43 protein-coding genes, 11 pseudogenes and 1 riboswitch (2 of these 55 cut by a window edge) are annotated in these 57,671 nt (G+C 43.6%); of the genes and pseudogenes, 9 read left to right on the plus strand and 45 right to left on the minus strand.

Features of this window, described 5'->3' with window-relative positions; genetic code table 11:
• From ACTWJ7_RS20325 to ACTWJ7_RS20335, 3 genes and pseudogenes are all read right to left on the minus strand, one after another.
• Window positions 1-1,336 carry the 5' portion of a response regulator transcription factor gene (locus ACTWJ7_RS20325; protein ID WP_301878733.1) on the minus strand. 71 nt of this gene lie to the left of the window's left edge, so the window shows 1,336 of its 1,407 coding nt (coding positions 1-1,336); its start codon is at window positions 1,334-1,336; its stop codon lies off the left edge, out of view.
• Window positions 1,333-3,043, minus strand: a pseudogene (locus ACTWJ7_RS20330) (histidine kinase). The gene ACTWJ7_RS20325 and the pseudogene ACTWJ7_RS20330 overlap by 4 nt, the downstream one beginning before the upstream one ends.
• A 203-nt stretch (window positions 3,044-3,246) precedes the next feature.
• Window positions 3,247-3,369, minus strand: coding sequence for a sporulation protein YjcZ (locus ACTWJ7_RS20335; RefSeq protein ID WP_143805268.1), 123 nt, complete (start codon window positions 3,367-3,369; stop codon window positions 3,247-3,249).
• Between the two features lie 314 nt (window positions 3,370-3,683).
• Here ACTWJ7_RS20335 and ACTWJ7_RS20340 point away from each other — a divergent pair, with 314 nt between their 5' ends.
• Together ACTWJ7_RS20340 and ACTWJ7_RS20345 are read left to right on the plus strand one after the other, a co-directional pair.
• Window positions 3,684-3,923, plus strand: coding sequence for a CcdC protein domain-containing protein (locus tag ACTWJ7_RS20340; RefSeq protein ID WP_301878734.1), 240 nt, complete (start codon window positions 3,684-3,686; stop codon window positions 3,921-3,923).
• Window positions 3,924-4,147: 224 nt separating this feature from the next.
• Window positions 4,148-5,329 carry a multidrug effflux MFS transporter gene (locus ACTWJ7_RS20345; protein WP_301878735.1) on the plus strand — a complete coding sequence of 394 codons (1,182 nt, stop codon included), beginning with the start codon at window positions 4,148-4,150 and terminating at the stop codon, window positions 5,327-5,329.
• A gap of 196 nt (window positions 5,330-5,525) precedes the next feature.
• Here the strand turns inward: ACTWJ7_RS20345 and ACTWJ7_RS20350 are convergent, their stop codons facing one another.
• The 4 genes from ACTWJ7_RS20350 to ACTWJ7_RS20365 form a co-directional block, all read right to left on the minus strand.
• Window positions 5,526-6,584 carry a threonine aldolase family protein gene (locus ACTWJ7_RS20350; RefSeq protein WP_301249593.1) on the minus strand — a complete coding sequence of 353 codons (1,059 nt, stop codon included), beginning with the start codon at window positions 6,582-6,584 and terminating at the stop codon, window positions 5,526-5,528.
• On the minus strand, window positions 6,581-7,015 hold the full coding sequence (locus ACTWJ7_RS20355) for a MarR family winged helix-turn-helix transcriptional regulator (protein WP_301878736.1): 435 nt from the start codon (window positions 7,013-7,015) through the stop codon (window positions 6,581-6,583). Before ACTWJ7_RS20355 ends, ACTWJ7_RS20350 begins: the two co-directional genes overlap by 4 nt.
• A gap of 229 nt (window positions 7,016-7,244) precedes the next feature.
• Window positions 7,245-8,963: an ABC transporter ATP-binding protein gene (locus ACTWJ7_RS20360; protein ID WP_301878737.1), complete on the minus strand. Its 1,719-nt coding sequence runs from the start codon at window positions 8,961-8,963 to the stop codon at window positions 7,245-7,247.
• 2 nt (window positions 8,964-8,965) lie between these two features.
• Window positions 8,966-9,334, minus strand: coding sequence for a hypothetical protein (locus ACTWJ7_RS20365; protein WP_285077095.1), 369 nt, complete (start codon window positions 9,332-9,334; stop codon window positions 8,966-8,968).
• Between the two features lie 202 nt (window positions 9,335-9,536).
• On the opposite strand from ACTWJ7_RS20365, the gene ACTWJ7_RS20370 reads away from it, so the two are divergent.
• Complete coding sequence (locus ACTWJ7_RS20370; protein WP_079344419.1) at window positions 9,537-11,633, plus strand: serine hydrolase domain-containing protein; 2,097 nt, start codon at window positions 9,537-9,539, stop codon at window positions 11,631-11,633.
• A gap of 91 nt (window positions 11,634-11,724) precedes the next feature.
• Here the strand turns inward: ACTWJ7_RS20370 and ACTWJ7_RS20375 are convergent.
• From ACTWJ7_RS20375 to ACTWJ7_RS20470, 20 genes and pseudogenes are all read right to left on the minus strand, one after another.
• Window positions 11,725-12,664, minus strand: a pseudogene (locus ACTWJ7_RS20375) (alpha/beta fold hydrolase).
• Between the two features lie 57 nt (window positions 12,665-12,721).
• Window positions 12,722-14,851 (minus strand): serine hydrolase domain-containing protein, encoded by a 2,130-nt coding sequence (locus ACTWJ7_RS20380; RefSeq protein WP_301879535.1) that lies wholly within the window; start codon window positions 14,849-14,851, stop codon window positions 12,722-12,724.
• 193 nt (window positions 14,852-15,044) lie between these two features.
• Window positions 15,045-16,407: pseudogene (locus ACTWJ7_RS20385) on the minus strand (sensor histidine kinase).
• Window positions 16,404-17,077: pseudogene (locus ACTWJ7_RS20390) on the minus strand (response regulator transcription factor). Before ACTWJ7_RS20390 ends, ACTWJ7_RS20385 begins: the two co-directional pseudogenes overlap by 4 nt.
• A gap of 719 nt (window positions 17,078-17,796) precedes the next feature.
• Window positions 17,797-19,886: pseudogene (locus ACTWJ7_RS20395) on the minus strand (serine hydrolase domain-containing protein).
• 34 nt (window positions 19,887-19,920) lie between these two features.
• Window positions 19,921-21,375 carry an alpha/beta hydrolase family protein gene (locus ACTWJ7_RS20400; protein ID WP_301878743.1) on the minus strand — a complete coding sequence of 485 codons (1,455 nt, stop codon included), beginning with the start codon at window positions 21,373-21,375 and terminating at the stop codon, window positions 19,921-19,923.
• A gap of 133 nt (window positions 21,376-21,508) precedes the next feature.
• Window positions 21,509-22,492, minus strand: a complete 984-nt coding sequence (locus ACTWJ7_RS20405; RefSeq protein ID WP_301878744.1) for an alpha/beta hydrolase — start codon at window positions 22,490-22,492, stop codon at window positions 21,509-21,511.
• A gap of 186 nt (window positions 22,493-22,678) precedes the next feature.
• Window positions 22,679-22,924: pseudogene (locus ACTWJ7_RS20410) on the minus strand (alpha/beta fold hydrolase); the annotation flags it as partial.
• Window positions 22,925-23,070: 146 nt separating this feature from the next.
• Window positions 23,071-24,442 (minus strand): annotated as a pseudogene (locus ACTWJ7_RS20415) (ATP-binding protein).
• Window positions 24,439-25,112 (minus strand): annotated as a pseudogene (locus ACTWJ7_RS20420) (response regulator transcription factor). The pseudogenes ACTWJ7_RS20415 and ACTWJ7_RS20420 overlap by 4 nt, the downstream one beginning before the upstream one ends.
• Before the next feature lie 89 nt (window positions 25,113-25,201).
• Window positions 25,202-25,945 (minus strand): hypothetical protein, encoded by a 744-nt coding sequence (locus ACTWJ7_RS20425; protein ID WP_301878746.1) that lies wholly within the window; start codon window positions 25,943-25,945, stop codon window positions 25,202-25,204.
• A gap of 148 nt (window positions 25,946-26,093) precedes the next feature.
• Window positions 26,094-27,170, minus strand: coding sequence for a sensor histidine kinase (locus tag ACTWJ7_RS20430; protein WP_301878748.1), 1,077 nt, complete (start codon window positions 27,168-27,170; stop codon window positions 26,094-26,096).
• A complete protein-coding gene (locus tag ACTWJ7_RS20435; RefSeq protein ID WP_301878749.1) occupies window positions 27,167-27,841 on the minus strand; it encodes a response regulator transcription factor in 675 nt (224 codons plus the stop codon). The genes ACTWJ7_RS20430 and ACTWJ7_RS20435 overlap by 4 nt, the downstream gene beginning before the upstream one ends.
• A gap of 130 nt (window positions 27,842-27,971) precedes the next feature.
• Complete coding sequence (locus tag ACTWJ7_RS20440) at window positions 27,972-28,787, minus strand: ABC transporter permease (RefSeq protein WP_301878750.1); 816 nt, start codon at window positions 28,785-28,787, stop codon at window positions 27,972-27,974.
• Window positions 28,784-29,755: an ATP-binding cassette domain-containing protein gene (locus ACTWJ7_RS20445; RefSeq protein ID WP_301879536.1), complete on the minus strand. Its 972-nt coding sequence runs from the start codon at window positions 29,753-29,755 to the stop codon at window positions 28,784-28,786. Before ACTWJ7_RS20445 ends, ACTWJ7_RS20440 begins: the two co-directional genes overlap by 4 nt.
• Window positions 29,756-29,973: 218 nt before the next feature.
• Window positions 29,974-31,374 carry a family 43 glycosylhydrolase gene (locus tag ACTWJ7_RS20450; RefSeq protein WP_301878751.1) on the minus strand — a complete coding sequence of 467 codons (1,401 nt, stop codon included), beginning with the start codon at window positions 31,372-31,374 and terminating at the stop codon, window positions 29,974-29,976.
• Window positions 31,375-31,436: 62 nt separating this feature from the next.
• Window positions 31,437-33,191 (minus strand): glycoside hydrolase family 2 protein, encoded by a 1,755-nt coding sequence (locus ACTWJ7_RS20455; protein ID WP_301878752.1) that lies wholly within the window; start codon window positions 33,189-33,191, stop codon window positions 31,437-31,439.
• A complete protein-coding gene (locus ACTWJ7_RS20460) occupies window positions 33,184-33,453 on the minus strand; it encodes a hypothetical protein (RefSeq protein ID WP_443145829.1) in 270 nt (89 codons plus the stop codon). Before ACTWJ7_RS20460 ends, ACTWJ7_RS20455 begins: the two co-directional genes overlap by 8 nt.
• A 474-nt stretch (window positions 33,454-33,927) precedes the next feature.
• Window positions 33,928-34,701, minus strand: a complete 774-nt coding sequence (locus tag ACTWJ7_RS20465; protein WP_079344397.1) for a family 43 glycosylhydrolase — start codon at window positions 34,699-34,701, stop codon at window positions 33,928-33,930.
• Window positions 34,691-35,650, minus strand: a complete 960-nt coding sequence (locus ACTWJ7_RS20470; protein ID WP_301878754.1) for an ArsR/SmtB family transcription factor — start codon at window positions 35,648-35,650, stop codon at window positions 34,691-34,693. Before ACTWJ7_RS20470 ends, ACTWJ7_RS20465 begins: the two co-directional genes overlap by 11 nt.
• Before the next feature lie 194 nt (window positions 35,651-35,844).
• Between ACTWJ7_RS20470 and ACTWJ7_RS20475 the strand changes: the two genes are divergently transcribed.
• Window positions 35,845-36,117 carry a hypothetical protein gene (locus ACTWJ7_RS20475; protein ID WP_301878755.1) on the plus strand — a complete coding sequence of 91 codons (273 nt, stop codon included), beginning with the start codon at window positions 35,845-35,847 and terminating at the stop codon, window positions 36,115-36,117.
• Between the two features lie 272 nt (window positions 36,118-36,389).
• Here ACTWJ7_RS20475 and ACTWJ7_RS20480 read toward each other — a convergent pair.
• Window positions 36,390-37,621, minus strand: a pseudogene (locus ACTWJ7_RS20480) (cytochrome P450).
• Window positions 37,622-37,944: 323 nt separating this feature from the next.
• Here ACTWJ7_RS20480 and ACTWJ7_RS20485 point away from each other — a divergent pair.
• On the plus strand, window positions 37,945-38,604 hold the full coding sequence (locus ACTWJ7_RS20485) for a hypothetical protein (protein ID WP_024634364.1): 660 nt from the start codon (window positions 37,945-37,947) through the stop codon (window positions 38,602-38,604).
• A 67-nt stretch (window positions 38,605-38,671) separates the two neighbouring features.
• Here ACTWJ7_RS20485 and ACTWJ7_RS20490 read toward each other — a convergent pair whose 3' ends face one another.
• Window positions 38,672-39,277, minus strand: a complete 606-nt coding sequence (locus ACTWJ7_RS20490; protein WP_024634363.1) for a TetR/AcrR family transcriptional regulator — start codon at window positions 39,275-39,277, stop codon at window positions 38,672-38,674.
• A 283-nt stretch (window positions 39,278-39,560) separates the two neighbouring features.
• On the opposite strand from ACTWJ7_RS20490, the gene ACTWJ7_RS20495 reads away from it, so the two are divergent.
• The gene (locus tag ACTWJ7_RS20495; RefSeq protein WP_094938594.1) at window positions 39,561-41,000 is read left to right on the plus strand and encodes a DHA2 family efflux MFS transporter permease subunit; all 1,440 of its coding nucleotides are present in this window, start codon (window positions 39,561-39,563) and stop codon (window positions 40,998-41,000) included.
• A gap of 160 nt (window positions 41,001-41,160) precedes the next feature.
• On the opposite strand, the gene ACTWJ7_RS20500 is transcribed toward ACTWJ7_RS20495, so the two are convergent.
• The 5 genes from ACTWJ7_RS20500 to ACTWJ7_RS20520 all read right to left on the minus strand — a co-directional run bounded on the left by ACTWJ7_RS20500 (window position 41,161) and on the right by ACTWJ7_RS20520 (window position 44,981).
• The gene (locus tag ACTWJ7_RS20500; RefSeq protein ID WP_301878759.1) at window positions 41,161-42,060 is read right to left on the minus strand and encodes a TetR/AcrR family transcriptional regulator; all 900 of its coding nucleotides are present in this window, start codon (window positions 42,058-42,060) and stop codon (window positions 41,161-41,163) included.
• A gap of 49 nt (window positions 42,061-42,109) precedes the next feature.
• A complete protein-coding gene (locus tag ACTWJ7_RS20505; protein ID WP_301878760.1) occupies window positions 42,110-42,643 on the minus strand; it encodes a GNAT family N-acetyltransferase in 534 nt (177 codons plus the stop codon).
• A gap of 42 nt (window positions 42,644-42,685) precedes the next feature.
• Window positions 42,686-43,357 carry a thiaminase II gene (tenA, locus tag ACTWJ7_RS20510; RefSeq protein WP_301878761.1) on the minus strand — a complete coding sequence of 224 codons (672 nt, stop codon included), beginning with the start codon at window positions 43,355-43,357 and terminating at the stop codon, window positions 42,686-42,688.
• Between the two features lie 121 nt (window positions 43,358-43,478).
• Window positions 43,479-43,577: riboswitch (TPP riboswitch) on the minus strand.
• 46 nt (window positions 43,578-43,623) lie between these two features.
• Window positions 43,624-43,842 (minus strand): hypothetical protein, encoded by a 219-nt coding sequence (locus ACTWJ7_RS20515; protein WP_301878762.1) that lies wholly within the window; start codon window positions 43,840-43,842, stop codon window positions 43,624-43,626.
• An 8-nt stretch (window positions 43,843-43,850) separates the two neighbouring features.
• On the minus strand, window positions 43,851-44,981 hold the full coding sequence (locus tag ACTWJ7_RS20520) for an NAD(P)/FAD-dependent oxidoreductase (protein WP_301878764.1): 1,131 nt from the start codon (window positions 44,979-44,981) through the stop codon (window positions 43,851-43,853).
• Window positions 44,982-45,222: 241 nt separating this feature from the next.
• Here ACTWJ7_RS20520 and ACTWJ7_RS20525 point away from each other — a divergent pair, with 241 nt between their 5' ends.
• Window positions 45,223-45,465: a hypothetical protein gene (locus tag ACTWJ7_RS20525; protein ID WP_079344389.1), complete on the plus strand. Its 243-nt coding sequence runs from the start codon at window positions 45,223-45,225 to the stop codon at window positions 45,463-45,465.
• A gap of 297 nt (window positions 45,466-45,762) precedes the next feature.
• Here ACTWJ7_RS20525 and ACTWJ7_RS20530 read toward each other — a convergent pair whose 3' ends face one another.
• From ACTWJ7_RS20530 to ACTWJ7_RS20555, 6 genes and pseudogenes are all read right to left on the minus strand, one after another.
• Window positions 45,763-46,332, minus strand: coding sequence for a TetR/AcrR family transcriptional regulator (locus tag ACTWJ7_RS20530; RefSeq protein WP_301878765.1), 570 nt, complete (start codon window positions 46,330-46,332; stop codon window positions 45,763-45,765).
• A gap of 205 nt (window positions 46,333-46,537) precedes the next feature.
• Window positions 46,538-48,016, minus strand: a complete 1,479-nt coding sequence (locus ACTWJ7_RS20535; RefSeq protein WP_301878766.1) for an Lsa family ABC-F type ribosomal protection protein — start codon at window positions 48,014-48,016, stop codon at window positions 46,538-46,540.
• A gap of 445 nt (window positions 48,017-48,461) precedes the next feature.
• Window positions 48,462-50,196 (minus strand): annotated as a pseudogene (locus ACTWJ7_RS20540) (NAD-dependent malic enzyme).
• Between the two features lie 323 nt (window positions 50,197-50,519).
• The gene (locus tag ACTWJ7_RS20545; protein ID WP_301878772.1) at window positions 50,520-51,056 is read right to left on the minus strand and encodes a GNAT family N-acetyltransferase; all 537 of its coding nucleotides are present in this window, start codon (window positions 51,054-51,056) and stop codon (window positions 50,520-50,522) included.
• Window positions 51,057-51,124: 68 nt separating this feature from the next.
• Window positions 51,125-51,508, minus strand: a complete 384-nt coding sequence (locus tag ACTWJ7_RS20550; protein ID WP_301878773.1) for a hypothetical protein — start codon at window positions 51,506-51,508, stop codon at window positions 51,125-51,127.
• 187 nt (window positions 51,509-51,695) lie between these two features.
• Window positions 51,696-52,301, minus strand: a complete 606-nt coding sequence (locus tag ACTWJ7_RS20555) for a pentapeptide repeat-containing protein (protein ID WP_079344378.1) — start codon at window positions 52,299-52,301, stop codon at window positions 51,696-51,698.
• A 221-nt stretch (window positions 52,302-52,522) separates the two neighbouring features.
• Between ACTWJ7_RS20555 and ACTWJ7_RS20560 the strand changes: the two genes are divergently transcribed.
• Together ACTWJ7_RS20560 and ACTWJ7_RS20565 are read left to right on the plus strand one after the other, a co-directional pair.
• Window positions 52,523-52,936: a MerR family transcriptional regulator gene (locus ACTWJ7_RS20560; RefSeq protein WP_079344377.1), complete on the plus strand. Its 414-nt coding sequence runs from the start codon at window positions 52,523-52,525 to the stop codon at window positions 52,934-52,936.
• Window positions 52,937-52,946: 10 nt separating this feature from the next.
• Window positions 52,947-53,303 carry a DUF4260 domain-containing protein gene (locus ACTWJ7_RS20565; protein ID WP_179132566.1) on the plus strand — a complete coding sequence of 119 codons (357 nt, stop codon included), beginning with the start codon at window positions 52,947-52,949 and terminating at the stop codon, window positions 53,301-53,303.
• A 252-nt stretch (window positions 53,304-53,555) separates the two neighbouring features.
• Here the strand turns inward: ACTWJ7_RS20565 and ACTWJ7_RS20570 are convergent, their stop codons facing one another.
• The 5 genes and pseudogenes from ACTWJ7_RS20570 to arsC all read right to left on the minus strand — a co-directional run.
• The gene (locus ACTWJ7_RS20570) at window positions 53,556-54,269 is read right to left on the minus strand and encodes a glycosyltransferase (RefSeq protein WP_301878778.1); all 714 of its coding nucleotides are present in this window, start codon (window positions 54,267-54,269) and stop codon (window positions 53,556-53,558) included.
• Window positions 54,270-54,405: 136 nt separating this feature from the next.
• A pseudogene (locus tag ACTWJ7_RS20575) lies at window positions 54,406-55,502 on the minus strand (Gfo/Idh/MocA family protein).
• Between the two features lie 12 nt (window positions 55,503-55,514).
• Window positions 55,515-56,225 (minus strand): helix-turn-helix transcriptional regulator, encoded by a 711-nt coding sequence (locus ACTWJ7_RS20580; RefSeq protein ID WP_443145830.1) that lies wholly within the window; start codon window positions 56,223-56,225, stop codon window positions 55,515-55,517.
• A gap of 231 nt (window positions 56,226-56,456) precedes the next feature.
• Window positions 56,457-57,461 (minus strand): Gfo/Idh/MocA family protein, encoded by a 1,005-nt coding sequence (locus ACTWJ7_RS20585; RefSeq protein WP_301878783.1) that lies wholly within the window; start codon window positions 57,459-57,461, stop codon window positions 56,457-56,459.
• 199 nt (window positions 57,462-57,660) lie between these two features.
• On the minus strand, window positions 57,661-57,671 hold the 3' portion of the coding sequence (arsC, locus tag ACTWJ7_RS20590) for an arsenate reductase (thioredoxin) (protein WP_301878784.1). 409 nt of this gene lie beyond the right edge of the window; only the last 11 of its 420 coding nucleotides appear in the window; its start codon lies beyond the right edge, outside the window — the gene reads right to left on this strand; the stop codon is at window positions 57,661-57,663.

Raw genomic sequence — 57,671 nt, forward strand, 5'->3', positions numbered from 1 at the left:
TGAAATATTTTTCATCCGTATAACCCACCCGCTCTGCAATCCAGAAAATCGTGTTGTTTGTGTTCAATAAATACTCTTTTGACTTCTCCATTCGTATATATCGGGAATAATCGTTAAAGGTTTTGCCCATGATGTCCTTGAAGCATTGGCTGAAATAGCTTCGGCTAATGTTGAGCTGCTGGGACAGCCCTGAAGCTGTAAAAGCCTGATCCAAATCATTCTGCATGATCATCACGGCTTTTTTTACCCCATCTATCATTTCCTGAGAATACGAAGTCTGTTCATCCGCCTTTCGAATACTCTCAGAGGTCTGCTTGATCCACTGTTCCACTTCGTACCAGGATTGAAAAGAATGGATCATGGAGATTCTCCCGAGCGTAGTCTGGGCAAAAAGATGGTTCCACTCCATGACCAGAGAGTACAGTAATCCCATCAGCTGACCTTTTTGCAGCCTTAATGATTTAAATTCTTCAACAAGCTGGTTGTAATAATGGTCGTTATGAGTCCATGGAGACAGAAACCAACTTCGTTTAATCCGATCCATGTCCTCATCCTGTGGTTCTATTGGAAAGGAGTCTTCTTCATCTAGCGAAACGGCAACCACCGGATCTTGAGGGTCATACGCATAAAATAAGGACGTTTCTGTATAGTTCATAATCCAGTTTTGGATTTGCGACCATGTCCGTTCTTGCACATCAGACAATACCAGCAGGGCTGCTTGCGGAATTTGGTCCAAGTATCCCTTCAATCTGTCGAATAGTTGATCCTCGCCATCCAGGGGTGTCGCCCACATCCAACTGTTCCGTTCCACTTCAAATCGAATCTCGTCTACATTGGATTCAAGTTCAATCGGCCAGCTCTGTCCGGACTTCCGGTCCAGTGAAACAAGTGCATACACATTACGGTAATGAACGTTGGTTTCACCGAGTAGCGGCAGCTTTCGTCTTGTATTAGCCAACTCACCAATTCGGGTATGTATCCGATTCAGGACGTGTTCAAATTGCTCCTTCTCAAGCTGAACCTTGGCTATATAGTCGATCGCTCCCAGCCTGAGTGCTTCCTGGATGTAATCAAAATCCTGATGTAGGGTAAGCACGACAATATGAAGTTCCGGGTAGTGCTGCCTTGCGGCTCGCATTAGCTCAATGCCTGACATTACCGGCATCGCAAGATCCGTTAACATCAGATCTACCGTGTTGGATTCCAGAAACTCCAGCGCCTTGGCCCCATTACTTGCTTCTCCAACAACCTCCATGCCGAACTCGTTCCATGGCATCGCGGAGCTTATTCCTTTTCGTACCAATTTATCGTCATCCACAATCAATACCTTAATCATGCCGAGATATCTTCTCCTTTGATAGGAAGTATAAGCAATATACTTGTCCCAGTTCCCAACTCACTCTCGATCACCAGTTGAGCTTGATCCCCGTACTGTGCTTTTAACATGCGGTGAACATAATTGAGCCCGATGCCCATGCCTACTTTTTTATGCTCAGGTGTACGATTATTCAGAAGCCTTTCAATCGCTTCCTCCGTCATACCTGCTCCATTATCCTGAATCATAATGTTCAACGTTTCTTTGCGAGTCACTTCAATCTGAATAAAACCTTCGTCACTCAGTCCATGGTAAAGTGAATTTTCAACCAACGGCTGTAGAATAAAACGAGGTACTGGAATTTGAAGCACTTGCTCATCAGCCGAAATACGCACATCAAATTCAAAGTCATATCGGATTTGCTGCAAGATCAAGTACTGTCTAAGCGCGTCAATTTCCTCTTCCATCGTGGAAACCTGACCTAATTTGCCTAAATTATAATACAACAGCTTATTCAGCGACTGCACCAGCTTGTCAATCTCCCCTTGTCCATTCATAACGGCCAGCCAGTGTACCGTATCCAGTGTATTCATCAAAAAATGAGGATTAATCTGATACAGCAGCTTTTCCACTTCAAGATCTGCACGAATTTTCTCCTTCAGCTGTACCTCTTTGAAAAGGTCACCGATTTGATGCTGCATATTGGAGAATTCGCCCAACAGAAAATCGAATTCGGGAATTTGCGTTCGGGTCTGACTACCTGCCGTTTGTGGATTTTGAGACATTCCATTGATTTCCGAATGGAACAGACCGAGGGGTTTATAGACCATCTTCCACAGCAGCCAAGCCAGAAATACGGTAAAGCCCAGGAAAAATAAAGCGACCAGGAATATTTGAAGCAACCACTGGTTTTTCTCCTGTTGATACTTGGCCTGTGAGATCACCGACACAACACTCCAGTTCTGAGTGGAATCCTGCCTGAACCAATGGTGACCGCGAGCTATTCCGTCCGATGCCGCATCTTTGGATAAGCTGGAGAAATTCTCCCGACTTTCATCGCTTCCGGAATCTCACTATACACAATGTTTCCCTCTCCATCGAGAATCAGATGGGATAAATCCCCTTTGTACTGATTGTAACCCAATATATCCTGCGCAAGGTGAAATCCGGATTCAACGTAAATATAAACATCGTCCCTCTGGGGCAATTTCACCTTCCGCATAGCGGATAGAACGAGCTGATCATCAAACCGGTTCATACTGACATGAGGACCATAGTAGGTAATCCCGTATGCTTTGGATAGCACAGGCAAAGATTCTGGTGAAAAGCGATCCTTTATGGGAAAGTTGCCGAACTGTGTCGTGCCATCCTCCTGAAAATAATACAACGTCAAACCGATATTCGGATTGGTAAACGTCACGACATTTAATTCGCTCTTTAATTCATCCCGCGTTTCAATCAATTCAAATATATTGGAGGACGGTTTCAACACCTCATCCAGCTTTTTTCCTAATGTACCGCTATAGGACAATTGCTGAGTAACATGATTCAGGTTGGTGATCGAATTCTCCAGTGAGGAAGTCACCTGCTGTAAATTGCTCCGAATGCCATCATCGATTTTGTTCACAAAAATGGAATCAATGGTGTAGTAGGAAATTGCAAATATACTAATGAAGGGGATAAACGCACTGAGAAAAACAGCAAAAAGATTCTTTTTTTGAGTGTCATTCCAACCTATTCTCCTTAACTTCATCCATTCTATGTTGAATGCATAACTCCATAATTATAGATTGATAATTCAATAAGTCAAACGCTTTCAAATTGTATTTTGTATGAACACAAGTCCTGATTAAGCCTTCGAAGGTAATACAATCATGACAAAAAGACCCTGCCGGCGTGATGCCAGCAGGGTTGTTCAGAAGATGAAAGAATTAAACAAGGAATGCTTTAGAGATGATGACCAACAAGATGAACAGAACAAGGATTGCGCCGGTGGATGTGAAACCACCGTATCCACCCAGACCTCCAACATTTCCATATCCTACTTCACTCATGTAATCTCCTCCTCTTTTGTGTTATGTCATAAGGTATTCAACTCTTTGTGTATTGACAAGGCTATTTACGTCATCATCAAAAAAGGCTCGATCCGCCCCTTGTCACATGCTTCAGCATGAAGACTACGAAATGATGCGACCGTTTGAGATTTTATAGTGCTCCAGCACTGCAACAAAAAGTCAACATATCCAAAAAAACACGCTGTTTGGCGAAAAAATGACAATAGTCTCCTTAACGAATTACTTTGTACACTTAACTGAATTTCAAATATCCTCGATACTTAGGTTACACAAAAACAGACGAGGTGTTTCCTATGAATCCATTATCTTTAACCATCTCTTTATTAATTGTCGTACTTATTTTGTGGGGCGTTATCCAAGGCAGCAAGAAGCCATTGCACGAATCAGGTCGAAAACTATTGATTCCGATTCTTTATATCTCTACATCTTTGTTTGAGTTGTTCGATCCTACGTTGGTGCTTACATCTGGCAGAATGATCACTGCCATGGCTATTGGTGCGATTCTGTCAAGAGGTTGGGACAAAACCGCTTAATCGTATTATTAGCCTGAGCTGGTTGACTAGCCCTATCAAGCATGTTAACCTAGGCCGAGTATTAACCATGATTGTCAAACCCTCCTACTCCTATAATGATGAAAGGTAATTTAACCCATGATGATATATAGTCGTCTCGCCATCATGATGCCCCCCTTTCCCTAGCTAGGCTCATATTCTTGTTGTCATAACAGAGTATAAGCTTGTAGGAGGGCTAATATATAATGAAGAAATATGCAGTACCATCTTTGCTTTTAATGATTGTTCTTGTCGCATTTCCACAAATCAGTGAGACCATCTACACTCCATCGCTGCCAGATATCGCAGCAGCACTTGGTGTAACAAATAGTTCCGTACAATTCACGTTAAGCATCTATTTTATAGGATTTGCCTTGGGTGTTTTTTGCTGGGGCTGGCTGTCCGACTTGATCGGTCGCAGACCTGCAATGCTGGCGGGTCTCATCATATATGGGATCGGAAGCTTGATGTGCTTTTATTCGGAATCGATTCAATGGCTCCTCGTCAGCCGTCTCGTTCAGGCTTTCGGTGCCGCAACTGGATCGATTATCACCCAAACCATACTTCGAGAAAGTGTATCGGGAGATCGAAGACATGTTATGTTTGCCCAAATATCTGCTGTCATTGCCTTTACGCCGGCAGTTGGACCGCTTATTGGCGGTTGGATTGACCAGGCCCTTGGCTTCAGATGGGTATTCTTTGCGTTAGTATTGTTGAGCGTTTTGTTGTTTATATATGCTTTTCTTAAACTGCCAGAGACAACGAACGTCTCTTTACGATCCAAGGTGGCTATACTTCCGGTTGTAAAAAAGATGCTCGCTATGCCGCGTGTACTGGTGTTTGGGGTATTGATTGGTGGTATTAACGGAGTTTTATTCAGTTATTATGCCGAAGCTCCCTTCATCTTTATTGAACACTTTGATCTGTCGCCAGGCGTTTATGGTTTTCTGGGCATTATTGTGGCCTTGGCATCGGTTGTCGGGGCAATGATCTCCAAAAGATTATTAACCGTTTACGCACCGGAAAAGATTATTCGTTTGGGTTGTCTGATCATGACCAGCGGGGCTCTGCTCCTAACCCTTGGAAGCAGTATGTCTATGCTGCCCACCCTTTTGCAGATCATCTGCATGTTAACGGCTATGTTTGTTCTGTTGATTGGTGCAGGTATTGCTTTGCCTAATTGTCTAAGTCTTGCCCTTGTTCATTTTCATGATGTAATTGGCACAGCGGGTGCCATATTCAGTTTGGGCTACTACTTGCTGGTAAGCCTTACGACCTGGGGAATGGGTGCTCTCCACAACGGTTCATTGCTGATAATGCCTTTATATTTCCTGGTCATTAGCGGCGTAATGTGGTGGCTTGGCAAAAGATTTATTGTAGAAGAGTAATCCATTAGAATAATTCATTAGGATCATAAATAATACGAAGAAATGTCATGGGGCACATTTCAAAACATAGAAGCAGTCCAGTACTTTTATCGTATCTGGGCTGCTTTTTTGTCAAACAAAAGAAGTCGCCATCAGCATGGCGACTTCTTCATTGGCGGTTTACTCCGCCAAGGTACTTTCCTTTAGATATTAATGATTACACACAAGCTTTTAATTTGTTTAGGCTCTGGGAAATATCACGAATCAATGAATCCACATTTTCCCGCTGAGTTGCCCAACTGGTGCAAAAACGAACGACGCTGTGTGTATCGTCCACCTTTTCCCAGAATGTGAACGAGTAACGGTTCCGTAAGTCCTGAAGCAGGTAATCTGGCAGAATCGGAAATTGCTGATTCGTTGGTGAATCATATAGAAAAGCGATACCTTGCTCCACAAGCGAATCATGAATGAGCATAGCCATGTCCACAGCATGCTGGGATATTTCAAGATACAGGCCGTCTTCAAACAGCGTTTCAAACTGAATACCCAGCAATCTGCCTTTGGCGAGCAGACCACCTTTTTGTTTGATCATATAACGAAAATCTGGCTTCAGCTTGTCATTCAGGATGACTACCGCTTCCCCCATCAATGCTCCGATCTTGGTTCCACCAATATAGAATACATCACATAAGCGGGCGAGATCAGCGAGAGTCATATCACAATTTCGGGAAGCAAGAGCATACCCTAGGCGCGCCCCATCAATAAAGAACGGGAGACCACACTGGCGGCTTACGTCAAATAATGCTTGCAGCTCTGCCTTGCTGTACATCGTACCATTCTCGGTAGGCTGAGATATGTAAACCATTCCGGGCTGGACACAATGTTCCGGAGATCCATCATTGACATGGGCATCATAGACCGCTTTGACCTGATCCGGGGTAATTTTCCCGTCATCGCTTGGCACCGTGATCACTTTGTGACCTGTGGCTTCAATCGCTCCCGTCTCATGGACCGCAATGTGGCCCGAAGTCGCTGCAATCACACCTTGGTATGGACGTAAAGTAGAGGCAATCACCGTTGTATTCGTCTGTGTACCACCAACCAAAAAATGCACATCCGCCTGTTCATTTTCACAAGCCTGTCGAATAAGACTTCTCGCCCGATCGCAATGGGGATCTGTACCGTAACCGCTCGTTTGTTCCATGTTCGTTGAAATCAGTCTTTGCAAAATACGCTCATGCGCGCCTTCGTTATAATCACATTCAAATCGTATCATCGTCTTGTCTCTCCTGCTCTCTTGTTCAACTTATCCTGAATATTCATCATTGAAGCGTACACTTCTCTGATCTCTTCCTCATCCAAACCATGCATTAACTTTACAATCTGCTGATCCGAACGCTCATTCAATTCACTGTAAAGCTCCTGGCCTTTCTCAGTCAGACGAATCAAACTCACCCGGCTGTCAGCGGCTGAATCCACTTTCATCAACAGCCCTTCTTTGGTCAGTTTGCTCACAATTCGGCTCATGTAGCTGCGATCAATCGTCAGCGTATCCACCAGATTGTTCGCAATGCTCTCCCCTTGAATGCCAATCTCAATAATGACCCTTGCTTCGGCGAAGGAGTACCCTGTTCCCAGGATATGCTTATCAAGTACACCGAGTATATTGGTATAAAAACGGTTAAAACGCCGCATTTCCGTCAACATATCTGCATTTATTTGCTGAGAGTCGATGTGAAACCCTCCTTTTTAGTGGACATTGTCAACATTATAATAATCAGTTTAGTGGACGTTGTCAACAATATAAATCGTAATGAGCAAGTTAATGCACTTGAACGAGAAGCTTAGCAAAATACGTCTTTGCAACACACGGATCAACTGGATAAATGCTCATAATAAAAAACCGCGCAATATGCGCGGTTTTGGCGTTACAACATTATGAATGACTGTATTGCACCTGATGAAGTCGGCTGTATATGCCTCCGGCAGCGACCAGTTCCTCATGGTTACCCTGCTCTGCAATGCCATCAGCGTTCACAACGATTATCCGATCTGCATTCTTGATCGTGGTCAGTCGGTGTGCAATAACAAGCGTTGTTCTACCCACAGATAGTTCTGCCAAGGACTTCTGAATCAGCGCTTCGGTCTCGGTATCCAGAGCGGACGTCGCTTCGTCCAAGATGAGAATCGGTGGATTTTTCAGGAACATCCGAGCAATAGACAAGCGCTGTTTCTGACCTCCGGAAAGTTTGACACCACGTTCACCAATGATTGTATCGATTCCTTCTGGCAAACTAAGAAGCAGCTCTTCCAAGGAAGCACGACGGGCCGCATCCCAGATCTGCTCGTCCGTTGCCGTTAAATCGCCATAAGCGATATTTTCTTTAATTGTGCCTGAGAAGAGAAAAACATCCTGTTGAACAATACCGATATGTCTGCGCAATGATTCCAGCTGCACCTCGCGAATATCCATCCCGTCAACGGTGATCCGGCCTTCCTCTACTTCATAGAATCGTGGAAGCAGACTGCAGATCGTCGTTTTGCCTGCACCGGAAGGACCAACAAAAGCAACGGTTTCCCCTGGATTGATGGACAGACTGATATTATTCAAAATACGACGATTCTCCTCATAACCGAACGAGACATTTTCGAAGCGAATATCTCCACTCACGCTTTTTAGCTCAACGGCATTTTTCGCATCCGCGATTTCCGGCTCGGTATCAATGATTTCCAGATAACGCTTGAATCCGGCGATGCCCTTCGGGTAACTCTCAATTACAGCATTTATTTTCTCGATCGGACGGAAGAAGATGTTGGATAACAGCAGGAACGCCATGAAATCACCCATATCAATTCTGCCATCGATAAAGAACCAGGCACCGCTGATCATAACGAACACGGTAACTAAACGCATCATCATGTAGCTGACCGATATACTCTTCGCCATTGTTTTATAAGCAAGCAGCTTTGTTTTGCGGAAGTTCTCGTTATCTACGGAAAAAAGTTTTTTCTCATGCTCTTCGTTAGCAAACGATTGAACGACACGAATTCCGCCTACGTTGTCTTCAATACGGGAATTGAAATTCCCCACATCACCGAAGAGACGCCGATAGGTCTTCGTCATGCGCCCACCAAACACGATAATTACCCAAGCCATGATTGGGATAATGATAAAGGTGATTAGTGCAAGCTCCAAGTTAATGTTCGCCATGAGCCAGAAAGATCCGATTAATGTCATCACTGCGATGAACACATCCTCCGGCCCATGGTGAGCCACCTCGCCAATATCGTTAAGGTCATTGGTCAGATGACCGATCAGATGTCCCGTCTTGCGATTATCGAAGAACCGGAAGGAAAGCTTCTGCAAATGAGCGAACATCTTCGAACGCATATTGGTCTCAATATTAATACCAAGCATATGTCCCCAGTAGGTCACGACATAATTCAGGACGGTATTCAGCGCGTAGATCGATAACAGTACAACACAAGCGAGAATAATGAGCGGCCAATCTTGGCCTGGCAGCAGATCATTAATGAACTTGCTTACAGCAAGTGGAAATGCCAGCTCCAGTAAACCGGCGATGACTGCACAACCAAAATCAATTAGAAACAGTTTTTTGTAAGGACGATAATACGAGAAAAAACGACGAACCATTCTTATTCACTCTCCAGATCCTGATTAGGGCTATCTTCTTCATTTTGCAATTCAAATAGTTGGATGTACTCATCAATAACCTGATCTATGGCTTTCAGCTCACCACTAATCATTTGATGAATATTCCGGAACTCCTCCTGACCAAGCTGTCTGGCCAACGTAGCTCTGCGATTCTGCATTTGTTCCAAAAAGACTAGAATTCTCCCACGACGAAACGTTTGTGCCCCATTCCCCCGTTTTCCGTGATGTTCTCCATGCCCTCTTCCACGTCTGGAACGTTCACCCTGTTGCTCATCTTCCCCGCGGCCGCGTCTGGAACGCTCTCCATGACGCTCCGTTTTTTCATTTTCATTGATATGTCTTTCTCTCATTTGTGAAGCACCTCCACTTTTTAGTTGTATACAAATGTATACAACTCTCTTATGTATACGATTGTATACGTGCATAATCATTCTGTCAACCCGTATTTTTCCAGTTCATTCCGGGTCAATTCATTTTCAGTTCACCGTCCTAGAGTACACTAACTTACGTACCACCACAGAGATTCCAAAATTACAGATTAGACAGGAGAAGATGAGATTGACACTAAAAAAACGAACTTCATTCGCCGCCGTAAGCCTGGTGTTAACGATGTTGGTCCCAATGTCTGCTTTCGCCGCACCGGCAACCATGAGCAGCAGTAATCTTACGTATGAGACAACGAAAAAAGCAGTGATGGAGAAAGCCAAGATTCTTACCGAAACTTACGGTACAACAAGTGTGCAGTACGCACTCATGGACGAGGGAAAGATCGTGATCTCCGGACAAGCAGGCAAAAACGACCCGGAGGACCATATCCCCCTTTCTTCTAATACGATGTATGGCATCGGTTCAACCAGTAAAGTAATACTTACAGCCGCAGTGATGAAGCTGGTTGACGAAGGCAAGATTAATCTGGATCTGCCGGTTGTACACTATATCCCGGAGTTCAAAATGAAGGACAAACGTTACACCCAAATCACACCACGCATGCTGCTGAACCATTCATCCGGGATTCTTGGAACCTCAAGCAGTAGTGCAATACTGTATGGAGACAATGACACCTATGCACATGATACGTTATTGGAGCAATTGGCAGAGCAAAATCTGAAGGCTGATCCAGGAGCCTATTCGGTATATAGTAATGATGGCTTTACCTTAGCCGAAATTCTGGTCGAGAAGGTCAGCGGTATGAGCTTTAGCCATTTCATCCATCAGTATTTCACCGAGCCCTTGGGCATGAACCACACCAAAACGCCCCAGGATCTGGTTGACCCTGACCAAATGGCAGTAACCTATTCTCAGTTGCACAAGGAAGAACTTCCATTAGAGAATACAAACATGATTGGCTCTGGAGGTATTTACTCTACCGCTGAAGACTTGGTCACATTTTCACAAATCTTTACGGGAGAGGTCAAAGGCATTCTTTCTAGTGAGTCGGCAAAAGCCATGACGCAAGAAGAATACAAAAGTGGCATGTGGCCAGAGGACAGCGATTCCTCTATTTCGTACGGGTTAGGGTGGGATAGTGTGAACTTGTTCCCCTTTAGCGAATACGGCATCAAGGCAGTTACCAAAGGCGGGAATACCATTGCGTATCATTCCTCATTAATTGTTCTTCCGGAATACAACATGGCAGCCGCTGTTACCTCCTCAGGAGGTTCAAGCACAACCGACCAATTGATTGCGAGCGAATTGTTGCTCAGCGCACTTAAGGAAAAAGATATTATTAAAGAACGGAAAGCGGAAAAATCGTTTGGCGTACCTGTAAAAGCATCCATGCCGAAGAAACTAACGCAGTATGCAGGCATTTATGGCGGCGGCAGCTCGTTGCTGAAAGTGGAAGTGAATGATGAAGGGCAATTAACAACGTCCCTGCTATTGTCGCCGAACAGTACGGAACAAAAGTATACGTATACTGCAGATGGTTCTTTTGTTAACGAGCAAGGAACAGAAAAGTTGAAATTTGCCCAAGAGAATAACGGGAATACATACCTGTGGTCTCGCTCGTATCAGTCTGTGCCTGGGCTTGGACAGATCGCCTCCTCGGAGTATAAGGCAGAAAAGCTTGAACCCAATACATTACCCGAAGAAGTAACATCCGCTTGGAAGCAGCGCGAAGGCAACATTTATTATCTGGTGAATGAGAAATACACCTCAACGGTATATGACAGTGCAACGCCGATCATCCCCATTCATCTGTTTAATGAGGTACCTGGTTATGTGTATACCAATAAAATTATTGATGCAAACCTGGCCGTGAACCAACTGCAAATTCCAGGCTTGGCTGGACGGGATACGATGGAGTATGAGTTCTTCAAGAAAAACGGCGTGGAATACGTGGCAGCAGGAGGAAAGGTCTACGTCAGTCAAGAACTTGTGAGACCTCTCTATTCGGGAAAACAATCAAAGACAACGATTCAAACGAATGGTTATGCGACATGGTATTCGGTCCCGGCAGCAGCCGCAGGTAAAGTGATGACGGTGAAGATGCCTTCGAAAGGTGCTTTCACTGTATATGACCAGGCGGGTATCAGTACGAATCATACCGTGGTCAGTGGTGAGAATGAAGTTGCATTGCCTGTGAATGGTACGATTGTATTTGCCGGTGAAGCTGGTTCAAGGTTCGAAATTTCGTTAACAGATAAATAATAATGAATATGTAAAATACGCCCGTTCCCCGGTGTGCTACTGGGGGAAGGGCGTTTCGTTCTTTCTGAATTAATTCTGAAAGGTACCAAGTTTATTTTACTTCATTCATAAACTTCCTGAAGTTTTCGGCTATTTCTTTGGATCGGGTATGGTGTAAGTAATGCCCTCCTTCAAATGTCATCACTTTACCATGTACAGAATTTTTGACTTGCTCTTCATGCAAAGGTATCCATCCTTCCGTTTCGGTATCATTCGCTTGTAAAAAGAAAATGACAGGCAGATCTTTGGGGAAGGTCAAGTTTTCAGCAGCTTTGAAATTGGGACCGAAATTTTCGCCTTCATTCAAGTTGTTCGGATTAAACGTATTTTTGAGTGAAAGTATTCTAATTTGTTCTCTGGTTTCATCATCAACATCGGGTGCAATCAGTTGATCAGGGGCCAGTTTCATTAACAATCGGTAGAATCCTGATTTTTTAAGCAGTTTGTACGTTTCGGTTGGGAATGGATCATCGTTCCCCCTGCGTTGGGACACTGCTCTCAATGCCGACAAAGGAAGTTACTTCGTTTGGATATTTGTTCACATAATCCAGGCCGTATATCCCTGAAATGGAGTGAGCCATGAGCGTGTAACGATGAATACCAAGTTGCTGTAACGCTTCATGAATTTCACTAACCATATTTTCCGTAGTACGCTCTTTTTCAGTAATGTCACTTAATCCATAACCGAAAGGTTCAATGACAACGACTTTGTAAAATGGAGATAGCTCATCAATTAGCGGTTTGAAATCAAGGGCTGGGGCGGGTGTTCCATATCCAGGAAGCAATACCACCGTTTCTTTGCCTTTTCCTTGAATCAACACATTCATGTTTTTCCCGTCAACAACTACAAACTGGCCATAGGGTTTTATTTTCCCTTCCTCTGATTTGTTGCTAAATACATTAACGATAAAAACAGTGGCAATAAATAATGCAAAAGCGATAACTATGGCTCCGAATATTTTGAGCAAAATGATTAATATTTTTTTCATCATGATGGTTCTCTCCTGTTGAGTTTGTTGGTCATACAGCCGTTCGAAACTCCATTCATTTTACTTTTTTAATGAAATTTCAAATTGGGAGCCAGCCTCACCTGCAAATACAATACGTCCGTTTTCTGGTAACACAACTTCATTCTTACCGCTGACCACGGTGTGATTAATACAAATACCCGTCTGGTCATATACGGCAAAGCCAGCATTTGCAGGCAGCTTCACTGTCATGACTTTTCCATTCACAGTGGCTGGTACCGAAAACCATTTGGCATATCCATCTGCTTGAATGGTTGTTGTGGATTGTTTACCCGAATAGATGGGTTTCACCATTTCCTCACTGGCGTATACATAACCTGAAAATGTAAGATACTCTCCTCCGTTCTTTTTAGAGAAATGAACGTCCATCGTATCACGTCCAGCAGTACCTGGAATTTGCAAGAGATTGGCCGCTGCGTTCGCTCCAGTAATCTTGTTATTGGACATATACCCTGGATTCTCTTTATTCAACTGAATAGGCAGGATCGATGTAGCATTAAGATAGAGCATTGATGTGTATTTCTCATTCACCAGATAATATTTTTTACCATCACGCTTTTTCCATGAGGCATTAACCTCTTTGGATAACACATTGGCTTCCAGCTTCTCCGCATTATATTCTGAGAAAGCCAGCTGTCCGAGTCCTGGAACGGAGATATAAGAACGAGACCACAGGTAGGTATTCCCGTTTTTCTCCGTAACAAATTTCAATTTTTCTGAACCATCTTCATTAACAAAAGTACCATCTGCTGTATAGGTGTATTCTTGAGCCGGATTATTCGGAGCTGTCAGTGTGGATACACTCATTTGTCCTGCCTTATTTATGTTGATCCTCATAACCGAATTATTGCCGCCATACATTCCTGCATACTTGGATATTCCTTTAGGCATACTTGCCTTCACAGGTACACCAAAGGATTTTTCTGGTTTCCGTTCTTTAATAATGCCCTTTTCTTCAAGTGCGCTTAGCAATAAATCACTCGCGATGAATTGATTGGTTATGCTTGCTCCACCTGAAGAGATAACGGCTGCAGCCATGTTGTATTCCGGAAGTACCACGAATGAAGAATGATAAGATAACGTATCTCCACCTTTCATAACAGCCTTAATGCCGTACTCGTTGAATGGGAACAAGTTCACACTATCCCACCCTAACCCGTAAGACATAAGCGTATCGCTATCCTCTGGCCACATGCCTCTTTTGTACTCTTCTTGCGCCATGGCTTCTACAGACTTACTGGATAGAATGCCTTCGACCTGTCCTGTGAGGATTTGTGAAAATTTCACAAGATCTTCAGCAGTGGAATAAAGACCTCCCGTAGCAATAATATTATAATTCTCTTTTGGAAGTTGTCCCTTGTAAAAAGGAGAATAGATTCCCGCCATTTCTGCCGGATTAACCACATCCTGTGGTGTTTTGGTGTGTTTCATATCCAAAGGTTCCGTAAAATTTTGGTGTATAAAAGCCGTATAACCGATGCCGCTAACTCTTTCGACCAGAATCTCGGCTAACGTAAAGCCGTCGTTGCTGTAGACGGAGTATGCGCCGGGATTTGCCTTCAGGTTTTGACTCGCCAATTGGTCGAGAAACGTATCATGTGAATACGTGTCATTATCTCCGTATAATGTGGCATTGCTGGTTGAGGTGCCCAGAAGAGCGGAGGAATGATTCAGCAGCATACGGGGTGTAATCTGTTTGTATCGGTTATCTTTCATTTTAAAGTCAGAGATATAGTTCACAACGGGCACATCCAAATCAATCTTACCTTCGTCAACCAGCTTCATAACAGCGGCTGTCAGCACCATTTTACTGGTTGAACCAATGCCATAGATCGTGTTTGAAGTAAGAGGTACCTTGTCGTTGATATCGTTCTTGCCCGTTTGACCGGACACGACAATCTCTCCACCATCAATGAGCGCATATTGCAGACTCGTTGTACCATACGTCTCCGTCAGTAACTTGGCTTTTTCGATCACCGTTTTCTTCGTGGTCTCATACGTAAGGTTAATGCTGTTATTCATGGCAGCCGGTGCGGCCATTGCAGACATTGGGGCAAGTATCGTCAGCATGAGAGTCACAGCAGCTATAGTATTTCTCTTTCTTGCTGTCCTCACACTCATCTTCAGTTTTGTTACCTCTCTTGGTTTCATTCTTGCATCTACTCCTGTCTTCATCATTGTGTTAAGCCACCTTAACATGGGCGCTAAAGACAATATAACAAACCAAGATGTCCCCCTAATGACTACAGCATGAACGGAGAATGAACAGGCAAAAAAGTTTGCATCATCATACGCAAGGAGGTTTATACAGCGTGTCATAGCCTAGAGAAGGCATGAAATCCAATCACTCTGTGGGTGTTGTGATTGGCAAGGTGACTATGAAGGTCGTTCCTCGTCCATATTCGCTCTCCACCCGGATGTCCCCTTGATGAAGCGAGACGATCTGCTTTACAATAGCTAGTCCCATACCGCTTCCTTCATATTTCTGACTGTGGGAACGATCAGCTTTAAAGAAGCGGTCAAATATACGGTTTTGGTCTTCCGGGAGAATACCAATACCCGAAATCCGATATGCGGATCGTCACGTTCTTGATATTCTGTTTGATCCTGATACTAATTCGGGCACCATCTTCGGAAAATTTGATGGCATTGCCGAAGATATTGATCCACACCTGATTTAACTGGTCATGATCGGCCGTGATTTTGGTGGGCTGCAAATCAAGATCGAACTGAATGTTACGGGCCGACCATTGGGGTTGAATAGCGACGATTACTCGTCTGATCTGTTCATCCAGACTGAGCGTGGCAAGTCGCATTTGCAATGACTGAGATTCAAGCAAACTCAGCTTTAGCAGACTATCACTTATTTTGGACATCCGTGCAGTCTCAGTGATGATAATGTCGAGATAAGAGCTTCGATCGTCATCCGGGATGTCTACCTGCTTGAGCGCTATAGCAAAACCGGAAATGGAAGTGAGGGGAGACTGAACTTCATGGGACACGTTTGCTACGAATTCCCTGCGCATCTGCTCAAGCTGCTGTAGATCGTGCATCATTTCTTCGAAGCTGCGAGCCAAAGTACCTATCTCACCCTTTTGTTTAATATTAAGCTTGACGTTGAAATCTCCAGCAGCTATAAGCCGGGTCGCTTCTGTCAATTTTTTGATCGGTCTTACCAGAAAAATAGCCGCAATTAGTATCAATAGGCTTCCTGCTAACAAGGAACAAATCAAAAAGGTTACAACAAACTTGATAAGAAATGAGGTGGAAGAGGAAGTGAGGGGCTCTACAAACATTGCTATGCTTCCCATTTCAGTTTTTATCGGCAATCCCAAGAAGATCGTATCGATTCCATTAACTTGGACCCTTTCCCCATCCAGCACTTTCTTCACTTGTTCTGTAGTCACTAGGAAAGGATGTTGTCCTTTAAGTTCTCCATAGGATTGAAACTGACCCGTTGCTTTATAGATTCGAATGTGGTAAGAGTTGAGTTGTTTCATTTCACTTATAAACATTTCTGCTTCGCGTAGAGGCAATGTCTCGTAGATGCGGACGATATCCTGGCCAAAGTCAAGCAAGGAGCCTTGTAAGTTTTCGTTTAATTTATCTTGAAATATCCAGGTTGTAGCAAGAAAAGAAAGGATTGTGCCCCCGATCACGGAGACCAGAAAGGTCAGGACTACACGTGTATAGAGGGAGCCGGTCACTCCTGCACCTCTAGCCGGTAGCCAAGTCCCCGCACCGTTTCGATACGAAAATCGGAGATATCGGCAAAACGTTCGCGTAGACGTTTAATATGCACGTCTATCGTTCGATCATCGCCAGTATAATTAATTCCCAAACTTGATCGATTAATTGCTCCCGCGTATAGACTTGTCCCGGTAATCCAGCAAGTTTATACAATAATTCGAACTCTTTAAGCGGCAAGGTGAACGACTCTGTACCCCTCAGGATCTTATAAGTCTGCCGGTTCAGAATAACGTTTCCTAATTGGATGGTCTGCGTTAAACCTATACGGTATCGTTTCAACAGTGCCTTGACGCGAGCCATCAACTCAAGCGGATCGAATGGCTTCGTCATATAGTCATCTGTCCCGAGCTGAAATGCTTGTACTTTCTCCCAGGTCTCGTTTCTTGCCGTCAACATTAGTAACGGAAGATCCGGATTGGCTCTTCGAAGTTCCTCGCATAATGCCCAACCGTCCATGACTGGCATCATAATATCAAGAATAACCAAATCGACTGGCGTGGAGGTATAGATAGCCATGGCTTCCTTTCCGTCTACGGCGTTGATGGTTGTAAATCCGTCGTTGCGCAAAAATAAACAGACGAGTTTGCGAATGTTCGCATCGTCGTCAGCAACTAATATCGTAGGCATCGTTTCCACTCTCCTAAAAAAGAATAATTCTTCAGTTGAGCAAGAGCGAAGAATTCTAAATCATGCTACCTCATTGGTTGAAATCACTCTGTTCTACTATAAATACATCTTCTTCTTTGCATAATTCCATAAACAAGTCCCGCTGCTCCCATATATATCCTGAGTCGGCGTTGCAAGCTGCATCGCCTTCTCTCTTTGTATAATGCCCCTTTTCCGTTCTCTTTTCTATCACTATATGAACCTCAAAGATAAACTCCTTATAACACACGTACTTCTTTCTAACAGAAGTGACAAACTAATTATAGTTAAATTGAACAAAAGCAGCCGATTACTTTGATCGGCTGCCTTCTTAGTTTCGTTAAATTAACGTATCATGTTAGCTCAATCATATTAACTCTGAGATAAACATTGGTGCAAAGTGCATCCTTAGTGATATCCTCTTTGCTTGAAGCGTAATAAATACCCCCCTATACCTTCCTTTCATAAAACTAACTACGGCACAACATCTATTTTAAACTCCCCTATTTCCATGGTTTTGCAATCCTCAGGAAGCAATCACATGTGAGAATTTATGATATAGCGTTAACCTGCCCCTTAGCTTAACCGTAAGACAGTCGACTATTTAGCCGGCTGTCTACTTAAAGGGGATAATACCATTCTGCAACTTTTTTCTGTTCATGTTCTTGCTACCTTCAGCATGCTACCTTACTAGAATTCATCTATTTCAATGAAATTTCAAATGTGGAATCCACGTTACCTGCAAATACAATGCGGCCGTTTTCTGGTAAAATAACCTCATTCTTACCGCTAACCACGGTGTGATTAATACATACACCCTTTTGATCATATACGGCGAAAGCGCCATTTTCAGGCATTTTTACCGTCATGACTTTTCCTTTCACCATTGCGGGTACAGAATACCATTTGGCATAACCGTCTGCTTGAATCGTAGTTACAGATTGTTTGCCCGAATAGAGTGGTTGTACAATTTCCTCACTGGCGTATACGCTACCTAAGGCTGTAATGTACTCTACACCGTTCTTTTGAGAGAAATAAATTTCCTTTGTATCACGTCCAGCCATGCCAGGGATTTGCAGCTCTGTAACTGCTTCATTTGCTCCAATAATCTTATTATTGGACATGTACCCTGGCGTCTCTTTATTCGAGTTGATCGGAATGATTGGTGATGAATGGAGATACACCGTTGATGTATATTTCTCATTCACCACGTAATATCTTTTACCTTCACGTTTTTCCCATGAGGCGGTAATATCCTGGGATAACTCATTGGCTTCCAGCTTCTCCGCTTTATATTCTGAGAAAGCCAACTGACCAAGTCCTGGCAAGGATATATAAGATCGAGACCACAGATACGTACTTCCGTTCTTCTCCGTAACAAATTTCAACTTTTCTGTGCCTTCATCGTTAACAAAAGTACCGTCCGCTGTATATGTGTATGTTTGAGCCGGATTACTCGGAGCAGTGAGTGTGGATACAGTCATTTGTCCAGCATGATTCATTTCGATCTTCTTAACCGAATTATTGCCACCATATATACCGGCATACGCGGATATTTCTTTGGGTATATCAGCCTTCACGGGCAAGCCAAAAGATTTTTCCGGCTTTCGTTCTGTAATAATGCCCTTTTCCTCAAGTGCGCTGAGCAATAATTCACTCGCAATGAACTGATCTTTGGCACTTGTCCCTCCAGATGAAGTAACGGCTGCAGCCAGATTGTATTCCGGCAATACGATTAATGAGGAGTGATACGATATCGTATCTCCACCTTTCGTTACTGCTTTGATGCCATATTCACTGAATGGGTACAAATTCACACTATCCCACCCTAGCCCGTAAGATATAGACGTATCGCTATCCTCCGGCCACATGCCTCTTTTGTATTCTTCTTGCGCCATAGCTTCTATCGACTTACTGGAAAGAATGCCTTCCACGTCGCCCGTGAAGATTTGTGAAAATTTCACAAGATCTTCAGCGGTGGAATAAATGCCTCCAGTAGCGATGATATTATAATTCTCTTGGGAAGCTGACCGTCAACCAAAGGAGAATAGATTCCAGCCATATCTGTTGGGTCAACGATATCCTGTGGTGTTTTGGTATGCTTCATGTCCAGAGGCTTCGTAAAATAGTGGTGTATAAAAGCCGTAAAGCTCAAGCCGCTAACACGTTCAACCATAATCTCGGCTAACGTAAAGCCGTCGTTACTATACACCGAGTATGCGCCGGGATCTGCCTTCAGGTTTTGGTTCGCCAATTGCTCCAGAAAGTTATCATGTGAATACGTATCATTATCTCCGTACAATGTGGCATTGCTGCCAGTACTGCCCAGCAGACCGGAAGAATGATTTAACAGCATGCGCGGTGTGATTTGTGTGTAGCGATGATCTTTCATTTTAAAGTCAGGGATATAGTTCACAACAGGCTTATCCAAATCAACCTTGCCTTCGTCAACCAGCTTCATCACAGCCGCTGTAAGCACCATTTTGCTAGTTGATCCTATGCCATAGATGGTATTTGAAGTAAGCGGGATCTTGTCCTTTAGATCGTTCTTGCCCGTTTGACCGGACACCACAATCTCTCCACCATCGATTAATGCATATTGCACACTGGTCGTACCGTACGTCTCGGTAAGGATCTTGGCTTTCTCCGCTACTGTTTTCTTGGTTGGTTCATACAAAAGATTGCTCCTGTTATCGGCAGCTGGTGTGGCCATTACTGACATCGGAGCTAACATCGTTAACACCAGGGTTAACGCAGCGATTGAAGTTCTTTTTCCCTTTTGTCGTCCCATTCACATCATCTCCTGATTTTAATGTTTTGGTTGATTAAAGTTCTTTTGGATCTATAAATTTCACCTCTGGATACAAGTCGCTCGGCCCCTGAATCAGATCTCCACCCGTTCCTTTCAATTGCTTATTAAAGAAATCGAGTACATATTGATTTACGATGTTTGCTCCTCTTTTACCATTGATGTCTCCTGTAATGCCCGACAGCTTAATCAACTCCGAATAGAATTGAAGATCCGTGAAATTGAAGTGCTGGGTTCCTTCTACATAAATCACATTTCCCCCGTGTTCAATAACATTTTTCATAATGTGCAGCTCATCTGAGAGAAATTTATTGACTTCATTATCCGAATTTCTATCATTTTCAAAATTGACTAACCAGTCTTTAAAACCTCCCGATCTGATGAACATAAACGGCTTGTTTATATCATCTCTGTTTTCCACTTCATTTAGTGACCCGTCCATATTGACCCCGGCCTTGATTCTATGATCTAAATACGTTGCATTAAATGCCGTTGCACCCCCAAAAGAATGCCCCATCGCGCCTATGTTATTTAAATCAATTTTCCCTTTGAATTGACTTTCAATTGCACCTGAATTCAGCTTTTCGATTTGATTGATTACAAACTCCACGTCTTTTGTCCATATATCCCCGATTTTTGTACGATCATCTATGGTTGTCATCTTTGTTGTATAGCCCGTTACACGGCCATCCGGAAAAAGGGTAGCGAAGGTGCTGTACGTATGATCGATTGTTACTACGATAAACCCATGACTGGCCAGACTCTCCGCCTGTGATGCTTGTAGAATTCTACTGGTTCCCATACCATGAGATAGCAGTACCACGGGATAAGGACTTGTGGAAGGTAATATTTCTACATTTTCATAAGAGTTGGTTTGACTATACTTCAAGTAGTCGAGCAAAAATTCGGGCAGTTTTAAAGAAGCAGAGAAGCTCTGAATATACTTTTTGAACATTTCTTTATTATTTGGAAACAGCGTGTCACGCTTGTTGTTATTCATGTTCTCAGTAGGATACCAGACTTGAACCATTAGTTCCCTCTTGTCGCTTTGATCTTCAGTTAAGACTTCGTCTCTGTTCTGGTCCGTAAAATGAAAGGTTTGAGTACCCACTTTCTCTGGACCATCCGGCTTCGGCAAATTAAAGACAGGTAAGTATACAGACAAGGCAGTAGAAGCAACCAGCAGAATGACAATTAGGGAAGATAAACTATATTTCAACAGCTTTCCTATTTTTAGATTGATCATCTTTTCGGAATGTCTGAGTAAAACAATAAGTATGAATAGAGCCGTCATGATATATACCACAAGCAACTGCCATCTATATCCCTCAACCAACAATTGAACTACGAGTATAACGCTACTTCCGATCCCCAAACCCAATCCTGTTTTCTTTGCACTTCTTTTAATAAACAATAGATCTACGAGTAAAGCGAAACAGGATAAAACTAAAAGTATTTCAAATAATCTCATTTTGAATGCCTCTCTCTTTCATCACGGACATCGTCCGAATTAGATATATTATGGAGAAGCCGCCCCGCAGGACGGTTTCTCATATTCGTTCATGCACACCTGTTAAGTTAAAGAATGTACATCTACACCATATTTACTTCGCTTCGTTCATAAAAGCTCTAACGTCTTCAGCAATTTTTTTGAATTGAGTATGGTGTAAATAATGTGAACCATCCATTGTGATAACTTTCCCATGTACGGAATCCTTTATCTGCCCTTCATGCAGCGGTATCCATCCTTCTACACCTTCATTATTCGCTTGTACAAAGAGAAGAAGTGGAAGATCTTTAGGGAAAGTTAAACCTTGAGCACCTTTAAAATTGGAATAAATATGATCCATCTCGTTTAATGACGTGGGATTATACATGTTTTTATTCGAGATCATTTTCATTTGCTCAACCGTCTGACCATCAAATGCAAGTCCCTCATAGGGGTCTGCACTCACTTTCATCATTAATCTTAAGAGACCTGTATTTCTGAGAAGAGCAAACGTTTTTAATGGGAACTTCGCATCTGTAATACTTGGTTGGGTGGAGACACTACTGTCAATACCGACAAAAGCAGTCACCTCATCCGGATATTTGTTCACATAATCAATACCGTAAATGCCTGCAATAGAGTGACCCATGAGCATGTACTGATGAATATCAAGTTGTTGCAGAGCTTCATGAACTTCACTTACGATATTCTCTGTGGTCCTTTCCTTTTCAGTTTCATCACTTAATCCATAACCGAATGGCTCAACCGCCACAACTTTGTAATATGGAGTTAATTCATCAATAAGCAACTTGAAATCAAGCGCTGGTGTTGCTGTTCCAAAACCGGGCAGAAGCACAATCGTTTCCTTGCCTTCACCTTGAATGAGCACATTCATATTTTTCCCGTCTACAGATACATGCTGACCGTAGGGCTCTATCTTTTTCGCCTCCGAATGACTACTAATCACATTCGTGATATAAACAATACCTAGAAACAAAACAATGGCGATTACGATTGCTCCTAGTATTTTAAGTATCATGTTTCGTACTTTCTTGGCCTTCGATCCATTCTTCGCTTTCTTTTCTTCTGGTTGTGTCACTCTCATCTTCTCCTGTCTTGAACTGTTGGTTAGGCTTGCTTCATTGCCATTAATGAAATCTTAACTAATGAAAATGTACTCTCCGTGACGTCAATATGAACTGAATATGAACAAGCAAATAAATTAATAATTACGGTGACGTCATTGGCGGATAAATTTCCGTGAACACATTATTGGATTTCCTTCATAAATTCCCGAAATGGAATGACCCATAAGGATATAACGCTCGATATGGAGACTCTGTAAAGCTTCATGAATTTCACTTACGATATTTGCCGTACTGCGTTCCTTTTCGGTCTGATCGCTCAATCCGTAACCAAAAGGCTCAACCACGACCACTTTATAATATGGAGTCAGCTCTGAGATAAGCGGCTTAAAATCTAGTGCTGGTACGGCTGTTTCATAACTGGGTAGAATCACGACGGTCACCATGACGACAATATGAACGGAGTATGAACTAACAAAAAAGGCCACGTTTCACATACAAGGAAGCTTGTATGTGAAACGTGGCCTGAAAATTCGGTTAAAACATAATCCAGTGTAATATTCTGTTCTATACATTCATCTCTCCTGTATGTCTAAATATCGGTGGGTGGCGTGATTGGCAATGAAACGATAAAGGTCGTTCCCTGACCCACTTCGCTCTCCACCTCAATATCACCTTGATGAAGCGATACAATCTGTTTAACAATGGCAAGCCCCATACCACTACCGCCATACTTGCGACTATGAGAACGATCCGACTTGAAAAATCGTTCAAAAATACGCTTCTGGTCTTCGAGAGGAATTCCGATGCCCGTATCGGAGATTCGTACGGATACATTTTTGGCATCCTGCTTGATATCGACGTCAATTACGCCGCCATCCTTGGAAAATTTGATACCGTTGCTGAGAATGTTCGTCCATACCTGGTTCAACTGGTCGTGATCAGCCGTAACTTTAACGGTCTGTAAATCCAGTTCAAAATGAATATTGCGTGAAGACCATTGTGGCTGGAGAGTTACAATGACCCGCCTGATCTGTTCATCCAGGCTCAGTGTGCTAAGTCGCGGTTGCTGTGACTGCGATTCGAGCACACTGAGCTTGAGCAGATTATCACTCATTTTAGACATCCGCTTGGCCTCGGCGATTATAATATCAAGATAACGACTTCGTTCATGATCTGCGAGATTGACTTGTTTCAGTGCTTGAGCATAACCGGATATCGAAGTAAGCGGAGATTGAACCTCGTGTGACACATTCGTTACAAATTCCCTGCGCATCTGCTCCAACTGCTGCAGATCATGCATCATTTCTTCGAAGCTTCGTGCCAGCGTCCCCAGTTCTCCGGTTTGCTTGATATTCAGCTTAACATTGAAATCTCCAGCAGCGATCCGTTTGGTCGCCTTTGTCAGTTTTTTGATCGGTCTAACCAGAAATACGGAAGCAATCAGAATGATAATACTTCCTGCAAGCAATGAACAGGTTGCAAAGATCGAAGCCCATTGGACGACAAACAAGGAAGAAGGTGGAGAGAGCGTCTCAAAAAACATTGCTTTCGTCTCCCATTTCCGTTTTCACCGGTAAACCTAAAAGAACTGTTGCAATACCGTTCGGATTGTCCTGGACTACGCCTCCATCTAACACTTTCTTTAGTTGCTCTTTCGTCACCGTGGCCGATTTATGTCCGTTAAGCTTTCCATACGACTGGAACTTACCCGATGCATCGTAAATTCGAATATGATATGAATTCAGTAGCTTCATTCCACTCACGAACGATTCTGCTTCACTTAATGGAAGGGTCTTGTAAATCTGCACGACATCTTGGCCGAAGTTACGTATGTTAATTTGAGCATTTTCATTCAATTGATCTTCAAATATCATCGTGGACATAAAAAAAGAAATGACTGTGCCGGCGATGACGGAGACCAGAAATGTCAGGACCACACGGATATATAACGATCTAATCATTCGTAAACCTCAAGCCGGTACCCAGACCTCGCACCGTTTCGATCCGAAAATCGGGTGTTGTTGCGAACCGTTCACGCAGGCGTTTAATATGTACGTCTATCGTTCGATCATCACCGGCGTAATCAATACCCCAGATTTGATCGATCAATTGCTCACGTGTATAGACTTGTCCGGGTGTTCCAGCGAGTTTATAGAGCAATTCGAACTCCTTCAGCGGCAACGTAAGCGACTCTGTTCCGCTTGTCACCTTGTAGGTTTGTCGATCCAGGATGACGTTGCCGAAATGGATCGTCTGCGTGGAGCCGATTTTGTATCGTTTCAGTAATGCTCGAACACGAGCCGTGAGCTCCAACGGATCAAACGGTTTCGTCAGATAATCATCGGTTCCCAGTTCGAATCCCTTCACTTTCTCCCAGGTCTCCCCTCTCGCCGTCAGCATGAGCAACGGAAGATCAGGATTGGCTCTTCGCAGCTCCTTGCATAACGTCCAACCATCCATGATAGGCATCATGATATCAAGCACAACAAGATCGACATGTGTTGAGCCGTAAACGGTCAGTGCCTCCTTGCCATCCGCAGCTTCTGCCGTTTCGAATCCGTCATTTTTCAAAAATAAACAGACGAGCTCCCGAATATTCGGATCATCGTCAGCAACTAGTATTGTAGGCATTTGTTTCCTCTTTTCCTGTTTCCATGTCATGTAGTCGTAATCATTATACTATTATTGAATTTGTAAAAAGCAAGAAGCACGTAAGAAATTTAATTACGCCATCCCCTCAGAATGTTCTGCATCCCCGCCTTGTTATGAAGAAACTGTGTCACACGAGAGCCGTTGGCACCAGATGGATGAGGGAATCCCCATAAAATTTTCCCATTGTCTATCCGATGTTCATCAAGCAATTGATGAAGTACAGCCTCCACCGACTTTCCTAATGGAATAATAAGAGGATGCTTTAACTGTTCCAATTCAGGCAGAAATGACTCAAGTACAGATTGATACAAAAATTCATTTTTAGTAATGGAAGGCTGGTGTCCATTGTAATTTTGCTTATTCACGAAGACCGGATATCGAATCAGGGAAGTTGTATGTAACAATGTACAGTCTGCTCCAAAAAGCCTTTGCACATGGGGCACTGTTAAGTAGTCATGCAGCCCTATCTCCTGGAGCATTTGAATCAAGTTGGTACGCATGGAGCCGGCCATTCTTGCCGCTATTTTGGCTTCTTTACAGGCTTGTTCGTATGAATGATGTTCCTTCAGAGCTTGGATGGCCGTTCTATAAGCAATCTCCATCTGTTGCCACCCTGGTGTGATGCCTACAAGCATGACTTTTGCGGAAGGATTGATATATTCATTATGCGGAGAATAGAATATCTCAATCTCTCCCGAAGAGCTTAATTTCAGATCATTAATCAGCAGTTGTGCTTTTGTATACTTTGGCTGTATCGGGAATGAATTCATTAGGGTAATCAGATGCTTTTGGTGAGTGGAAGATATCAGCACAATGCTCACTCCTTACGGCCTTATGGGTTTGGCTTCCCTGTAAATTATCACTTGTATCTTTTATTTTGTACAAAAAAAGCCGAATTCATTGAAATAAAAAGGGTAATTGACAGACAACGTCCATCGATTACCCTTTATGGCATTCTTTTTAGGCTGAATGGGCCGGAAGTTGTACTGTGAATGTTGCACCTTCTCCCGGCTCACTAAACACAGAGATGGTGCCATCATGCATCTCCACAATCTTATGCACGATGGACAGACCCAGCCCACTGCCTCCCATGGAACGTGTACGGGATTGATCCACCTTGTAGAATCGTTCGAATATGCGAAGCTGATCCTGTTTGGTGATACCGGGACCACTGTCCGTAATGCGAACACTCACCTTGTCTTCACTCTGCGTAAGGAAAATATCAATCTTTCCACCTTCTGGTGTGAACTTGATTGCATTATGAATCAGGTTGATCCATAACTGAATCATCAAGTCCTCGTCAGCAAAAATTTCAACTTCTTCCAGCTCTACGTTCATATCAATTTTTTTGTCATCCCATTGGGGTTCGCAAGCCAGAACAAGAGTCACCAGCTGCCGATCCAATCGGTAAGATGTTTTATGAGATGCATGCTCGGTTGAATCCAGAACGGCGAGTTTCATCAAATTATCACTGAGTCTGGACAAACGGACACATTCGGTCTCAATGATCGTCAGATACTTTTCCCGTTTCTCCTGATCCATATCTTTATTTTTCAACGCTCTGGCGAACCCGCTGATTGACGTGAGCGGTGATCCGATCTCATGTGATACGTTCGAGATGAACTCCTGACGTAGATCTTCCATCACTTTGAGGTTCGCTGCCATATCGTTAATACTATCTACCAGCTCGGCTAACGGATGATTATGTCCTGGCCTTCCGTTTCTTTTCACATAAGCCGAATCCAGATTTACACGAAAATCGCCACGGGAAATACTTCTTAACGCCTGAATCATCTCGTGTAGGAAGTCATATTCCCTACCTTTGACCAGCGGGCCGATAATGACAATGAATAATCCAAAAAAAATAAATCCGAGCATGGCATTGATGAGTAAACTAATCAAATCATGCGGATTCCACGAAATATAGGCATACGCACTCTTGGTAATGTAGAATGCCGCTGTCCAGCAGGCAAACAGGGCCAGAGATACCAGAATGAAATTTCTGGCAACATGAAGAAATCCGGGCCCCTGCTTCATTGCCTTACCTCCAGACGATAGCCCAAACCTCGCATGGTACGAATGACGAAAGCATGCTCTTCCTCCGGAAACCGTTCACGAAGACGCTTGATATGCACATCAATCGTTCTCTCGTCCCCTTCATAATCATAACCCCAGATCTTTTCGATTAACTGATCCCGGGTAAAGGTCTTGCCAGGATAGCTCGCAAGAGTAAACAACAGTTCAAATTCCTTGCGTGGCAACACAATATCCTGATCCCCCTGCCTGCACTCATACGTATCACGCCGCAGAACAAGTTCTCCAAGGGGTATCACTTGTGAAGTCATAATACGATATCGTTTCAACAAGGCCTTCACCCGTGCGACCAGTACCAGCGGGTCAAAAGGCTTCACTAAATAATCATCCGTCCCAAGTGTAAATCCTTTAATGATCTGCGAAGTTTCCCCTTTTGCCGTTAACATCAGGAGCGGCAAATCCGTCTGCTCTCTCAACTGACGGCACAGCTCCCATCCATCCATACCCGGCATCATAATATCGAGAACGACCAGGTCGACCTTATGGTCAGCGAGTAATCGCAGTGCATCCAGTCCGTCAACAGCCTCGATTACATGCAAACCTTCCTGCTGCAAAAAATGTCCTACCAGCTCTCGGATATGCGGGTCGTCATCAACGACCAATATGCTTGTCAATGTGACCACCTCCATTTTTTCAACCTTGCCTTATACTTCACATTCTGTCAAGAAGGAGACCTTATGCCCTGCGGGCATACGTCTCTTTCCTGACATCCAACACGTTTCAGCAAAATTTCATGACTTTCAATTATGTTCTACGCATATATGCCCGTACGGTCAATGGTGCAAAAATGGCGACAATGACCGCAGCTCCGGCAAGGCTAGTCACCAGATCGGTTCCCATTGTCCCTTGATTCGCCAACTCCCGTACAGCTGAGACCAGATGTGATATCGGATTGACATTGACAACCCACTGAAGCCAATTCGGCATCGTATCTACCGGAACGAAAGCGTTCGAAGCAAAGGTGAGCGGAAACAGCACGAGCATAGAAATCCCCTGTACACTGGAAGCTGTACGAGCAATAACACCGAGAAAAGCAAATATCCAACTGATTGCCCAAGCGCATATAATAACCAGCAATCCTGCCAAAGCGACATGGCCTAGTCCACCTGCAGGGCTATATCCCAATAAATAGCCAATCGTAAAGGTAAGGAACGTTGCAATGGTATATCGAATCGTGTCTGCCAGCAATGCTCCAGCCAGTGGCGCAATACGAGCTATAGGCAGCGATTTGAACCGGTCGAATACCCCTTTATCCATATCCTCACGCAATTGCACCCCCGTAACAACGGAGCTTGTAATTACCGTCTGGACCAGTATACCCGGAATAATAACCAACAAATAAGCTTGAATATTTCCCGAGATCGCACCGCCAAAAATGTACGTAAACATCAAGGTGAAAATGATCGGCTGTAGTGTAACATCAAATAACTGCTCTGGTGTACGCCGAACCTTCAAAATCCCACGATAAGCCATCGTTAAGGAATTCCGGACGGTTTGCCCAAAGCTTGTGTATTTTCTCAGCTTCCGACTTGGGTTTTGTTTCGCTATTGAACTGTTCATGCTCGCAACTCCTTTACTGCATTTGATTTTTGAGATTCTTGAGATGTTTGAGACGCATGGCCACTCGCATCTTGGCCTGTAATGGTCAGAAACACTTCATCAAGTGTAGGTTTCTGGACACTCATCTCTGCCAGATCAATGCCTGCGGAACGGAAGGCGATCAGTAGATCTGCTGCAATATTCGCATTCGCCATAGGTGCAGTAATCTTCCCTGCTTCCGCCGATACACTGGATTCTGTCCGAAGGATCTGCTCCACAATCTGCCGAGCGTGTTCAATCCGTGTCGGTTCCTGGATGCGCAGCTGAAGTGATGCAGTACCAACTGAAGCCTTCAAATCATCCACCGTGCCCTCTGCCACAACATGACCCTGATCGATTACGGCAACACGATCGGCAAGTTGATCTGCTTCATCAAGGTATTGTGTCGTCAGAAGCACTGTTGAACCTGTTTTGACCAACTGCCGGATCGTATTCCACATCTGTGCACGTGTCCGTGGATCGAGTCCAGTCGTCGGTTCATCCAGAAAAATCAGCGGCGGCTGAGCAATAAGGCTTGCTGCCAGATCCAGACGGCGGCGCATCCCTCCCGAGAACCCTTTGATCGGACGTTTCGCCGCTTCCGTCAAGCCGAATTCTTCGAGAAGCTCAGCTGTTTTGCGTTTGGATTCTGCGCGGCCAAGGCCCAGAAGCCGTGAAAATATCATCAAGTTTTCATTGGCACTAAGTGACTCGTCAACGGATGCATATTGTCCTGTGAGTCCAATCAGCTGGCGTACGATATGTGACTCCTTCACCACATCATGGCCAAATATTTTGGCCGATCCTCCATCTGGCCGGAGCAGCGTGCCCAGCATTCGAATCGTTGTTGTTTTCCCTGCTCCATTTGGACCCAGTACGCCGTAGATTGTACCCGCCTTTACATTCAAATTCACACCATCCACTGCATGTTTATCTCCAAACGTTTTCATGAGTCCTTGTGCTTCGATCGCCCATTCTCCAAGGTCATTGCCTGTTGCTCTTTGCTCTGTATTGTTCAATTGTGGTTCCTCCCATATCGTTTATAGGGGAAGAATAACGTACTTTTATGAACTGAATATGAATGGAATGAAGTTTCAATTTTACAACATTAAAACCCCGCCAAGGTCCATATGGGACACTGGCAGGGTTGGGATCGGATTTTAATTTTCTAATTTGCAGGTTTGATATCAAAAAAGTCCAGTTCTCCATATCCTTCACCTTTGGAGAAGCGAATTTTGTTCACACCAGCCTTCAGCTGAATTCTCGCAGTAGACAGTCCCCAGTTCTCCCATCCCTTGTTCGTGATGTAGAAAGGGCTGGCCATGCCTTCATTTACACTCAGCAGCAGGTTGGACCAGTTGCCACCTGCGGTGCCATTCGCCGTCCTCGCCAGGAGAACATACTGGCCAGCAGTCGCTGCATTGACGTTAAATTCCACATAGCTGTCCGCAGTATCAATATGTCCAGCTTTCATGCCTCCTGAACCGGAAGGACTTTGGGAAGCGTAAGCGATCCCGCCATAAGTTCCCTCTTCTCCTTCATATCGAACGACCGGCTTTTCTCCCGAAGGCAAGGCAATAGGAACATTGGGATTCACAGGTGCACCCAAATTCGGGGTATTGTCGGCATTCCAGGTGAACTTCTGTATGCGGATTTCTCGATTCCATCCGGAATTATTGAATTTTGCTGTGTGGTACATGATCCAGTCCTCGGTCCCGTCAGGAGACTTGGTAAAGGAATGATGACCCGGGCCGTAAAGGCCGTTACCGGATTGGAAGATAGGCTGACTGCGCTTGCTCCAGGATGCCGGATTCAGCAAATTGCTTGAGGTGTTGGCAGTAATAAGCCCCAGACAATAATCATTGGTCCAGCTGCCACTTGCCGAGTACACAAGAAAGATGACACCCTTTCGAACGATTACCTGCGGTCCTTCATTTACATTCGGAGAATGATTGGTTTCCCAGGTGTAGGTTGGTCGAGCAATCTCCACACGATTCGAATCGATGGTCCAGGGATTGCTCATATGGGCAATATACAGATTCTGCCGTACATTCGTATCTCCTTCCCATCCCGACCAGAGGAAGTAGAGCTGTCCGTTCACCTGTAATACCGTCCCGTCGATGGCCCATTTGTTGGTTGGGTCCGTAATCTGTCCTTTGTATTGCCAGGTTCCCTGTGTGGGATCAGCTGATGTATTCTCCATAACATACATGCGGTGATTGACGTTATCTCCATCATCCTTGGCATAATAGATATACCATGCACCGTTGATGTAATGAAGCTCAGGGGCCCAGATGCCGCAGCAGCCGGTATTTACAACCGTGGTTGGAGCCGCATCAACGGTTGTTAATTGTGCTGACTTCCAGATGGTAACGTCTCCGCCTGTCGTTTTGGTGAAATAGTAGAATCCGTCTGTGTGCTTGTAAACCCATGGATCAGCTCCATCCTGCATCACCACATTATAGAAGTTATTCTGAACGGTAGCTGCATGTGTCGTCTGTCCCATTGGAAAAATAAGAAATGCACATAAGGCCAGCAACAATTTGCTCCTGTAATTCATGATTTTCATCTACAGTCACGCTCCCTCTCCTATCGGATTATGAATCAAGCACGTAACTAACTCTTCAACGTTCAATCCTCGATAGCAGCCTTGCGGGAATTGATTCGACGAATGATTTCCGGGTCGAATTTGGGACGTCGGTCATAGGTGTACAGTCCATTCACTTCCTGTTCCACATCATACAGCTGGGTATAGCAAAACCCGAACATCTTTGGATGGTCCAGCAGGACATTGGTTAATCCCTCGTAGCGCGCAATGAAAGCCTCTTCGGATTGGGGTCTATCTCCATATCCCCAAGCATTCTCATCTTGCTGATCCGGGTTCCACCAGATACCACCGTACTCGCTGATAAAATAAGGCTGCCCTTCATACGTCTGCCGCTCCGGAAACGTATTGAACACTTCCCCGCCGCTTTTCATCGGTTCATATCTGTCACGGAACGTTTCCGGATTCTGATCATAGTCATGCAAATCGAAGATATCTGTCACCACATGAAAGTTACCGCTGGTATCAATGACAGGACGTGTCGGGTCCATTCGTTTAGTCATCTCATAGACAATACGGAGTACGTCGTTATCCTGACGCGTCCCACCACGATCCCATGTTTCGTTGAACGGACACCAACCGATAAGCGATGGATGATTGAAGTCACGTTCCATACCTTCCATCCATTCCGGCAGGAACCGGGCTAAACTTTCGGTCGTTGTAATATCCAGTCCCCAGTTGGCATGTTCTCCCCATACCAGGTAGCCTAGCTGGTCGGCCCAATACAGGAAACGCGGCTCAAACATCTTTTCGTGCAATCTCGCCCCATTAAAGCCAAGCTCCATAGAGATTTCGATATCCTTGCGCAGGTCCTCGTCGCTGGGTGCCGTATAGATGCCTTCCGGGTAAAATCCCTGATCCAGCACGAGCCGCTGAAAAATGGATTTCTCATTGATACGAAACGCCATACCATCCAGCCTTACCGTCCGTAGTCCAAAATACGAAGCAACCGTATCGCTGGTCTGATCCTGACCATTCAGCTTCAGTTCCAGATCATACAGTTTGGCATGCCCCGGCTCCCATAAATGGATCTCGGATAATGGAACGGTAAGCTTCACCGAAGGACCATGAACAACCGCCGTTGTCGACCCAACATCCTTTCCTTCAAAGCGGGCATTTGCAGTCAGTTCACCTCCAGCAGCGTTACCGCATATATTCGCTTCCAGGTGCACGCATGAATTATCCGGATCAGCGACGACTTTCATGTCGGATAGATACACCTCTGGCACCTGCTCCAGCCACACGGTCTGCCAGATCCCCGTAGTCCGGGTGTAATCACAGCCATGTGAATGGAATTGTTCGCTCTGTTTGCCTCGCGGCTGGCGCCCAGAACGCACATCATCTTCCGCATACACCGTGACTACATTTGTACCCGATGAGACATGGGATGTGATGTCAAAATGGAAGGGTGAGTAGCCACCCCGATGCTTACCAACGGCTTTTCCGTTGACCCAGATCTCCGCTTCATAATCAACAGCGCCAAAATGAAGCAAAATGCGTCCGTTCATCCAGTTATCTGGAATAGAGAATTCCCGTTTATACCATACCGCCGCCATAAAATCGGTATATGCCACACCGGACAGCTTGCTTTCTGGGCAGAATGGGACGGTGATCGTTCCAGCGAGATGATGCCCGGACTGCTCATAGCCGCGTTCTTTTCCGCTTTTTCCATGATCCATTTCAAACTGCCAGGTTCCGTTAAGATTGGTCCAATTGCTCCGCACCCACTGAGGGCGAGGGTATTCCGGGCGGGGTGTCTGTAACATCTTCTCTTTATTCATGTAAAATCACTCCTATTAGTCTTTGATTGAACCGAAGTATACTCATTTTACAAAAAATCAGTGAGATCCATATAAGCGCCGTCATTCTATCCGGCCTCAAGCCCCCAGGGTAACGTTCGGGATTGATAATGATATCGGGAAGCTCGCCGGATGAGATCATCAGAGTAAAGGCATCCGCCTCCTGTCCAACGGACGGTGTAATAAAGTTCACTTTAATACCGGTCAATTGCTCCACTTGCTTTTGCACGGCTTGATTGTTCATGTCCGGAATGCTGGGATTGGCTGACATGCAAACGTTCAGCGTGGCATCTGTTTTATAGGGATAGGCTGAATAATCGTTGGGAATGATCCGAACATATCCATCCCCCCGCTACGAATTTGAAATCCTCCCCAGAACGTTTTTGATCTGAATAGTAATGTTCTGTATTCGAATCAAAGTATAGTTACACAATAATTAGATGTCAACGTTTTCAATTTAATTTATTGTAACAAATTGCATTTGCCATTCCTGATTGTTTTTCTACAAGAAACATAAGAAAACGAAATGAGTAACTGTAAAATAGCTGAAATACCGCTGATTTAATACAATTCACATGAATTCAATGACAGTAGAAGTATTGCTTTATTCCATGAATGACCGCACGCGTTTCCATCAAATTATTTACTTGTTTTGTTTTTAATTACAAAATATTTGTAACTATAGGCACACTTATACACAATTCTCGAGCCTTAGGTTTCACTCTCCCGATGGAAGTTGAAGCGCATGATCATCGCTGAAAGGCACACCAAAATCAGGTGAACCATCGCCGTTCCATTCAAATTTTTGAATGCGCGTTGCCCGTAAACCCGTATCTGCACCCGGTGCAGGAAGAGCATGATATACAATCCAGTCCTCCAGACCATCCGGTGACGTTGTAAAACTGTTGTGCCCTGTGGCATATACATTATTTTCAATACTTTTTCGAAAAACAGGCTGCAAGGATTTGGTCCATCCCGTTATAGAGTAAGGGTCAGACATCCGCATAATATAGATCGCTGACCCATAGTCCGGAAAATGACCATAACCTGCGTACAAAAAATAGAGCACGCTCCCCCTCTTCAACACGGTGCCATCCAGACCGGGGACAGGAGTTTCCAGTGCCCCCTTCCATACCCAGTCACCTTCCATAGGATTTAAACTTTCATTCTCCAGTACGCAAATTCGCCGTGAATCGTCCCCTCCACCATCATTAGCCGTATAATATATGTACCATTTTTCATTCAAAAAATGGATTTCCGGTGCCCACACACAACCGTGATGAAGCCCTGGCGGAATCATAATGAGGTCACCCGCACCCACTTTGACATTCTGCTCAGGCGAACTGTAATACCCTTCTCCATCCAGTATAAGTGTGAGTTCGTCATAAGCATGTGAATGGGACTTGAATAAGCCCTCGCCCTGCTCCAGATGAAACAAGTGAGGTTTGAAACGCTCGATACTCACGATAGATGAGGTACCGTTATTTGGCATATCTCGCATCCTTATCGCCCGCATTCATCGTATACTTTACCTGCATCTTAATATTCTGTTCATGATCTCCGAATTCATTGCCGAACAGATTCATACCGCCCTGATGTCTTGCATCCGGATGGATTCCAATTCGTAATCTTAACTTGTGTTTATCCTCGAGATGAAGATCGGACAGGGACACATCCGAAACTTTCTCTTTGTCCAGCATGGTCTTGTTGTCGTCCACACGCCATTTTTTGAGAATGCCGTACTGTGTGGAACCATCAGACCACCATGCCGGATTCAGTTTGCCACGGCGGTCACCCAAATCTCCGGGACTTGTCCACATCCCGATCTCAGTGCCATTGACCCAAACAGAAATATCCGAAGGCCACTCATTATTATAGGTTGCTACTTCAGAACAGATTTCCATGGACAATTCCAAAGCTTCAATCGTTGCACCTTGCGGAATATCCATCGGAAGCAAATATTCCAGATACCCTTTTGCCAGCCAGATGATCTGAGCATCAATATGCTTGGGATGATAAAAGCTTGCCGGGTCGTCTTCCTTCAGAATCATTTCCTCCGTGCTCGCCATACCACATGTTGGCGCAACCTCACAATCGCTGTAATGCCCTATCGGCATATGAACTTCATAGACATTCGTATCCCGTTGGAGAAAGGAACTCACCCTGTCCAGGGCAATATGAATATCATCATAATTGCGGCTGCAAACCTTCATGGCCCCGCGCGAAGCTGGAAGCATTTCTGTATGTATTAAATGGGCGGCCTCCAGCACTTTAATATGGTTGGCTACCGTCGACACTGGCAGGTTCAACGCCTCGGCGATTTCGATAATGTTTAGCTTGTTTGCATTCAAAAGCTGGAGAATGTCAATCCGGGAACGAGTTGACAAGGCGTGAGTGACACTTACTAGTTTTTCCGGGTCGTTAAAGCTAAGTTCCAGCACGATTCTGCTCTCCTTTGGAAAAGTTAAATTAAAAATAATTTTACTGAATAACAGGAATAAACGCAATGATACCATGTGTAATCCTGGTACCTCAGCTCTCATTTGAGAACATTTTCCACGTAATTTTTCCTGTAACTAAGGCAATGAATAGAGTAATCTGTATTTCTGCATTTTTAGTGAAAGGAAGGTTATACGTGATAAATGAAATCAATAGCTGGATCAGGCATATTGCTTCTAACTATATCTTGATTATTGCGGCAGCTGTTATTTTTTTTGCGATCAAGGCTGTAATTGGATTCTATACCTACAAGCATTACAATAAAAAGTTAGACCATCTGCACCACAAAGTCGATTTGCTCATGAAGGAGCAGCAGCATTTTGCCCGGTCGTTTTCCCCTCCTGACGAAAATAAGCACATGACGCAGAAAGAAGACCACGTCGAGTCATCGGCACCTCCCCTAATGTAATTTTCTCATATCTATTTGTATGGTAACCCGTGAAATCCTTCCCCTACTCTGTCACATAAATAGCTGTTTTGTCATATGTACTATCATATCTAGCTTAAGCATATATTCAGCCAACATTGCTGCAGCTCCTACTTGCGCGAATTTATCCCCTTGACTCTCTGCCACGGTTGAATCAAAGCCAATGGCTTAAACGATATAAAAGCCGCAGATCGGATGCTGTTAGGCATCCAATCTCGGCTTTTTGTATGACAAGTATGATATTCGCCTTTCTCCTAGTGCCCAATCTTCACGGGCAAGTAGGTCAGGGACTGACCTGGAGCCGAGACGGTAAGATGGTTTTCCAATTCAAATGATTCAACCGATTCGATAAAGGGCACCCTTTCTACAAATGCGGTCAAAGCAATACTCAATTCCATTCTCGCCAGTGGAGCACCCAGACAGAAATGTGGACCATTTCCAAAGGTAAGATGTTTTTTGTTATTAGGACGGTGAATATTCAATTCGAACGGATTCTCAAATACGTTCTCATCCATATTCGCCGCACTCATCCATGAGATGACAACATCCCCTTTTTTCAGTTGCACACCCAACAGATCATTATCCTTCTTAACCGTCCGATGCCGCTTGGCATTATGAAATCGATAACGAAGCATCTCTTCCACTGCAAGTGGGACAAGCTCAGGGTTCTCTCTTAATTGAACATACAGGTTGGGGTCATCATAGAGAAAAGAATAAAATGTACTGGATACCATGTGACTGGTTGTTTCAATACCGGCTCCGAGCAAAAGCATTGTGGTCCGAACAACCTCATCATCGGAAAATTTCTCGCCGTCCACATCCACCTTCAGCAGATCCGTAATGATATCGTCACCAGGCTGAGTCCGTTTCTGAACGACAATAGGGTACAGGAACTGGTAATACTCCTGCGCTGCGACCTGCTTTTTCAGTTCCATTTCCTCTGCATTTTCGTTATTTGCAGGTTGAAACAGAATGTCTACCCAGCTTTTGAAGCGATGGCTGTCTGTTAGCGGGATACCCAATAAATCAGCCATAACCATTGACGGCAAAGGTGCTGCGAGAGCTTGTACGATGTCGATCGTTGTATCGAGCTCGATGTCCTCGACCAGTTGAGTTGCAATGTTCCGAATCCGCGGCTCCCAGTTTTCAGGCTGCGCGGTGTAAATGCAGCAGAGAGCAGCGAACGGCTTTTTTGATGGCGCGGGGGATCAATGCTCGAAATATTCATTTTGTCCGGGGGTGTACCTTCCTTGTTTTTGGCACCAACGGATATGGTTGTTCTTGAGCCTTCGGATGAGAAATATTCATGATTGCTTAGTACCTGCTTAACATCGTCATACCTGAACACATTCCAGGTGTCCGTATCCTCATGATAGTAGACAGGTTTCTCCGATAACATTTTCCGAAACCAGTGAATTGGGAAAAACTCCTCCGATCTTGACTGGAAATTGCTTATATCGTGAACACGAATCACTTCTTTGTACATCCAAACACCGCCTCTCGAACTATTTTTCTTTGTCGGCACATGAATTGACAGTTCAGCGCACAACCAATTTTATACCAACCGTATATTATTTGAAATGAAACTTTTGAACTAAATTCAAAATATGTATAATTTAAGGTGTATTTTTATACTACTCGTACATTTAATGTTGAAAATTAAGAAGAAATTTGGTTTACTGCTATGTAGTTCCATATCACTAGGAATGAACATGTCTAAACCGAATACGTGGACCATATGGTTTACTATGGTATGCTTGAACACGAGGTTCATTTTTTTTGCACATGGGTTCGTTCGGGAGGGATACAGTGAATTGGATACGTCCATTGAATAGAGGAGAATCTGTCTTTAAAGTTAAAAATAATCGCATTGTCTACTTTGCAAAATTATCTATTCCACTTAATGCCCTTATCGCAGTTGGAAAAATATTTTTGGGGATCTACTCCCTCTCTTTCTTTTTATGCATTAACGCCTTCTATAATATCGGCATTGCTGTTGCCAAGTATTTCGCAGCAAAAGCACATGAGGACTCGAATCTTGATGATTCCAGCCCGGAGGAAATCCTAAAAAAACAATACGCTGCATACCGATTTATAGGCAATATTGTACTCGCTTCAAGTGTGGTGTACATCATTTATTGCAGTAAGTTATTATTTGTTGCAAGCAGCAGAACACATTATCCTCACTATGTTGCCTTCATTATAGCTGCCGTTACTTTTACCGAAATTGCGGTATCTCTTGGGGGCGCGATTATGGCGAGACGGAATAATGAGCCAGTCATTGAAGCTATCAAGCTGACAAATTTCTCCTCATCCTTGATCTCCCTTTCCTTGACACAAACTGCGATTATGTCATTCACATACAAAGGAGATCCCACCTTTTACAATGGACTGTCAGGTATCATTTTTGGTGCTCTTGCAGCACTCATTGGGCTGTATATGATATTACGAACTCCGGCAGATGAATAGCCATCTTATAATCCGTTGAAAAGACATCCGCGTATAGTTGATCCTGACTATTGTTGGATGTTTTTGGTTATATCAAATCATTGTAAGAATAAGCCCGAATTAAAGAAAACTGTTTGGCAAGAAAATGTGGGGCATAGGGCATGTCATTGCGAAGCCAGGATACAATGGTTCCTATCAGGGCTGAGGAACTGTACCAGATGGCGATCTCCTTATGAATACCCGCTTGTGCAAGAGAGCTTCCTATCTCCAAACTTTCAATCTTGGCCGATACGAGTCTCGTTAACAATTTCAAAAGCCTTTCCGTAAAAATGGGTGTGCGTCTGGAGGCAAGAACAACACGATAGAATTTGGAATGGTCAGCAAAGTGTTCAAGCAATTTAACAAGTACAGGCCAACCATCGTCTTTGGCAGCATCCTCTAACGGAGGAGCATACTCGTCCACGATCCGTTCAATGTGCTCGATCATCTCGTCCGCCATTTTCTCCATCATGTCTGTGATGTCCCGATAATGCAGATAGAAGGTCACACGGTTGATCGTCGCTCGTTCTGCAATCCGATTGACCGACAATTTTTCGATGTCCATTTCCTGCAAAAGATCTACAAAAGCATCACGAATCAACTGCCTCGTACGAAGTATACGAGGGTCTGTAGCAGACTTCTTTTCGTTTTTCATCGCAAAATCCCCTCCTCAAATTTTAAAAATTACAATTTTAAATGATCAGTCGTTTATTTACGAATTAGACTACATATTTTATTTTTCCGTAAAATAAGCAACGAAAATACCCAAAATCGTAAATTGTATTCTTCGGGAATATGTATATAATTCAATAGATACAATGTAAACTATACAACACGTTGTAAATTTAGTCACGTGTGGATTGAAAGGATGGAATGGATTGAGCCAGGCTAGATTAAAAGAAAGAGATGACGTAAAAAAGGGCCCCATACTGTTTGTTATGATTTTGGGTGCATTTCTTGCCACATTGAACCAAACCGTAATGAGTGTGGCAACTCCGGAGCTGATGGGTGATTTTAATATCTCAGCAGCAACAGCCCAATGGTTTACAACAGGTTACATGCTGGTGAATGGTGTACTTATTCCCATCACGGCCTATTTCATGCAACGCTTCTCGACACGGCAATTATTTCAAGCTTCGATGTTTATTTTCCTCATCGGTACGATTATATCTGCCCTTGCGAGCAATTTCGGTACACTGTTGACAGGCCGTATGGTTCAAGCAGCCGGTGCTGGTATTATCATGCCATTGTTAATGCATGTCATTCTAACCTTGTTCACTCCTGAGAAAAGAGGCGCCGCAATGGGCATGGTCGGTTTTGCCATCATTTTCGCTCCGGCGATTGGGCCGACCCTTGCTGGTTATATTCTTGAAAATTACACATGGCAAACGATGTTTTACGGAATGATTCCACTAACCGTTATCGTTATTGGTTTTGCGTTTGTATACCTCAAGAATGTATCGGAACGAGTCAATACCAAATTCGACACACTCAGTGTATTGCTGTCCACGATTGGATTTGGTGCATTACTGTATGGCTTCAGCCGGGCGGGAAGTCTGGGATGGTCAAGTGCAGAAGTCATCATATGCCTTGCAGCAGGAGTTGTTTCTCTTGGACTATTCACATGGAGACAACTTGCATCTGCAAATCCCCTGCTCGATCTGCGGGCCTTCAAGTATAATATGTTCTCTCTGACCACGATCATTAATATCGCGATCACGATGATCATGTATGCTGATATGATGCTGCTTCCGTTATACCTCCAAAATGCACGGGGTTACACTGCATTGGAGTCCGGATTATTGCTGCTTCCAGGAGCGCTTGTCATGGGCTTCCTGATGCCGATTACGGGTAGATTGTTTGACCGTTTTGGCGCAAAATGGCTGGCGATTATCGGGATGGTTATCACAATCGTAACCACTATCGGGTTCATTGATTTGACCGATTCTACCAGCTACACCTACCTGGTATTAATGTCAACAGGTCGCCGAATTGGTATGGCCTTGCTCATGATGCCAATTCAAACGGCAGGTTTGAATCAGCTGCCACCACGACTTGGACCACACGGTACAGCGATATCCAATACCGTTAGACAAGTGGCTGGCGCAGTTGGTACTTCATTACTCGTGAGTGTAATGACCAGTCGTACAATGACACATGCGCAAGATATGGTTGCAACGGGTGCAGCCAACGGATTAACGAAGCAGCAGTTGGGAATGGAGTCCATGATTCAGGGAATTAATGATGCTTACGTTGTCATTATCGGCATTGCTGTTCTCGGATTGTTACTTTCCTTCTTCATTAAACGTACCAAACAGGCAACAGAGGACGATTCCAAACAGCCTGTAAGACAAAAAGTCTCCATGAATACAAATTAAAAATAGCATTTACATGAATTGCATCTTGTATAGTGCTTGGTATCTTATACAAAAAAGCGGCAGTCCGGACCCTATGCTTTACGTCCAATCTGCCGCTTTTTGTGTATTGAATTATGAATAATAGTCTTCTCACATAAGTAAGCTCAACTTCGTTATCGTTTCATTTCGTGCTCCCCATCGGGACACTCCTGATTTGTTCGAGATATGATCTGCAATTCTTGACAATCCTGCCTGCCTCGCCTTGAAGAGAACCCGATTCAAATTCCGTCTGAAATGCCTGTAGAGTTACTTCCAACATGGAAATATTGATCTCTTTCTGTTCGACTAAGCAAAGCAGCCCTTTTGTCAGTTCTTTCGCTTTAATAGACACTTCCGATTGGAGAATGGCATAACTGAATTTCTGAAGACCTGCAATCAGGCTGTTTTTATCCAGCGCAATGTCTTTGGAATCAGGAGCAATCATCGAAAGACTAGGAAAATCGATAATATGCTCCTGTCTTTCCAGCATGGAACGCAGTAAAATTTCAATATAATTCAGCACTTTTGGCACAAGATGACTCCAATCCGGTTGGTCGAGATGGAAATTTCTCCACGTATTTGAGATTTGATGTACCATGCCAAAACAAAAAATAGCTCCTTCAAAAGCAAAGGGTTTTAATTCTTCGCCAAATACCTGTACCAGTCTTTCCGATAACCAATTTAACTGCATGCGAGTCAGATTTGCCACATCACATTTCCCAGAATAAAAGCCTGTCCAGAATAGCTCCACAACACGCTGTTTTTCAGGCAAAATCATCGGCATCATAATCTGATCCACCAGTAAATCAAAATCGGAAGCATAGCTTTGACTCTCCAAATTTTTGCGAATCATCATGTCTTCCTGTACACGTTGCTCCAGAATAGCAAGAATACAATCATCTTTCGAACTAAAGAATTTATAAAATGTTCCTTTGGACACACCCGACTCATCTAGGATCATTTGTATGGAGGTGCTGGTCACTCCATGTTTCTCAAAGAGCACAAGAGCAGAGTCCAATAACATTTGTTTCCGTTTATTCATAAGTTCCCCTGGATGATTTCGGTGGTTCACGTCACGATATCTTGATCATCTAGCGTAAATCCACTGCAAACATCAGATGCTCCTTCCATATCCCCCTGATTTTAATATTCTGGCGATCCATCTCCTGGAAGCCCGCCTTAAGCAGCACTCGGATCGATCCGGCATTGTTGGGCAGCGCACCTGCCTCCACGCGTTTTATTCCCGCATCATTCACGGCAAAATTCAGTGCTAATCCAAGGGCTTCACTCATGTAGCCCTTGCCATTGTGCGCCTGGTCGAGCACATAACCTACGATCCATTTTTGGGCGGAATCCAGTTCAAGCTCGAACAGAGAGATCTCCCCAATGAGCTCATTTGCCGTGTTCAGGAAGATTCCGAAAGAATAACGCTTCCCTTCTTCCCTGGCCTTGTTCCAACCTTCAAGCAGGGTGACCTGACCCTCCAGCGTATAGAATGTCTCCGATCGTTCACTTGCCGAAATCTCTTCAAAAACAGCCCGATTGCGGAGCTGTACATCCAGCACTGATGCCGCGTCCTCCATGTTCAAAAATCGTAAATAGATGCGTTCTCCACGATTGTTCATCTGTATGTTCATCCTTGTCTCTGGTTGTAGTCTATTTCATCATTAGAAGTACGAGAGTTTCCGTTTATACGCCATATCCCAGAACAGATATTCAAATTCAACGCTTCTTCTGAATATGTCCTCAATGGCTTCCAGTTCCTGCTCGGTTTTATGTTCACATAATGCATCCAGTGTATCATAGAACCATTCGAATGAGTCGCGGAATTCATCACTTGCATAATTTTCGATCCAAGTCTGATAGAAATTACCCTCTAATGAATCCCGATATTGTTCTTTTAATCTTGTGGCATAGTCGTAATACGTCCACGCACAAGGGAAAATGACGGCGATGATTTCGGCAACCCCGCCTGTTTGAGCAACACTCATCATATTTGACGTATATGCCTTGTTGAAAAGAGATGGTTTGACAGTATGATGTTCATCCAGCGTTATCCCAAATTCATTCATGTAATTCCGATGCAAATCCATTTCTTCGTACAGAATAGCGTGTTGAATAACCGTAAAATTCGTCATCAGTTTTTCATCCGCAGCCTTCACTGCACCCATCGCAAAAATCTTCGCATATTCAATCAGATATGTATAGTCCTGGAGTAGATAAAACTTAAACGCTTCCTGATCCAGTGTGCCTTTCCCCATCTCGTGTAAAAAAGGATGATTGTATCCATCTTCCCATACGGTTATGGACTTGTCTTTTAACGTTCTTGAAAATGACATGATCAGTTCTCCTTTGTCCAAATCATATTGTCCCATCTGCAATCCCGCTATTGCTTCCTGTTATGAAATATACACACCAAAAAGCCCTTGTCCTAATTTCGGCAAGGGCAAAAAATAACATGAGTACATGTCATTTGCTCCCTACGTCAGTATTAACTAACAGGTTCAAAGGGTCAGGTTTTAACCTTCTCAACTGCGAACAGTCCCCCTGCAAATTGCTCAGGCTTATTACAACATGTGTATCTCCAAATGTCAAACTATTCCTATTAATCTTCGAGTTTGCCTAATTCCTCTTGCAAGCTCTTCAGACGGGTGCGAATGGTTTCAATCCTATTCTGCACTTCACTTAACTGGTTCAAATCCCTTTCGTATGCCTGTTGCTCTTCCTTGGCTTTTGCCAATTCATCCTCTGCAACGCCAATCTGGTGCTCCAGATATATGATATCTGAAGAGCTGCCGTGAGTTAAACGCTGTGAATATGTCATGGTTCACCTCATTTCTGGTCTTCCATTGCTTTTCCTATATTATATGGCTGAATATCGATATCCAAATCCATACCCAGAGCCAATTTGGCCAGTTGACTTCCTATAAAGGGCCCCATCGTCAGACCTGATGCTCCAAGCCCGTTGGCTGTGATCAAGCCATCCCAACCAGGAACAGCACCCATTACCGGAAGAAAACCCGGTGTGAACGGACGGAAGCCTACTCTCACTTCCTGAAACGTGCTATCAGCTAAACCAGGAGCCAGTTCCAATCCTTTATTCAATATTTCCTGCATTCCGCCTGCGGTTACTCTTGTATCATAGCCTTCAATATCATTTTCGTGAGTCGCCCCAATCACAATCTTCTGTTGATCAAAGGCTAACAAATATTGATCCGAAGGAGGCATGACCACAGGCCATTTCTCAGTATCTTCTCGATCGTGAACCTGCAAATGCATAATTTGCGCCTTCTGATAATGAACCTTAAAATCAATGCCCAAGGGCTTGAATAGTTCATTGGCCCAAGCGCCGGCACACACAATAACCTCGTCAGCCGATATGACTTTCCCGTCAACAACTACTCCAGTTACCCGATTCGACTCATGTTGAAGTGTCGCGTCCCCATCAATCAGGACCGCTCCATTTCGCTGTGCCGATCGGATCAAGGCATCGCGCAGCGCACGGCCATCGATACGCGCAGCACCGCTGATGTATACGGATTGAAAAGTTTCCTCTAGTAGAGGAAAACGCTGATGGGTTTCTTTTGCATCCAACAGGGTAATATCACCAATCTCCGGTGCATCTTCTTTACGAAGATGTGCCCGTTCCTGCATCTTGTTGAGTTTCTCCACATCGGTATGAATACTAAGCGCACCCACTTGAGCGTAACCCGTTTCCGTTTCCCCTTCACTCTTAAGTTCTTCAATCAACCCGGGATAGAAACGTGCACCTGCCTTGGCAAGCTGATACCAATCCTGATTGCGGCGTTGGGATAACCAGGGACAGATAATCCCGGCAGCGGCATCCGTAGCCTGCCCTCGATCTTTCCGATCTATAATAAGGACCTCTGCACCCCATTTTGCTAATTGATAGGCTGTTGATGCCCCAAGAATTCCTGATCCTATGACGATGACTTTCTTCATGATTGCATTCCTTTCCTAAATCAATGTATCCATTATAGCCTATACTGTTCGACATGATAATGGCAAGGCATCGGCATGGTGATACATATTCCTAAAAGGTTTTCGGTAAAAGCTCATCGGATTGAAAACATTATTTAAATTACTGTTATTTATGTAATATAATTCAAATCAAGTTTCTTTTAACGCAGTATCCGCGCCATTTACGCACACGACCTTTAACGAAATGAGGAATAACACAACGATGCCGAAACGTAGTATGGGGAATTCGCTGGATACCGATATGCCACTTATGATTACAGGCCAAAACCAGCTGACCGTAGATGAATTGATCCATTGGAGCGACCATTCACGGGATTACGGTCCGAAGCAGCGAATCGGTGAACAGATTCAGAATGTTATAGTCCTGGTTGACTGGCACAATAATGGTGTAAAGCATGGAATCCCTCCTGTTGGATATGATGGAATGCGTGCAAAAGCGGCTTGAAACGGTATTGGGTTCAGTGCAGATTATCAACCTCCTTGTCGCAAATTCACTGTCTTAATTTGGTAATGATTTGAATCTACTAGAAATTTATATCATTTTTTTGTAAGTTTAAAATCTTAAATTATGAACACTGTTAATTTTTGAATATGTATCCCTAAGATCCATTTAATGCTTTAGAGCATTTTCGTTAGCTATCCACGCAAAAAAACACGCCCAGAGCCACTCCGTATCCATTGACACGGTTGACTACCAGACGTGCTTCAAATATAACAATACATCATTCCATATATTTAGCGGCTACGATCTGGCCTTGAAGCCATGATAGAACGTATCCACAACCAGAGAAGCTGCCGATTTACGAGCAATATCACCACTTACTACCTGCTGCCAAGTCAGAAACAAGATAGAATACAGCACATCTACAATCCAGTTTTTATTGACATCCGGACGAAAATAATTCTTTTGCTGCAACAAGCTGACCGCATGCAGTATCGGCTCTCTTAGCTTCGAATCTGCTCCTTCGATCTCAGGGTTGTAGTGAATAGCTGCATCATGGGTAAGGAAAAATATTTTATCTCCTAACGGAATGAGCACTTCAATCAGTTCCGGAATATACGTTTCACAGTTTTCCTCATCCAGATGAATGTTTTGCATGGCCTCACTTACAACCTCAATCGCACGCAAGCCCAGATAAACCATTAATTGTTCGCGACTCTCCACATAACGATGCAGGGTCGCAATGCCGATTTTTGCAGACTCTGCGATGTCATTCATGGATGCATTGGGCTTTTCAATTAGCAGTTTGGTTGCTTCGTCCAGAATGGAGTTAAGTCTCGTTTGCTTCATCGATGTCAGTTCTTTTTTCAACGGGTTTACACCTCTTGGGGAGTTTATTCTATATATTGATTCAATAATCCATCATTTGAGTGGGATATGACTATAAAATTATAGCATAGTTCCTCGCCATACCAATATCTGAACGTGACAAACATCCTCAAATATGGCTGATGTAAATGGAAAACTTAAAAGCCGCCTTTCGGCGGCTTTTAGTATCTATAACATTCCCCGTTGCTTATAGCTCGATAATTCTCGTTGCAATATTTGCGCAAAATTCACTGTCATGCTCTACAAACAGAAGGGTCGGGGAATACTCCAACAGCAACTCTTCAATTTGCATACGTGAGATGACATCCACAAAATTGAGAGGTTCATCCCAAACGTGCAAATGAGCTTTCTCACTGAGACTTTTGGCAATTAGCACTTTCTTTTTTTGGCCTGCGCTATACGTTGAGATATCCTTCTCCAACTGCAATCTGGAAAAATCCAGCTTTCTTAATATGGATTTAAACAGGCTTTCATCAATACTCTGAGCGGCTGCAAAGTCAGATAAATGGCCTCCGAGATCAGACGTGTCCTGTGACACATACGAGATTTTAAGCTGGTGATCCTTCCGAAAAAGGCCTGTATAAGGGATATTCTCACCACAAATCAGTTTAAGGATGCTTGATTTTCCAGATCCATTTTGACCATAAAGGGCGATACGATCCCCTTTTTCAACCGTGAAACTCACGTCCTTACAAACGACATTGGAATCATAGGCAATGGATACATGTTCCAATTCGACGAGTTCCTTCTTGTGATAATCCAGTTGATGAATCTGCAGGCGTTCTGCATTTTCAATATTTTTGAGCAATTTGGACTTTTCCTGAATGGCGGATTGCTGCCTCTGCTCGATATTTTTGGAACGTTTCATCATTTTGGCAGCCTTATGTCCGATATATCCTTTATCCACCTTGGAACCGGAATTTCTCGTCCCATTTTTGGTTCTTTCGACTTCATGCGACCATCCACCCGTCCGTTTGGCGGAGTCGGATAAACGTTTGATATCCTTTATTAATTTCTCATTACTGGCAAGCTCAAATTGATCTTGTCTCTGTTTATTTTCCCACCACGCGGAAAAATTCCCTTTCTGAATCTCGATGTTGTTTTTATTGATGGACAGGATATGATCCACGCTGTTATCCAGAAAGGATCGATCATGGGATACCAAGATAAATCCACTTTTACTGCGCAGATAATTACTTACAAGTTTTCTCGCATGAATGTCGAGATGATTGGTAGGTTCATCAATGAGCAAAAATCGATTATCCTTCAGGAACAAGGCAGCCAGCATCACCTTCGTTTGCTCTCCGTTGGATAAGGAATCGAAAGGTCGATACAGAATATCTTCCGACACTTTTAACAGGTTAAGCTCACGCACAAGCTGCCAGTGCAGATACTCAGGATAGATCTCTTCAATGACATCGAGGGTCATCGCTCCTTTGTTCTCAACCTGAAACGGAAAGTACTCAAAGCTGACATTTGCAGAAATAGTTCCACTGTATTCATACTTACCGAGCAACAGATTGAGGAATGTCGTTTTGCCTCTTCCATTCCTTCCGGTAAAGCCTAATTTCCAATCGGAGTCCAGCTGAAAACTCACATTTTCAAATATATTATCGTAACTGCCATCATAGGCAAAGGTTAGGTTGGTAACGTTGATTAAAGACATTAAGGATCATCCTTTTTATGTGAAATATAAAAGTTAAGCGGGCGGAGTATTTACCCACGACATGGTCCCTCACTTTATATTTGAACATAATCAGAATTTCAATCCACTCTTGAGATAAAAGACACACTTTCCCTGTCAGAGTTATGAGAATATATCCTCAAATGAAAAAAACGCAAAAAAGCCCAATTCACCCGGTGCTTTTTTTGCGTTACATCAACCTGACTATACGATGACGAAACCTGGCGTCCTGGAGCTTAACGCCAAGATGATCTATGCATAGGAGGATAAAGTGCCGGATTCTGATTAGTTATGTTGTGAACCATGTCAATGTCCATGTTCGCTGACAGGTTCACAACAACATCTACAACCTCTAACTCAGTCATCGCTCTATCCCCCTTTAAAGGCTCAACAATTTAATACCAGAAACTTAACATGGAATGCGTGCTTAGGTCAAGGCGACCTGCTCTGCATTCATTGAGTTATCAAACGCTGCATACAGCGGTTTGTAAACCGGATGCCACATAGCAGCTTTGACTGCCTCTTCCACGTCCTTGAGCTCCACACGCGCTACGCCATCTTCGACTGCCGCTTTGGCGACTGCGACTGCAACTTTGTACGAAACAGCTTGCAGCTCTTTTACTCGTGGCAGAAGTGGAGCACCCGGTGCAGAGGAATCTACCGAATTAGCTACGGCCACTGCTGCTGCGGTGAACATGTTTTTGGTGAATTTCGATGCTTTTGCAACGATAGCGCCAAGTCCCAATCCTGGAAAAACAAAAGCATTATTGGATTGACCGATTTCATATAAAGTGTCATTAAACATGACTGGTTCAAATGGACTGCCTGTTGCAATTAACGCTTTACCATCCGTCCATTCAATCAGACTTCTTGGTGCTGCTTCGGCAAGGGATGTCGGGTTGGACATCGGCATAATGATTGGACGTTCCACATGTTTCGCCATTTCTTTGATAACTTGTTCATTAAAGGCACCAGTCACACCGGAAGTCCCAATCAGGATTGTTGGTTGGATCTGTTTCACAACTTCCAGCAAACTAACCTGTCCCTGCTCATTCAATGCCCAATCTTTCACTTCCGTTGCTTCACGTACATAAGGTTTCTGGAATTCGAATAGACCTTCCGTCTCATCTGTAAGAATTCCACGGTAATCGAAGGCCCAGAACCGACTTTCCGCTTCCTCCTGCTCAAGACCTTCTTCCATCATGGCATCACGAATCTGATCCGCATTGCCAATACCAGCAGCCCCTGGTCCAAATACAAGAACACGATGCTCTCGAAGAGGTACACCCGTCACCTGAACTCCAGACATGATAGCTGCAAGCGTGACAGCGCCCGTTCCCTGTATGTCATCATTAAACGTAAGGAGCTCTTCCCGTATTTCTTAATAATATTTCTGGCATTCACGCTGCCCAGATCTTCCCAGTGAAGCAGGATATCCGGGAACCACTTTGTTGTTTCTTTCACAAACGCCTCGATAAATTGATCATATTTTGCCCCGCGAATACGTTCATGACGATTGCCCACATACAATGGATCATTCAGCAATTTGGGATTATTGGTTCCAACGTCCAGTACAACTGGCAGTACACGGCTTGGATCAATGCCCACGGCTGCGGTGTATACGGCCAGTTTGCCAATAGCAATATTGATGCCTCCAACACCCCAGTCTCCAATCCCGAGGATGCTTTCCGAGTCGGTCACCACGATCAGATCCACATCTCCTGCATGCAGGCCACTGTTGCGGAAGGCTTCTTCCAGCCCATCCATATCATTAATGGACAGATATATACCGCCTGGTCTGTGATACTGATTGCTATACTCCTGAATGGCTTGCCCAACCGTAGGTGTATACACAATCGGCAGCATTTCACTAAGATGCTCCTTCATTAAACGGTAGAATAGTACAATATTTCGGTTAAACAGATCACTAAGCATAATGCTTTTGCGCAAATTATCCGATTCATTTTGCAATTGCTGATATACGCGGCTCACTTGTTCTTCAATATTTAAAACCATCGGCGGCAAAATGCCGTTCAGGTTAAGCTCTCTCTCTCTTCTTCGGTAAAAGCAGTACCCTTGTTCAACATCGGATTGGACAGAACATCCTTGCCTTTCAAAGAGGTTTTTAAATTTCCATTGGAATCCACAAAAAATGAGTTCATTTACTAATTGCCTTCTTTCATGACGTCTCTTCGCTGTCTTTTTAATATATTTTTATCACTTGATAACTTTTAGTTAGTTAAAGATCTTCCGATGACAATTATAAGGTATTTTTTATGGCATGTAAACGAACTCATGAAACTTTCATGAATGAAATTCAATTTCTCCTTGATAAATAAAATTTATCACTTTGCTTTTTTTCAACAAATTCATTTTATGGAAAAGTTCATTTCGAACACAAAAAAAGCCACGAATCTTCGTGGCTTTAGTCAATTTCCCGCTGGGTCAATTCAGCTTAATACTATTTCATATGAGATTTAATTAATCAGTATAGGTATCCTAAAAAATCGAGTTCTCCCTCACTCCAAGCCCTGGTTCCAACTTCTCTAATCATTAATCCCTCAACCTTCTGAACCCCAACTCCAATTGTAGTTAAGCTTTCATGGTCAATTTTTAACCATTTACATGTGTTGCTTACAGCTTTGAATCCATTTTTACGATACAAGTTCATATTATCAGCAAATAAAAGTACAAAATCAATATTTCCCTTAGTCAACTTTTCCACTTCACCAAGCAACAAAGAAGCGATCCCTTGGGAGCGATGTGTGATAGAGACACACAAGTCGATTATCCCTAATACTCTTACTGCTTCTCCGTTTAAATTCATCATCCTGTAGTCTAATGCTACATGTCCTACCAGTTGATTATCAGAGTTGAATGCCAATAATCTGCACTGTGGGATTTGCTTAAAAAACAATCTGTCTTTGGGATAGACCTCTGAAAAACTCGCAATAAGCAATTCTTGAAGATGTGTTATCCATTCTTCTTTCATCTCCATATCATAAGCTTTAATTATTTTCAAATAAATTCCCCCTAATCCACTTCAGACTTTTTCTCTATTTGAGCTCAGTTAACTTAGTGAAGATGAACTTACGGAATATAGGCATCCTCTACCTCAACTTTTGGTTCATTTCCGTCAACTATGTATCTTACGTTAATGACATTTCCTTTCTGGAAATGGGCGATATGTGTAACCGGAATAAAGGTCTCTACAGTTGCGGGAAAGGTACTGCCATCCACTTGGGCTACGGTCAGATCCATTCGCACTCCCGGTCTTCCATCCATACTGGATGAAGTCTGTATGATGTTATGAATAATCGCTTCTGCCGGAGTCCCATCCATTAAAATGTTTTTTCGAAGTTGTTGTTTCTTTTTAGCGCTGTGCACAAGTTTAAATACGGTAATCAAAATGATTGCACCCGTTAGAACTCCAAAACTAATGACTGCAATCACAGTAATCAATGTAGTTGACATGATAGCCTCCTTTTAATTGAAAGTTAAGTTTACTACTTCTTTTCTTTATCTGTCTATTCCTGCAACATCTGCTTACACAGGGCTCCTTCAAGCCAAAAAAGCCACCATGTTTGGCGGCCTCCTGCAGGTTATGAAGTTTATGGACTTCAACCATACTGGCATAATCTATTCGCATAATAAGTTAATCTTAATCTACTTTTGCACCATATGACCTTACAAACAGAACCGCTTGTTCCCGATCCAAACGTGCACCTTTGATATCCAATGATTTCAAATCGATTCCTTCCAGGTTGGCTCCTCTAAGATCCGCCCCTTGCAGTTTCGCTCTGCTCAAAACCACTCTTGTCAGGTCACAGTCTCTCAGATCCGCTTTGGTAAAATCCGTATCCGTAAAATCAGCTTCAAAGAAACGAATTCCTCGCAAGTCCTGTTTACCTAATCGGGTATGTCTCAGATTCGTATAAGACCAATCGCCCCGACTCAGGGTAATGCCATCCATTTGCGCACCAGAGAAGTCCGACCCCGTCATCTTGCATGAGCTGAATTTGGAAGCAAACAGATTAGCACCACCGAAGGAACAATTTTCAAAAGCCGATTCTGTATGAATGGAACCATTCATGGAAGCTCCCTTAAAGTCACATTCAATAAAACGGCAGTTGCTTGTTTCGATTTCTTCCATTGAAGCATTCATAAAGGTACACTGTTTAAAAACACAGCTTATGAGTTCTCCATACCGCAAGTCACGTCCTTCAAAATGTACCCCTTCATATTCCTGATCCTTATATTGAAACATCACGTACACCCCATCTTGTATGATTATCATGTGTTCACCATAAAAAGAGCTTTTTATAATATACCATACGGCTGTCAAGTACCGCTTAAACACCTGCAAAAGTCAAGGTTCTTATTTTTTAAAGACCTGTAACTAGCATAATAGGCCCGATGTCTTGTAACTATTTCTCTTGACCTTGGAGTTTACTCCAATGTTATGATTTTATCGGAAAGGAGGTTAATATGAAAATTACGGATTTTGCTAGCAAATATCAAATTCAAACGGATACAATTCGTTATTATGAGAAAGAGAACTTATTGAATCCGTTAAGGCGAGAAAATGGGTATCGGGAGTATGATGAAGTATGTGAAAAACAGCTACAGCTAATTATCGTATTAAAACAATTAGGTTTTACAATAAAAGAGATGCAACAATTACTTATATTACGAGACCAATCCATATCAACAGAATGTAACGATGCAACAGTATGGTTATTGAATCAAAAAATAACGAAACTTGAAGAAAAAATTCAGTTTTACCAACAGGCATTACAAGTCGTGCAAACCATTAAAGAGCTTGCAAGTGAAGCGGTATATTCAGAGAATAAAGAAGTTATCGAAAAATTGTTACTTAGTTTATTCCAAAAGGATTCATAAGGAGAGAGATATGGTGACGAATAAACAAATCGTTCATGTGGAATATATATTAGCCGTTATACTTTCTTTTTTTATTTACATGCAGCTACACTTTCCAATTTGGTTGTTTTTTGTGCTTTTATTCGTTCCTGATCTTACAATGCTTGGTTACGCAATGAATAAGAAAATAGGTGCGATGGTTTATAATTTCGGACACACATTTATTTTTCCTCTGCTTTTAGCATTAAGTTACTTATATTTTTCAAACGATTATCTGCTTTTAGGGTCGATCATCTGGATAGCTCATATATGTTTGGATAGAGCAATAGGTGCCGGATTGAAATATCAAGATTCTGCATTTACTAGTACACATATACAAAGGCTTTAAAATTGCGGCTGCACTCATTGTACCGATAATTGAAATTGGAAGGCAGCCCTTGTGAAAAGTTGAGGAATATCTTTCTTAAATGATGATTAAACGAGAAGAATGAAGGCGCTAATTGGGCGTCTTCTTTTTCGCGCTAGGAAGGCTTCGGACGTGAAGTGGTTTCTGCTCTTCTATAGCCTGACCCGTTTTCCAAGCAAAAAAGAAGACGCATCTGCACTGGACAGACACATCTTCTAATCTGGATTAATTCCTCTAGAATTCCTTATCCGCAAATAACCTGAAATCGTCCGTAATCGCTAACCTTTTGCTTCCTTCCAAATAAAATTGATCATCTGCTCTCCAGGTATGACTTTGTTTGTTTTGTCTCCGGTGATACACATAGTTAAACGGTGACGTAGCATAGGTTTTGAATCCTCTTTTTCTGCATTGCCTCAAAAAGGTTACATCTTCTCCAATGGAACGGTCCGTGAACCGGACCTTCTTTAAAATCTCCCTTTTGAACAGAAGTGTACCGCCTTGTATAAATTCCACATGTTTGTTCTTTTCTTTGGGTGATCTGACCAGCAGCGTTTTTGAAGCGCCCAAGTAAACCAGGCACGAATGTTTGCCCACGATGTCGCTTTTCGTTCGTTTTAGTCCATTCACTTGTTCTTTCAAATAATAAGGCGAGTAGTAGTCATCATCATCAAATTTGGCAATCAACGGAAATCGGGCACGGGTAATCCCCGCATTCAGACTTTGTCCGAGCGAGATTCTTTCTGGAACTTGATATACGGTAACATCCGCATGTTTTCGAACCCGGTTTCGATATAATTGCAGATTCATGCTGTCATGATTCAGAATAATGATAAGCTCTTTTACTTTATAACGCTGCCGATTGAAATTTTGCAGAATATTGTCAAAAAATTGTACCCGATTGGTACATACAATGATGGAAACACCGTTCTCCGTTCTGTTTTTAGCCATGACCTATGCTCTCCTCCACATATATGTTTCTTCATCATACGTACAGAAGTAAGGCATGGTCTGGACAAAGTGATAGCGTATAAAAGACCAAAAAACCTTTATCCTCCAATGAGGACAAAGGATTCTGAAATTCATTCTATGCTTGATTGGATTCGTTCATATATACGGCTTTACCTGTACGAGCGGACTCATAGAGTGCCTCCAGGATTTGCGAAACCACCAAAGCCTGTTTAGGTGTTACTACCGGCTCCAGATCTTTATCAATCGCTTCAATCCACTTTCTCATCTCTATATCCGGTGCACTTTCACTCTTTCCATCATAGAAAGCAACCCCGCCTGCACTCAACTCAATTTCGTTAGTGTACAAACGGCTGAATTTCTCGCCATTGATGCGCAGGCCATTCTTCATATCCGCGCCTGCTTCGCTTCCGCTCAAGCTGCATTTTGCTTCATCCACATCCAGTGAATTGAGCGCCCAGCTGGATTCCAGCATGATTGTGGCACCATTCTCCATTACGATCATACCGAAAGCGGAATCTTCAACTGAGAATTTTTCCGGGTCCCATGGGCCCCAGGCATTCGCTGCATTTTCTCTTTGTGAAAGCTCGTGATACGTTGTACCCAGAACCACCTTCGGTTGATAGTTATCCATCATCCACAGCGTCAGATCGAGTGCGTGTGTACCGATGTCGATCAATGGTCCGCCACCTTGTTTCTCCTCATCAAGGAAAACACCCCAAGTTGGTACCGCTCTTCTTCTGATCGCATGTGCTTTGGCAAAGTAAATCGAACCCAGTTCGCCAGCTTCACACAGCTGCTTCAGATACAAGCTGTCTTCTCTGAAACGGTTATTGTATCCGATGGTCAGTTTTTTACCCGTACGCTCGGCTGCTTCAAGCATTTTTGCGCTTCAGCAGATGTCTTGGCCATCGGCTTTTCGCACATTACATGTTTTCCGGATTCCAGCGCGGCAATTGAAATCTCAGCATGGGAGATATTCGGCGTAAGAACATGAACAATATCAATCGTTTTATCCTGAAGAAGCTCCTGATAATCCGTGTATACCTTTGCTTCGGAACTGCCATACTTTTCTTTGGCTTCATCTGCACGTTCCTGAACGATATCGCAAAAAGCAACCAGTTCTACATGTTCAAGCTTGCTCAGACTTGGCAGATGCTTGCCGTTTGCAATCCCGCCACAGCCAATAATCCCTACACGATACGTTTTACTCATATCCAATCACCCTCACTTTTGGTTTGGTTGTTTCATTTTGCGGAAAGCCGATGGGGTCATCCCCAGACGCTTGCGAAAAACAGCATGCAAATAATTGGCATTGGTAAACCCTGAAGCCAGGGCAATTTGTTCAATGGAAACATGACTTTCTTCCAGATTGCGGCACACCGCGCGCAGGCGAATATCCTCCAACACACGGCTGAAAGGCATTTCTGGCTGTACCTGATAAAAGATTCGCTGCAATTGTCTGCTGCTGATATGCAGCTTCTCCGCTACATTCTCCAGTGTTACTGCGGAGGGATGATTCGCCTCCATATACTGAATGGCATAATCATACCTGTACACAGACATGTCTCGAACTGGGGCCTCCGCCCGATTTCCCCCGATATCGTAGGCTCGGACGGTCTTGAGCAGAATACTAATTACCTGCTGCTTAATGGACGTGTAATAACCGATCAGTTTACGGTCACAAGCCTCATATGCTTCCAGGAAACAGTTCATGGCGCGATGATAGTCATGTACCGGAGCAAGAGGAAGCGTTCTAAGCTTTTCAATCGTTTCCTCTGATTCGGCTGCCTCCCATGGATCTACACCCTCTCTGGGATGTTCGATGATATCCACATGAAGACATAATTCATCCATAGCCTCCTGGGAATCCGCCTCCTGATAATGAACAAGACCCGGACCCGTTAAGTACAGCATGCCTTCAGAGAGCGGATGCATCTTATCCCCAGAATGACTTTTCCTTTCCCTCTCGGGATAAAATGGAGTTCGAATTCCGCATGATTATGAAAATCAACGATTCTGCCTGCCGGAAAAGAAGTCAGATGAAATCGCAGAACCCGTATCTCGTAGTGTCCCCACAGGATCGAGACATCCAGTCTTTCCAGGATATCCTGTCGCTCAAGCATTTTCTCAAAAGGATATCGGCTCAATGCAGCACCTCCCAATATCCTATCCCTGTAAATCCTTTAAGGAGATTTTACGCCCTTCCTTCGCAGAAAGGTTGGCCGCCTCCATCAGGCGAGTTAACTGAGTAGCCGTCTGCAAATTCTCGCTAGCAATTGTATCGTTTTGAATATGGGATACCCACTGGCTGAATGCGCTTTCTCTTCTGTCCAGCAAAGGAATCTCCGTCCATTCTTTCTGTTGCTCCGAACCGACATTCGTGCGAATCAGCAGCTTCTCCTCCGGTGTTCCGTATAACAGCGTGCCCTCCGTACCATGAACCTCTATCGCAAATGGAGAATGACTGTTCACAAACCCAGCCTCAACCACACCGATCGCTCCGGAATCCGTAAATAAGGTGGCAACCGCGTTATCTTCCACTTCTTTTCCGGTTACATATCCGAAATTAGCATTAACCCCTGTCACTTCTTGACCCAGGAACAGATTCGTCAGATACATCGGATGACAACCTAGGTCAATCAATGCACCGCCCTGGCAATCTTCCAGATGATAAAAGTGCTCAGGCAGCCAGTTGGCAATAGCTCCGTTATGCGATAAACGCACACGAACATAAGTCACTTTACCAAGTAATCCTTGGTTCAGTACATCTTGAATCGTTAATGTATATCCATCGTTCAAACGAGGTAATGAAACCGTCATTTTCACTCCGTTATCCTGTACATCAGAAATGATTGTATTAACTTCCTTCAAGGTTGAAGCGATAACTTTCTCTGTAAAAATGTGTTTGCCCGCTTTCGCTGCAGCAGTGATCACATCTTCATGAAGTCGTGTCGGTGCATCCACAATGACGGCATCGATGTTGTCCTGTGCCAGCATCTCTTCAAGTGAAGCATAGAATGGCACGTTCAGACGTTCGGCTGCTTCCTGTCCGCGCTCGGCATCTTCATCCCACACAGCAGCCATCACTGTATCTTCATGCTCCTGAGCCTGTTTAATATAATCCCAGGCATGTACGTGCCATAAGCTTACTTTACCTATTCGAATGGTCACTATGATTAACCTCCATACTATATGATATTCTGACATCTAACTATAAATTAACACAGACCTGATCTAATTTTAATAGGAACTTACGACAATAACTATATAAAATTACGACATCATTCAGATAAGTACTCACTTATAAATAAGCAAAAAGCTTTCTGCCACGGGATTGTGGCTGAGAAAGCTTTTTGCAAATAATAAATTGTTAATTGCCTG

The sequence above is a fragment of the Paenibacillus sp. 1A_MP2 genome (genome assembly GCF_052244825.1).
Classification (GTDB): Bacteria; Bacillota; Bacilli; order Paenibacillales; family Paenibacillaceae; genus Paenibacillus; species Paenibacillus vandeheii.

Excerpts from the sequence above, each read along its gene's own strand:
- ACTWJ7_RS20445 (WP_301879536.1), bottom strand. The coding sequence starts at position 29,755 with ATGAAAACGTTTGGAGATAAACATGCAGTGGATGGTGTGAATTTGAAT.
- ACTWJ7_RS20370 (WP_079344419.1), top strand. The coding sequence starts at position 9,537 with ATGAGATTGACACTAAAAAAACGAACTTCATTCGCCGCCGTAAGCCTG.
- ACTWJ7_RS20520 (WP_301878764.1), bottom strand. The coding sequence starts at position 44,981 with ATGAAGAAAGTCATCGTCATAGGATCAGGAATTCTTGGGGCATCAACA.
- ACTWJ7_RS20450 (WP_301878751.1), bottom strand. The coding sequence starts at position 31,374 with ATGAAAATCATGAATTACAGGAGCAAATTGTTGCTGGCCTTATGTGCA.
- ACTWJ7_RS20535 (WP_301878766.1), bottom strand. The coding sequence starts at position 48,016 with ATGTCTTTAATCAACGTTACCAACCTAACCTTTGCCTATGATGGCAGT.
- ACTWJ7_RS20550 (WP_301878773.1), bottom strand. The coding sequence starts at position 51,508 with ATGTCAACTACATTGATTACTGTGATTGCAGTCATTAGTTTTGGAGTT.
- ACTWJ7_RS20560 (WP_079344377.1), top strand. The coding sequence starts at position 52,523 with ATGAAAATTACGGATTTTGCTAGCAAATATCAAATTCAAACGGATACA.
- ACTWJ7_RS20495 (WP_094938594.1), top strand. The coding sequence starts at position 39,561 with ATGATTTTGGGTGCATTTCTTGCCACATTGAACCAAACCGTAATGAGT.
- ACTWJ7_RS20500 (WP_301878759.1), bottom strand. The coding sequence starts at position 42,060 with ATGAATAAACGGAAACAAATGTTATTGGACTCTGCTCTTGTGCTCTTT.
- ACTWJ7_RS20460 (WP_443145829.1), bottom strand. The coding sequence starts at position 33,453 with ATGAACAATCAAGCCGTGCAAAAGCAAGTGGAGCAATTGACCGGTATT.
- ACTWJ7_RS20580 (WP_443145830.1), bottom strand. The coding sequence starts at position 56,225 with ATGCATCCGCTCTCTGAAGGCATGCTGTACTTAACGGGTCCGGGTCTT.
- ACTWJ7_RS20555 (WP_079344378.1), bottom strand. The coding sequence starts at position 52,301 with ATGTTTCAATATAAGGATCAGGAATATGAAGGGGTACATTTTGAAGGA.
- ACTWJ7_RS20465 (WP_079344397.1), bottom strand. The coding sequence starts at position 34,701 with ATGCCAAATAACGGTACCTCATCTATCGTGAGTATCGAGCGTTTCAAA.
- ACTWJ7_RS20340 (WP_301878734.1), top strand. The coding sequence starts at position 3,684 with ATGAATCCATTATCTTTAACCATCTCTTTATTAATTGTCGTACTTATT.
- ACTWJ7_RS20430 (WP_301878748.1), bottom strand. The coding sequence starts at position 27,170 with ATGAAGCAGGGGCCCGGATTTCTTCATGTTGCCAGAAATTTCATTCTG.
- ACTWJ7_RS20345 (WP_301878735.1), top strand. The coding sequence starts at position 4,148 with ATGAAGAAATATGCAGTACCATCTTTGCTTTTAATGATTGTTCTTGTC.
- ACTWJ7_RS20565 (WP_179132566.1), top strand. The coding sequence starts at position 52,947 with ATGGTGACGAATAAACAAATCGTTCATGTGGAATATATATTAGCCGTT.
- ACTWJ7_RS20400 (WP_301878743.1), bottom strand. The coding sequence starts at position 21,375 with ATGAGATTATTTGAAATACTTTTAGTTTTATCCTGTTTCGCTTTACTC.
- ACTWJ7_RS20440 (WP_301878750.1), bottom strand. The coding sequence starts at position 28,787 with ATGAACAGTTCAATAGCGAAACAAAACCCAAGTCGGAAGCTGAGAAAA.
- ACTWJ7_RS20490 (WP_024634363.1), bottom strand. The coding sequence starts at position 39,277 with ATGAAAAACGAAAAGAAGTCTGCTACAGACCCTCGTATACTTCGTACG.
- ACTWJ7_RS20360 (WP_301878737.1), bottom strand. The coding sequence starts at position 8,963 with ATGGTTCGTCGTTTTTTCTCGTATTATCGTCCTTACAAAAAACTGTTT.
- ACTWJ7_RS20455 (WP_301878752.1), bottom strand. The coding sequence starts at position 33,191 with ATGAATAAAGAGAAGATGTTACAGACACCCCGCCCGGAATACCCTCGC.
- ACTWJ7_RS20570 (WP_301878778.1), bottom strand. The coding sequence starts at position 54,269 with ATGGCTAAAAACAGAACGGAGAACGGTGTTTCCATCATTGTATGTACC.
- ACTWJ7_RS20515 (WP_301878762.1), bottom strand. The coding sequence starts at position 43,842 with ATGACATATTCACAGCGTTTAACTCACGGCAGCTCTTCAGATATCATA.
- tenA (WP_301878761.1), bottom strand. The coding sequence starts at position 43,357 with ATGTCATTTTCAAGAACGTTAAAAGACAAGTCCATAACCGTATGGGAA.
- ACTWJ7_RS20365 (WP_285077095.1), bottom strand. The coding sequence starts at position 9,334 with ATGAGAGAAAGACATATCAATGAAAATGAAAAAACGGAGCGTCATGGA.
- ACTWJ7_RS20380 (WP_301879535.1), bottom strand. The coding sequence starts at position 14,851 with ATGAAACCAAGAGAGGTAACAAAACTGAAGATGAGTGTGAGGACAGCA.
- ACTWJ7_RS20525 (WP_079344389.1), top strand. The coding sequence starts at position 45,223 with ATGCCGAAACGTAGTATGGGGAATTCGCTGGATACCGATATGCCACTT.
- ACTWJ7_RS20335 (WP_143805268.1), bottom strand. The coding sequence starts at position 3,369 with ATGAGTGAAGTAGGATATGGAAATGTTGGAGGTCTGGGTGGATACGGT.
- ACTWJ7_RS20355 (WP_301878736.1), bottom strand. The coding sequence starts at position 7,015 with ATGTTGACGGAAATGCGGCGTTTTAACCGTTTTTATACCAATATACTC.
- ACTWJ7_RS20350 (WP_301249593.1), bottom strand. The coding sequence starts at position 6,584 with ATGATACGATTTGAATGTGATTATAACGAAGGCGCGCATGAGCGTATT.
- ACTWJ7_RS20505 (WP_301878760.1), bottom strand. The coding sequence starts at position 42,643 with ATGAACAATCGTGGAGAACGCATCTATTTACGATTTTTGAACATGGAG.